The 57,150-nt window shown below is 50.2% G+C and carries 58 protein-coding genes, 2 tRNA genes and 1 riboswitch (1 of these 61 only partly in view); of the genes, 34 read left to right on the top strand and 26 right to left on the bottom strand.

Going from position 1 to position 57,150, the window contains the following annotated elements; translation table 11 throughout:
- A protein-coding gene (gene argH, locus IT527_RS06320) for an argininosuccinate lyase (RefSeq protein ID WP_292967681.1) crosses the window boundary here: on the bottom strand, positions 1 to 835 show its 5' portion. Its footprint begins 551 nt before the window's first position; the window shows 835 of its 1,386 coding nt (coding positions 1-835); it begins with the start codon at positions 833 to 835; the stop codon falls past the left edge of the window.
- 184 nt (positions 836 to 1,019) lie between these two features.
- On the opposite strand from argH, the gene IT527_RS06315 reads away from it, so the two are divergent.
- Complete coding sequence (locus IT527_RS06315; protein WP_292967680.1) at positions 1,020 to 1,685, top strand: hypothetical protein; 666 nt, start codon at positions 1,020 to 1,022, stop codon at positions 1,683 to 1,685.
- Positions 1,686 to 1,732: 47 nt separating this feature from the next.
- On the opposite strand, the gene murA is transcribed toward IT527_RS06315, so the two are convergent.
- Entirely contained in the window at positions 1,733 to 2,986 is a 1,254-nt protein-coding gene (gene murA, locus IT527_RS06310) for a UDP-N-acetylglucosamine 1-carboxyvinyltransferase (RefSeq protein ID WP_292967679.1), read from the bottom strand.
- An 88-nt stretch (positions 2,987 to 3,074) separates the two neighbouring features.
- Here murA and IT527_RS06305 point away from each other — a divergent pair, with 88 nt between their 5' ends.
- Together IT527_RS06305 and recG are read left to right on the top strand one after the other, a co-directional pair.
- A complete protein-coding gene (locus IT527_RS06305) occupies positions 3,075 to 3,470 on the top strand; it encodes a RidA family protein (RefSeq protein WP_292967678.1) in 396 nt (131 codons plus the stop codon).
- Between the two features lie 33 nt (positions 3,471 to 3,503).
- Positions 3,504 to 5,564 carry an ATP-dependent DNA helicase RecG gene (gene recG, locus IT527_RS06300; RefSeq protein ID WP_292967677.1) on the top strand — a complete coding sequence of 687 codons (2,061 nt, stop codon included), beginning with the start codon at positions 3,504 to 3,506 and terminating at the stop codon, positions 5,562 to 5,564.
- On the opposite strand, the gene rapZ is transcribed toward recG, so the two are convergent.
- Both rapZ and IT527_RS06290 read right to left on the bottom strand, forming a co-directional pair.
- A complete protein-coding gene (gene rapZ, locus IT527_RS06295) occupies positions 5,549 to 6,427 on the bottom strand; it encodes an RNase adapter RapZ (protein ID WP_292967676.1) in 879 nt (292 codons plus the stop codon). The two genes, recG and rapZ, sit on opposite strands and share 16 nt — an antisense overlap.
- A 285-nt stretch (positions 6,428 to 6,712) precedes the next feature.
- Positions 6,713 to 7,885, bottom strand: coding sequence for a PEP-CTERM sorting domain-containing protein (locus IT527_RS06290; protein WP_292967675.1), 1,173 nt, complete (start codon positions 7,883 to 7,885; stop codon positions 6,713 to 6,715).
- Between the two features lie 198 nt (positions 7,886 to 8,083).
- Positions 8,084 to 8,201, bottom strand: a riboswitch (cyclic di-GMP riboswitch).
- Positions 8,202 to 8,405: 204 nt separating this feature from the next.
- Here IT527_RS06290 and greB point away from each other — a divergent pair.
- Positions 8,406 to 8,954 (top strand): transcription elongation factor GreB, encoded by a 549-nt coding sequence (gene greB / locus IT527_RS06285; RefSeq protein WP_292967674.1) that lies wholly within the window; start codon positions 8,406 to 8,408, stop codon positions 8,952 to 8,954.
- Between the two features lie 84 nt (positions 8,955 to 9,038).
- Here greB and IT527_RS06280 read toward each other — a convergent pair whose 3' ends face one another.
- The 3 genes from IT527_RS06280 to IT527_RS06270 form a co-directional block, all read right to left on the bottom strand.
- Complete coding sequence (locus IT527_RS06280) at positions 9,039 to 10,727, bottom strand: adenylate/guanylate cyclase domain-containing protein (protein ID WP_292967673.1); 1,689 nt, start codon at positions 10,725 to 10,727, stop codon at positions 9,039 to 9,041.
- The gene (locus IT527_RS06275; protein ID WP_292967672.1) at positions 10,714 to 11,565 is read right to left on the bottom strand and encodes an HDOD domain-containing protein; all 852 of its coding nucleotides are present in this window, start codon (positions 11,563 to 11,565) and stop codon (positions 10,714 to 10,716) included. The genes IT527_RS06280 and IT527_RS06275 overlap by 14 nt, the downstream gene beginning before the upstream one ends.
- A gap of 291 nt (positions 11,566 to 11,856) precedes the next feature.
- Positions 11,857 to 11,947 (bottom strand) — tRNA-Ser (locus tag IT527_RS06270).
- Between the two features lie 288 nt (positions 11,948 to 12,235).
- Here IT527_RS06270 and IT527_RS06265 point away from each other — a divergent pair.
- Positions 12,236 to 12,739, top strand: coding sequence for a hypothetical protein (locus IT527_RS06265; RefSeq protein WP_292967671.1), 504 nt, complete (start codon positions 12,236 to 12,238; stop codon positions 12,737 to 12,739).
- A 41-nt stretch (positions 12,740 to 12,780) separates the two neighbouring features.
- Here the strand turns inward: IT527_RS06265 and ubiD are convergent, their stop codons facing one another.
- From ubiD to trkA, 6 genes are all read right to left on the bottom strand, one after another.
- Entirely contained in the window at positions 12,781 to 14,244 is a 1,464-nt protein-coding gene (ubiD, locus tag IT527_RS06260) for a 4-hydroxy-3-polyprenylbenzoate decarboxylase (RefSeq protein ID WP_292967670.1), read from the bottom strand.
- A gap of 69 nt (positions 14,245 to 14,313) precedes the next feature.
- Complete coding sequence (ubiA, locus tag IT527_RS06255) at positions 14,314 to 15,186, bottom strand: 4-hydroxybenzoate octaprenyltransferase (RefSeq protein WP_292967726.1); 873 nt, start codon at positions 15,184 to 15,186, stop codon at positions 14,314 to 14,316.
- A gap of 88 nt (positions 15,187 to 15,274) precedes the next feature.
- Positions 15,275 to 15,811: a chorismate lyase gene (locus IT527_RS06250; protein ID WP_292967669.1), complete on the bottom strand. Its 537-nt coding sequence runs from the start codon at positions 15,809 to 15,811 to the stop codon at positions 15,275 to 15,277.
- 63 nt (positions 15,812 to 15,874) lie between these two features.
- Entirely contained in the window at positions 15,875 to 16,243 is a 369-nt protein-coding gene (locus tag IT527_RS06245) for a response regulator (protein ID WP_292967725.1), read from the bottom strand.
- 200 nt (positions 16,244 to 16,443) lie between these two features.
- Complete coding sequence (locus IT527_RS06240) at positions 16,444 to 17,913, bottom strand: potassium transporter TrkG (protein WP_292967668.1); 1,470 nt, start codon at positions 17,911 to 17,913, stop codon at positions 16,444 to 16,446.
- 10 nt (positions 17,914 to 17,923) lie between these two features.
- Entirely contained in the window at positions 17,924 to 19,372 is a 1,449-nt protein-coding gene (trkA, locus tag IT527_RS06235) for a Trk system potassium transporter TrkA (protein WP_292967667.1), read from the bottom strand.
- A 405-nt stretch (positions 19,373 to 19,777) separates the two neighbouring features.
- Here trkA and IT527_RS06230 point away from each other — a divergent pair, with 405 nt between their 5' ends.
- Together IT527_RS06230 and IT527_RS09725 are read left to right on the top strand one after the other, a co-directional pair.
- Positions 19,778 to 20,284 carry a choice-of-anchor E domain-containing protein gene (locus IT527_RS06230; RefSeq protein ID WP_292967666.1) on the top strand — a complete coding sequence of 169 codons (507 nt, stop codon included), beginning with the start codon at positions 19,778 to 19,780 and terminating at the stop codon, positions 20,282 to 20,284.
- The gene (locus IT527_RS09725; protein WP_363278084.1) at positions 20,236 to 20,367 is read left to right on the top strand and encodes a PEP-CTERM sorting domain-containing protein; all 132 of its coding nucleotides are present in this window, start codon (positions 20,236 to 20,238) and stop codon (positions 20,365 to 20,367) included. Before IT527_RS06230 ends, IT527_RS09725 begins: the two co-directional genes overlap by 49 nt.
- 235 nt (positions 20,368 to 20,602) lie before the next feature.
- Here the strand turns inward: IT527_RS09725 and IT527_RS06225 are convergent, their stop codons facing one another.
- Complete coding sequence (locus tag IT527_RS06225; RefSeq protein ID WP_292967665.1) at positions 20,603 to 21,835, bottom strand: hypothetical protein; 1,233 nt, start codon at positions 21,833 to 21,835, stop codon at positions 20,603 to 20,605.
- A 140-nt stretch (positions 21,836 to 21,975) separates the two neighbouring features.
- Complete coding sequence (locus IT527_RS06220; RefSeq protein ID WP_292967664.1) at positions 21,976 to 22,533, bottom strand: Slp family lipoprotein; 558 nt, start codon at positions 22,531 to 22,533, stop codon at positions 21,976 to 21,978.
- A gap of 101 nt (positions 22,534 to 22,634) precedes the next feature.
- Between IT527_RS06220 and IT527_RS06215 the strand changes: the two genes are divergently transcribed.
- The 11 genes from IT527_RS06215 (at position 22,635) to ychF (ending at position 30,118) form a co-directional block, all read left to right on the top strand.
- Complete coding sequence (locus IT527_RS06215; RefSeq protein WP_292967663.1) at positions 22,635 to 22,829, top strand: hypothetical protein; 195 nt, start codon at positions 22,635 to 22,637, stop codon at positions 22,827 to 22,829.
- A 200-nt stretch (positions 22,830 to 23,029) separates the two neighbouring features.
- Positions 23,030 to 23,758 carry a septum site-determining protein MinC gene (gene minC, locus IT527_RS06210; RefSeq protein WP_292967662.1) on the top strand — a complete coding sequence of 243 codons (729 nt, stop codon included), beginning with the start codon at positions 23,030 to 23,032 and terminating at the stop codon, positions 23,756 to 23,758.
- Positions 23,759 to 23,783: 25 nt separating this feature from the next.
- The gene (gene minD / locus IT527_RS06205; RefSeq protein WP_292967661.1) at positions 23,784 to 24,593 is read left to right on the top strand and encodes a septum site-determining protein MinD; all 810 of its coding nucleotides are present in this window, start codon (positions 23,784 to 23,786) and stop codon (positions 24,591 to 24,593) included.
- Positions 24,593 to 24,886, top strand: a complete 294-nt coding sequence (minE, locus tag IT527_RS06200) for a cell division topological specificity factor MinE (protein ID WP_292967660.1) — start codon at positions 24,593 to 24,595, stop codon at positions 24,884 to 24,886. The genes minD and minE overlap by 1 nt, the downstream gene beginning before the upstream one ends.
- 124 nt (positions 24,887 to 25,010) lie before the next feature.
- Positions 25,011 to 25,631, top strand: coding sequence for a lipoprotein insertase outer membrane protein LolB (gene lolB / locus IT527_RS06195; protein ID WP_292967659.1), 621 nt, complete (start codon positions 25,011 to 25,013; stop codon positions 25,629 to 25,631).
- A gap of 15 nt (positions 25,632 to 25,646) precedes the next feature.
- Positions 25,647 to 26,483, top strand: a complete 837-nt coding sequence (ispE, locus tag IT527_RS06190; RefSeq protein ID WP_292967658.1) for a 4-(cytidine 5'-diphospho)-2-C-methyl-D-erythritol kinase — start codon at positions 25,647 to 25,649, stop codon at positions 26,481 to 26,483.
- Between the two features lie 10 nt (positions 26,484 to 26,493).
- Positions 26,494 to 26,568: transfer RNA gene (locus tag IT527_RS06185), tRNA-Gln, on the top strand.
- A 92-nt stretch (positions 26,569 to 26,660) separates the two neighbouring features.
- Positions 26,661 to 27,611: a ribose-phosphate pyrophosphokinase gene (locus tag IT527_RS06180; RefSeq protein ID WP_292967657.1), complete on the top strand. Its 951-nt coding sequence runs from the start codon at positions 26,661 to 26,663 to the stop codon at positions 27,609 to 27,611.
- Positions 27,612 to 27,667: 56 nt separating this feature from the next.
- Positions 27,668 to 28,264 carry a 50S ribosomal protein L25/general stress protein Ctc gene (locus IT527_RS06175; protein ID WP_292967656.1) on the top strand — a complete coding sequence of 199 codons (597 nt, stop codon included), beginning with the start codon at positions 27,668 to 27,670 and terminating at the stop codon, positions 28,262 to 28,264.
- A 110-nt stretch (positions 28,265 to 28,374) separates the two neighbouring features.
- Positions 28,375 to 28,962 carry an aminoacyl-tRNA hydrolase gene (gene pth, locus IT527_RS06170; protein ID WP_292967655.1) on the top strand — a complete coding sequence of 196 codons (588 nt, stop codon included), beginning with the start codon at positions 28,375 to 28,377 and terminating at the stop codon, positions 28,960 to 28,962.
- 64 nt (positions 28,963 to 29,026) lie between these two features.
- Positions 29,027 to 30,118: a redox-regulated ATPase YchF gene (ychF, locus tag IT527_RS06165; protein WP_292967654.1), complete on the top strand. Its 1,092-nt coding sequence runs from the start codon at positions 29,027 to 29,029 to the stop codon at positions 30,116 to 30,118.
- 373 nt (positions 30,119 to 30,491) lie between these two features.
- Here the strand turns inward: ychF and dksA are convergent, their stop codons facing one another.
- Both dksA and metE read right to left on the bottom strand, forming a co-directional pair.
- Complete coding sequence (dksA, locus tag IT527_RS06160) at positions 30,492 to 30,917, bottom strand: RNA polymerase-binding protein DksA (protein WP_292967653.1); 426 nt, start codon at positions 30,915 to 30,917, stop codon at positions 30,492 to 30,494.
- A gap of 243 nt (positions 30,918 to 31,160) precedes the next feature.
- A complete protein-coding gene (gene metE, locus IT527_RS06155; protein WP_292967652.1) occupies positions 31,161 to 33,437 on the bottom strand; it encodes a 5-methyltetrahydropteroyltriglutamate--homocysteine S-methyltransferase in 2,277 nt (758 codons plus the stop codon).
- Between the two features lie 109 nt (positions 33,438 to 33,546).
- Here metE and IT527_RS06150 point away from each other — a divergent pair, with 109 nt between their 5' ends.
- On the top strand, positions 33,547 to 34,521 hold the full coding sequence (locus IT527_RS06150; protein WP_292967651.1) for a LysR family transcriptional regulator: 975 nt from the start codon (positions 33,547 to 33,549) through the stop codon (positions 34,519 to 34,521).
- Between the two features lie 45 nt (positions 34,522 to 34,566).
- Here IT527_RS06150 and IT527_RS06145 read toward each other — a convergent pair whose 3' ends face one another.
- Positions 34,567 to 35,307, bottom strand: a complete 741-nt coding sequence (locus tag IT527_RS06145) for a CADD family putative folate metabolism protein (protein ID WP_292967650.1) — start codon at positions 35,305 to 35,307, stop codon at positions 34,567 to 34,569.
- Between the two features lie 205 nt (positions 35,308 to 35,512).
- On the opposite strand from IT527_RS06145, the gene glyA reads away from it, so the two are divergent.
- A complete protein-coding gene (gene glyA, locus IT527_RS06140) occupies positions 35,513 to 36,763 on the top strand; it encodes a serine hydroxymethyltransferase (RefSeq protein ID WP_292967649.1) in 1,251 nt (416 codons plus the stop codon).
- A 27-nt stretch (positions 36,764 to 36,790) separates the two neighbouring features.
- Positions 36,791 to 37,270: a transcriptional regulator NrdR gene (nrdR, locus tag IT527_RS06135; protein ID WP_292967724.1), complete on the top strand. Its 480-nt coding sequence runs from the start codon at positions 36,791 to 36,793 to the stop codon at positions 37,268 to 37,270.
- A 448-nt stretch (positions 37,271 to 37,718) separates the two neighbouring features.
- On the opposite strand, the gene tyrS is transcribed toward nrdR, so the two are convergent.
- A complete protein-coding gene (gene tyrS, locus IT527_RS06130) occupies positions 37,719 to 38,939 on the bottom strand; it encodes a tyrosine--tRNA ligase (protein ID WP_292967648.1) in 1,221 nt (406 codons plus the stop codon).
- Between the two features lie 91 nt (positions 38,940 to 39,030).
- Between tyrS and IT527_RS06125 the strand changes: the two genes are divergently transcribed.
- Positions 39,031 to 40,362 carry a peptidoglycan DD-metalloendopeptidase family protein gene (locus IT527_RS06125; protein ID WP_292967647.1) on the top strand — a complete coding sequence of 444 codons (1,332 nt, stop codon included), beginning with the start codon at positions 39,031 to 39,033 and terminating at the stop codon, positions 40,360 to 40,362.
- A gap of 31 nt (positions 40,363 to 40,393) precedes the next feature.
- Complete coding sequence (locus IT527_RS06120; protein WP_292967646.1) at positions 40,394 to 41,485, top strand: anhydro-N-acetylmuramic acid kinase; 1,092 nt, start codon at positions 40,394 to 40,396, stop codon at positions 41,483 to 41,485.
- A 4-nt stretch (positions 41,486 to 41,489) separates the two neighbouring features.
- Here the strand turns inward: IT527_RS06120 and erpA are convergent, their stop codons facing one another.
- The 3 genes from erpA to IT527_RS06105 form a co-directional block, all read right to left on the bottom strand.
- Positions 41,490 to 41,855, bottom strand: coding sequence for an iron-sulfur cluster insertion protein ErpA (erpA, locus tag IT527_RS06115; RefSeq protein WP_292967645.1), 366 nt, complete (start codon positions 41,853 to 41,855; stop codon positions 41,490 to 41,492).
- An 88-nt stretch (positions 41,856 to 41,943) separates the two neighbouring features.
- Positions 41,944 to 42,333: a lactoylglutathione lyase gene (gloA, locus tag IT527_RS06110; protein ID WP_292967644.1), complete on the bottom strand. Its 390-nt coding sequence runs from the start codon at positions 42,331 to 42,333 to the stop codon at positions 41,944 to 41,946.
- Complete coding sequence (locus tag IT527_RS06105; RefSeq protein WP_011111994.1) at positions 42,334 to 42,522, bottom strand: rubredoxin; 189 nt, start codon at positions 42,520 to 42,522, stop codon at positions 42,334 to 42,336.
- Positions 42,523 to 42,574: 52 nt separating this feature from the next.
- On the opposite strand from IT527_RS06105, the gene thiD reads away from it, so the two are divergent.
- The 4 genes from thiD (at position 42,575) to IT527_RS06085 (ending at position 46,298) form a co-directional block, all read left to right on the top strand.
- Complete coding sequence (gene thiD, locus IT527_RS06100; RefSeq protein WP_292967643.1) at positions 42,575 to 43,417, top strand: bifunctional hydroxymethylpyrimidine kinase/phosphomethylpyrimidine kinase; 843 nt, start codon at positions 42,575 to 42,577, stop codon at positions 43,415 to 43,417.
- 4 nt (positions 43,418 to 43,421) lie between these two features.
- On the top strand, positions 43,422 to 44,045 hold the full coding sequence (gene thiE / locus IT527_RS06095) for a thiamine phosphate synthase (protein WP_292967642.1): 624 nt from the start codon (positions 43,422 to 43,424) through the stop codon (positions 44,043 to 44,045).
- A gap of 32 nt (positions 44,046 to 44,077) precedes the next feature.
- Positions 44,078 to 45,367: a glutamate-1-semialdehyde 2,1-aminomutase gene (gene hemL, locus IT527_RS06090; RefSeq protein WP_292967641.1), complete on the top strand. Its 1,290-nt coding sequence runs from the start codon at positions 44,078 to 44,080 to the stop codon at positions 45,365 to 45,367.
- Positions 45,368 to 45,551: 184 nt separating this feature from the next.
- Positions 45,552 to 46,298, top strand: coding sequence for a VacJ family lipoprotein (locus IT527_RS06085; protein WP_292967640.1), 747 nt, complete (start codon positions 45,552 to 45,554; stop codon positions 46,296 to 46,298).
- A gap of 75 nt (positions 46,299 to 46,373) precedes the next feature.
- Here the strand turns inward: IT527_RS06085 and htpX are convergent, their stop codons facing one another.
- Positions 46,374 to 47,252, bottom strand: a complete 879-nt coding sequence (gene htpX, locus IT527_RS06080) for a protease HtpX (RefSeq protein ID WP_292967639.1) — start codon at positions 47,250 to 47,252, stop codon at positions 46,374 to 46,376.
- Positions 47,253 to 47,561: 309 nt separating this feature from the next.
- On the opposite strand from htpX, the gene IT527_RS06075 reads away from it, so the two are divergent.
- The 3 genes from IT527_RS06075 (at position 47,562) to IT527_RS06065 (ending at position 50,044) form a co-directional block, all read left to right on the top strand.
- Positions 47,562 to 48,716 carry an FAD-dependent oxidoreductase gene (locus IT527_RS06075; protein WP_292967638.1) on the top strand — a complete coding sequence of 385 codons (1,155 nt, stop codon included), beginning with the start codon at positions 47,562 to 47,564 and terminating at the stop codon, positions 48,714 to 48,716.
- Positions 48,717 to 48,789: 73 nt separating this feature from the next.
- A complete protein-coding gene (locus tag IT527_RS06070; RefSeq protein ID WP_292967637.1) occupies positions 48,790 to 49,092 on the top strand; it encodes a YciI family protein in 303 nt (100 codons plus the stop codon).
- Positions 49,093 to 49,249: 157 nt separating this feature from the next.
- Entirely contained in the window at positions 49,250 to 50,044 is a 795-nt protein-coding gene (locus IT527_RS06065; RefSeq protein WP_292967636.1) for a peptidyl-prolyl cis-trans isomerase, read from the top strand.
- Between the two features lie 32 nt (positions 50,045 to 50,076).
- Here the strand turns inward: IT527_RS06065 and alr are convergent, their stop codons facing one another.
- Together alr and IT527_RS06055 are read right to left on the bottom strand one after the other, a co-directional pair.
- Positions 50,077 to 51,165, bottom strand: a complete 1,089-nt coding sequence (gene alr / locus IT527_RS06060; protein WP_292967635.1) for an alanine racemase — start codon at positions 51,163 to 51,165, stop codon at positions 50,077 to 50,079.
- Between the two features lie 115 nt (positions 51,166 to 51,280).
- A complete protein-coding gene (locus IT527_RS06055) occupies positions 51,281 to 52,669 on the bottom strand; it encodes a pitrilysin family protein (protein ID WP_292967723.1) in 1,389 nt (462 codons plus the stop codon).
- 121 nt (positions 52,670 to 52,790) lie between these two features.
- Between IT527_RS06055 and ftsY the strand changes: the two genes are divergently transcribed.
- From ftsY to ispD, 4 genes are read left to right on the top strand one after another with little or no spacing between them, the layout of a single operon-like run.
- Entirely contained in the window at positions 52,791 to 53,789 is a 999-nt protein-coding gene (ftsY, locus tag IT527_RS06050) for a signal recognition particle-docking protein FtsY (RefSeq protein WP_292967634.1), read from the top strand.
- A 37-nt stretch (positions 53,790 to 53,826) separates the two neighbouring features.
- On the top strand, positions 53,827 to 54,480 hold the full coding sequence (locus IT527_RS06045) for an ATP-binding cassette domain-containing protein (RefSeq protein WP_292967633.1): 654 nt from the start codon (positions 53,827 to 53,829) through the stop codon (positions 54,478 to 54,480).
- On the top strand, positions 54,477 to 55,394 hold the full coding sequence (gene ftsX / locus IT527_RS06040; protein WP_292967632.1) for a permease-like cell division protein FtsX: 918 nt from the start codon (positions 54,477 to 54,479) through the stop codon (positions 55,392 to 55,394). The genes IT527_RS06045 and ftsX overlap by 4 nt, the downstream gene beginning before the upstream one ends.
- A 21-nt stretch (positions 55,395 to 55,415) precedes the next feature.
- Positions 55,416 to 56,129: a 2-C-methyl-D-erythritol 4-phosphate cytidylyltransferase gene (gene ispD / locus IT527_RS06035; RefSeq protein WP_292967631.1), complete on the top strand. Its 714-nt coding sequence runs from the start codon at positions 55,416 to 55,418 to the stop codon at positions 56,127 to 56,129.
- Between the two features lie 291 nt (positions 56,130 to 56,420).
- Here ispD and IT527_RS06030 read toward each other — a convergent pair.
- Positions 56,421 to 57,150 (bottom strand): methane monooxygenase/ammonia monooxygenase subunit C (locus tag IT527_RS06030; RefSeq protein WP_292967630.1); only part of this gene is annotated, 730 nt, incomplete at its 5' end.

The raw sequence follows: 57,150 nt of genomic DNA, 5'->3' as shown, positions 1-57,150 counted from the left end.
CGGTACAGAAACGGTCTGCCAGCCGAATAAAACCGAATGCCGGATTCATCCACAGGATAAGTTCTTCTGACAGGCGGGAAAGGTGCATCATGATGAGTGCGGCACCGGCACAGAATTCAATTGCAAAATCACGATCCGATACGGCATCGAGTGAATTGTGGCAGATATCGTCAAACCCCAGTTCACGCGCAACCATGGCGCGATCGACAGGATAGCCGGTGCCGGCCAGTGCAGCAGCCCCCAGCGGCAGCTGATTGACACGCTTCCGGCAATCCTGCAGGCGCTGCCCGTCACGCTGCAGCATTTCGTAATAGGCGAGTAAATGATGTCCGAATGAAACGGGCTGAGCGACCTGTAAATGAGTGAATCCGGGCATGATGGTGGCGGCGTGCTGTTCTGCCAGATCCAGCAGCACATGCTGCAGGCCGTGGATGAGGCCGATAATATCGTCGATCGCGGCGCGCAGGTAGAGCCGGATATCAGTGGCAACCTGATCGTTACGTGAGCGGGCGGTATGCAGTTTTTTACCGGCATCACCCACCAGTGCGGTCAGGCGGCGTTCGATGTTCAGGTGGACGTCTTCCTGTTCGAGCTGCCACTCAAACTTACCATTGCGAATGTCTTCGCGGATTTGCGCCAGCCCTTTTTCAATGGCTGCCAGATCGTCTGTCTGGATGATGCCGGTGGCGGCCAGCATACGTGCATGGGCGATCGAGCCCCGGATGTCGTGTTCGGCCAGGCGGTAATCAAATTCGACTGATGCCGTGTAGCGCTGCACAAGTTGCGCAACCGGCTCGCTGAAGCGCCCTGACCAGGTTTTATTATTTTCTTCCACGGAAATGTCTGTTGTTTGTTGAAACCTGCATTTTACCCGCAACCTGACAAGAATCGACTGGCAGATTTTGCAACACGTATGCATAATATGGGCCGGTTATTGACAGCGCCGCTTTCCCTGGAAAGGGGAATGATGGATAATTATCGCCTTTCATTTGAGTCATTTATTAACGAAGGAGCAATTCATGTCGGATCAATACACGCAAAACGGGGACAATCAGTCCAAAGATAAGATTGAATGGACCAGGCCCGCGTCATTATTCAATATTCTGGGCAATAAGTTTGCGCCGATTGCTGATCTCCAGCATAAACAGCTGCCTTCCTGGACATTACTGGTTTTTCTGGGAGTGTTGCTGCTGGTGTTCATCTGGAAGCAGATTGCTGTCAATCAGGCTGAATCACGGCTGGAAAAAGGTCAGGCAGAGTTGGCTCTGAAGCTCGAACAGGAAAGTGAATCGCTGGTTAAAAAAGCGCGTGAATATGCGGACAGCCAATATAACAGGGAAGAAGAGCGTTATGGTCAGGTGCTGGCATGGGCCGTGCGCGGTGAGCTGATCCGTAACAATCTTGACCAGATTGATCAGTATCTGTCCGAACTGGTCAAGATGAAAGATACCGAGCGTGTCATACTGGTCAGTGACGAGGGCAAATTACTGGTATCCACCGATAAAAGATTAATCACTGAAGAAGCATCCAACCTTTACCCTAAAGAGATTCTTGATCTGCAAACGATTACTGTTAAGTCGGATGTGGCTGGTAAAAAACTGCTGGTTGTACCTGTTATGGGTTTGAACAAACGTCTGGCCACCATCATAATCAGCTACAACCCGCCATCCCTGCTGAAAAACTGATCAGACAGCAGATATTCAGTTAAAAACCCCCTGCAGCACGGGGGTTTTTAACTGGTGCGCCAGATTTTTGCACCCGCCTTTGCCAGTTTCTGCTCAATCTGCTCATAGCCCCGATCGAGGTGATAGATCCGATCGACGACCGTTTCACCCTGCGCAACCAGGCCGGCAATAATCAGGCAGGCGGAAGCGCGCAGATCAGTTGCCATCACGCTGGCCCCATCGAGCAGCGGAATGCCGTGCACAATTGCGGTATTGCCTTCAACCTGGATATCCGCATTCAGACGTTTGAGTTCCTGTACATGCATGAAACGGTTCTCGAAAATTGTTTCCGTCATGACAGCAGTACCGTCAGCGATGCTGTTCAGTGCCATGAATTGTGCCTGCATGTCGGTGGGGAAAGCGGGGTAGGGTGCAGTACGCAGGCTGACTGCTTGCGGCCGCTGCGGCATGTGCAAATGAATCCAGTCTGCGCCTGTATCAATTTCCGCACCGGTTTCGGCGAGTTTGCCGAGGACAACATCAAGCGTATCTGCTCGTGCCCGGGTCAGGGTGATATCCCCGCCACAGGCTGCAGCAGCAGTCAGAAAGGTACCGGTTTCAATACGATCCGGCATGACAGTGTGGGAACAGCCGTGCAGACGATCCACGCCTTCAATGGTAATAACATCACTGCCCGCGCCTTCGATTTTGGCTCCCATGCTGATAAGGCAATTTGCCAGATCGATGACTTCAGGTTCACGGGCGGCATTTTCCAGAACAGTGGTACCGGAGGCGAGGGTGGCGGCCATCATCAGGTTTTCAGTACCGGTGACTGTGACGAGATCCATGACGATACGAGCCCCCGAAAGGCGGCCGGCCTGGGCGCGGATATAGCCCTGTTCAATACTGATTTCCGCTCCCATGGCCTGTAGCCCTTTGATGTGCTGATCGACCGGGCGCATACCGATTGCGCAGCCACCCGGCAGGGAGATGTGTGCCTGCCCGGTTCGTGCCAGCAGCGGGCCCAGCACCAGGATGGCAGCCCGCATGGTCTTAACCATGTCGTAAGAGGCAGTCGGGTTGGTGATGCCGGCTGCAGACAGTTCTGCTGTGCCGGCGTCATTTGTTAGAATGCGCACACCAATTTGTTCGAGCAGCGCCAGCATGGTAGTCACATCCTTAAGACGCGGGGTGTTGTGTATGGCAAAGGTATCGGCAGTCAGCAGTGATGCACACAGTAAGGGTAACGCTGCATTTTTGGCGCCGGAAATACTGATTTCACCCTGGAGCTTTGATCCGCCGTGAATGACGAGTTTTTGCATGAATTTATGTTTGATTGAAAGTTGAGGCTGCCGCCCGGTTAGACCAGCGGCAGGTATTTTATCCTATCGTACTATTCGGGGAGTCAGAATGAGCAAATCTATCATCCGCACCGATAAAGCCCCGCAGGCAATCGGTACCTATTCACAAGCGGTTCGCGTAACAGGTGGGGAAACCGTTTATCTTTCCGGCCAGATCGGACTGGATCCGGTCAGTATGGAAATGGTGCAGGGAATTGACGCACAGATTGAACAGGTCATTGCCAACCTCAAGGCGGTGATCGCTGCCGGCGGCGGCAGCCTGGGGGATGTCGTCAAGCTGAACGTTTATCTGACTGATCTGGGTAATTTTGCAAAAGTCAATGAGATCATGGGTAACCATTTCAGCCAGCCCTACCCTGCACGTGCCGCCATTGGTGTATCAGCGCTGCCGCGTGGTGCACTGGTGGAAATGGATGCAGTCGTGGTGCTGAGTAGCGCCGGATAAACCGTCTGCTTTCCATTTACATCAATTTTTCCATTGGCGGTTCGTACTTTGGGTCCACTGGATGAATCCTTACGCAAAAAGCTTGAAAAGCTGGGCCTGTTCAGTGATTTTGATCTGGTTTTACACCTGCCGCTGCGTTATGAGGATGAAACCCGGCTGACGCCCGTCAGCGAAGCTGTTCCCGGAAATACAGTGCAGATAGAAGGGGTGGTCGCTGAGCAGGAAGTGCTGGTCCGCCCGCGGCGACAGCTCGTTTGTCGGGTGGAGGATGTCAGTGGTTCGCTTTATCTGCGGTTTTTCAGTTTTTATGCCAGTCAGGCAGCTGCCTGGTCTCCGGGGGTGCGTGTACGCGCGCTGGGTGAGGTGCGTACCGGATTTCATGGAACAGTCGAGATGGTGCACCCGAAATGTCGGGTGGTACGTCACGATATGGGGCTGGCAAATACCCTGACACCAGTTTACCCGGTCACAGCCGGGTTGCCGCAACGCACGCTTGCCAAACTGATTCTACAGGCGTTTGAGCGGCTGCAGAAAAAACGGCTGCTGCAGGAAATCCTGCCTGCAGCAATCCTGTCTGCTTACCCGCTTCCAGCGTTTGCGGACAGTCTGTCCATCCTGCATTGTCCCCCTGCCGGGGTATCAATTGCTTCCCTGCAGCAACGTTCCCATCCGGCCTGGTATCGGATCAAATTTGATGAACTGCTGGCACAGCAGCTCTCCATGCGCAGTCACTATCGCCAGCGGCACAGCCAGAGGGCGCCTGTGTTGCTGCAACAGGCCGGTTTGCGGCAGACACTGTTGAAAGTGCTGCCGTTCGGTCTGACGGATGCACAACACAGGGTGGTGGCCGAAATCAGCAGGGATCTTGCCCGGCCTTATCCCATGCAGCGCCTGTTGCAGGGAGATGTGGGCAGTGGCAAAACAGTTGTGGCGGCGCTGGCTGCGTTGCAGTCAATTGGCAGTGGCTACCAGGTTGCTGTCATGGCACCAACCGAAATTCTGGCCGAACAGCATTTGCGCAAATTGTCCGAATGGCTGACTCCTTTGGGTATCGGTATCGGCTGGCTGTCCGGTAATCAGAAAAAAAACAGGCGTAACGAGGCGCTGGAAAAAGTGGCGAGCGGTGCTGCTATGCTTGTTATCGGGACGCATGCGTTATTTCAGGAAACAGTTCAGTTCAGGCGGCTCGGGCTGGTGATCATCGATGAGCAGCACCGTTTTGGAGTGGGCCAGCGGCTGGCGCTGCGCATGAAGGGAGGGAGTGAGAATGTCATCCCGCATCAGCTGATGATGAGTGCCACACCGATTCCGCGGACACTTTCCATGAGTTATTTTGCTGATCTGGATGTTTCCGTCATCAATCAGCTGCCACCCGGCCGATCGCCGGTTGTGACTAGGCTGATCGACAGCACCCGGCGTGAGGAGATCATTACGCGTATCCGCGAGGCCTGTCTGGCCGGGCGTCAGGCTTACTGGGTCTGCCCGCTGATCGAGGAATCCGAGGTGCTGCAGCTGAAAACGGCGGTGGAAACCTGTGAAACACTGAGCCGGATTTTCCCTGATCTCAGTATTGCTCTCATTCATGGTCGACTGAACAGTGAAGAAAAATCTGCAGTTATGGCGGAATTCAGCCGGGGACAGGTGCAATTGCTGGTTGCCACGACGGTGATCGAGGTGGGTGTGGATGTACCCAATGCTTCGCTGATGGTGATTGAACACGCTGAACGTATGGGGTTGTCGCAGCTGCACCAGCTGCGCGGGCGGATCGGTCGCGGATCGGCAACAGGTGTGTGTATCCTGATGTATCAGCAGCCATTGTCCGAAGTGGCGCGCAAACGCCTGCAGATTATTTTTGAACATAATGATGGATTTGAGATTGCGCGTCAGGATCTGCTGCTGCGCGGGCCGGGGGAATTTCTCGGCACTCGCCAGAGTGGTGTGCCCCTGCTGCGATTTGCCGATCTGGAAGAAGATACCGCTTTGCTTGAAATGGCGCGTAATGCGGCGGAAGAGATGTTGCGTAATTATCCGGATGAAGCACAGCGGCACATGCAGCGCTGGCTGGGAAGAAAAGAGGATTACCTGCGTGCGTAGTTATTTAATCCCTGATGGTTATATTCCGCCAGACCGCGATGGCGCACCAGCACATGTGCTTCGTTGCGAAAATGTAATGCGAGTTTTTCTGCAAAATAAACCGAGCGATGCTGTCCGCCGGTACAGCCAATGGCGACTGTAAGATAAGCCCGGTTATCCCGTATGTAGGCAGGCAGCCAGGCATTGAGGAAACTGCTGATGTCTTTCAGCATTTTTGCGGCATCCGACTGGGATTCCATGAAGCGGATGACTTCAGGATCGTGACCGGTCAGTTCCTTCAGCTGCGGATCATAGAAAGGGTTGGGCAGGCAGCGTATGTCAAACACCAGATCAGCGTCCAGTGGAATACCGTGTTTGTAGCCAAATGACTGGAACAGCAGGGTCAGCTGGGGCAGATTGCGGCTGTCGGCAATGAAATCCTTGATGAAAGCGCGCAGTGCGTTGGGCCGCAGTGAGCTGGTGTCGATATGATGTCCAAGCTCGATCAGCGTGGCCAGTGTTTCACGTTCACGCCGGATCGCTTCTGCCAGTGTGATATTTTTGTCACTCAGGGGATGCCTGCGGCGCGTTTCGGAAAAACGCTGCATCAATGTCTCAGTGCGCGCATCCAGAAAGATGAACTTCATCCGGATGCTTTTATCGATCATTTTAAGCTGCCATGGCAGGACAGTGATGTTCTCACCGCTACGCATATCGATGGCGACTGCGGCATGCGTGTGGTGCTGTGTTTGCAGATAGTTGATGAGAACGACGAGTAGCGATGCGGGAAGGTTATCGACACAGTAATAGCCCGAATCTTCCAGAACATTGAGCGCGATGGATTTTCCCGAACCGGACAACCCGCTGATGATGATGACTTGCATGTCCCGAGTATAGCAAAGTGTCTTATCCGGAAATACACTAATCCGGTACCGCCGGCCCCAGGGCAGCAGTAAAGTTTGGGGTATGTGCTGCTTGTTCGAAGCCCATACTCCCAGTCAGGTACGTTTTGTTACAAAAAGTGCAAATAAAATTCCTGCTGATAACCTGCATCTCTGTAAACAGCATCACCGATAACCGGCAAGCGCTTATCCGGAGTCTGGATCCGGTTTAGAGTAAAAGCTATCCAGACTCTGTTGTTTATGCTTTTTTACCGGATGTTTGCATGATCATGCAAATGCTGCACTGGCTTTCTCTCGGGGTTGCTTTCTCAGACACCACCAGCCAAGCCCCAAACCGGTCAGCAGTAACACCAGGGTTCCGGGTTCGGGTACGGCGCTGGCAGAGGAGCTGACTATCCCGACCAGATTCAATGTCAGCGTTTGATTCAGCCGGGTATTGCTGGCGCCGATAGGGGTATCCGACAGATTAAGCAGGTAAGACGCGCTGAATGATCCCAATGTACCGGTCAGCATGGAAGCGGTGAAGCTTGAGTTTCCGCCCTGCGCCAGACTGGAAAAAGCCGTCAGGCCGGTACTGAAAATGCTGGTATCCCCGGAATCGGAGAATGTATCCAGATCAAGACCTGTACGGTTATCGTCCGCCAGATTGAAGATATCGAAACTCAGAGTGGGTGCCGTACTGAATTGTGGAATCACACCAAAATCAAGCGTCAGACTGTCCTGTGCGGAAGAGCCGTCAAACGAAGCGGCAGCGTGCAGCATGTAACTGTAGATGGCTTCCAGGGTACCCTCCCATGCCATTGAGTAATTGACGGTCGAGCCGCTTGGCTGGCCCATGGTGGCTGTCAGTGTGGCGGTTGCTGAGAGTACGGGAGCGCTCAGCGCGGCGTTGACGACACCGGTGCCGACATAGTCGTTCAGATTACTCGAAGCGACATTACCAATCGTATTGGTGGCAGTTACTGCAGAAGTTTGCGGTCCCCAGCCGCATGAGATATTTCCGGTCATACCCATCCCCAATCCACAATTGGCACCCGCCTGGGTAAGGTTGGGTGCAAATACGGTATTGAACCCTGGTGTGCTGAGCAATGCTGAACTGGTACCACTGCCACTTGCGGTGCGCCCGGGGCCGTTATTTTTGAAACCGGTACCACTGATGGTTTGTGTCCGGCCGGAATTCAGCTGCAGTTCCACGCCGGTCAGCACGCCGAACGATGAATCGAACTGTCCCAGTGAAACTGTTGCTACAGACGCATTGCTATTCGTGTTTGTGGCGTTTGTGAGCGAGCTGTTCATGCCGCCACTTGACGTACCTGCAGCGGTGACAGCAGCGCTGCCGGAGAAGTTTTGCACACCGGAGCTGGTGGTCAGAGCGGCGTGGGAAAGGCTGCTTAGTCCTGTCAGTAAGGTGACTGCTGTGAACTGATAAACGTATTTCATGGTAAACCTCAAGTTGTGGATTAATCCTGTTATTTGCGGCCTGTCAGACATTCAGCGTGCCGGTTCTGCAAGACGTGGCAATCATCGGATTGACAGGCGCGCATGTTTGAATGATGTTTTCTGAAGCAGGCAGTCAGAACGTTCTGACAGACGGTGTTGCCACATGTCGGTATTTCAGAAGTTCCCCACTGCTTCAGGGCAGGCAACCCGGCTATCTGCAAATATTGGACAGAGCTGGCAATAAGCAGTCTGTAAACAGCTTTGAGATCCATGGGTTTTCCGGACTCGTTTCGCAACGAGGGTGGCTTTTTTGCTGGCGCAATTATGGCGAAAAAATCATGAGAGACAATGCGACATAATGCCGCAGTGCGCACGACCCGGTTATGGTGCAAAATCCAAATTTAATTTGCTTCAGTTTGCGGAATATGGCGGTGATGCGGAACAGATAGCGGAAATAAGTTTTCCAGCAGTTTCATGGTGTTTCTGACAGTCCGGTAATTTTTATTGATGATTTGTAACTATGAATAAGGCATTTATCAGGGAAAGCGACGACGATGAAGAAGTCGACGATGTGCCACAACCACTGCAGGGGGTAAAAAACTACATTACGCCAAAGGGGTATCAGCGGTTGAAGGATGAGTTTGACCAGTTATGGAAGGTGGATCGACCGGAAGTGGTCAAAATCGTTTCCTGGGCAGCATCAAATGGCGATCGCTCGGAAAATGGTGATTACATCTATGGCAAACGGCGCTTACGCGAAATTGACCGCCGTTTACGGTTTTTATCCAGGCGTCTGGATAGTGCCGAGGTTATCGATCCGGAGCAGCGTGGTGAATGTGACCAGGTATTTTTTGGCGCCACAGTAACAGTTTGTAGTTCGCGTGGCGAGGAGCAGACTTACAGCATCGTCGGTATGGATGAAGCCGAGCCGGGCCGGGGCCGGATCAGCTGGATTTCGCCGCTGGCCAGAGCTTTGCTGAAAGCGCGCGCGGGAGATGTGGTGTCATTGCAGACGCCGGGTGGTCTGGAGGAGCTGGAAGTGGTGGAAATCCGTTATGAAGCACTTTGACGCAAATATAAGCGTGTCTCTTGCTGCTGCTGTGAAACGGGCGGCGTTTTTAGATCAGACTATATACAATCATGATAAGCAAGATCAATCCATCGCGGATGGAGCTGGAATATCGTATAAAAGGGGCTGACTGGCTGTCTGTACATAGCGGACTGCCTGTTTGTTGCGCTTTCCTTTCAGTTTAAGCTGAAATGTCTTGCTGAATCTGATTTCAGGGTAATCTCCCCGGGCGATAGCCTTAAACAACGTATCACTGATCAGTATTCCGCCCGGACAGCAACTTTTTTCAAGCCGTGCAGCAGTGTTGACGACATCTCCGATTGTTGTCCAGTCCAGTCTGTCTGAGGAGCCGACATTGCCAATCACCACGTTTCCCCAGTGAATGCCGATACGCAGAAGCAGCAGATCTTTGCCGGCACGCATACGCAAATTATTGAAATCGTAGGAGTGTTTGTGAATTTCCAGTGCGGCCAGTACGGCGTTGTGTGGTGCCTTGAATAAAGCCATAACACAATCACCCATGAATTTGTCGATGATGCCGTCATACTGTCTGACAGCCTTCGTGATTCTGCCGAGTATCAGATTAAGCGTGTGAATGACAGATTCTTCTTTTTCGTTGTTTTCCACGTAACTGGTAAAACCGGCAATATCACAAAACAGGACAGCTAACTGGCATTCTTCGTTGGGGAGTGCGTTACCTCCCAGTCGGACAATTTCTCTGGCCTTCTGTTCGACCAGCTGGGGCACATAATTGCGAGTGATATTGTGAACCCGGGCTTCATTGAGCATGGAGCCTTCGGTCAGTGTGTGCGTGGTCTTGTGATCCAGCGATACGATCTGCCACAGCGTATGGATGGTCATGTCGTTATGGCGGTAGCCGCTGACATTGAAAAGTACCGACAGACTGTCGTCATGCGGTACCCTGATGCGAATGCGATAGTTTTCAAACAGACCATCCTCTGATTCCAGTATAAGCCCCCACAGTACATCGTTATAAAAGTGGCCAGGAATAATGTTTGTAAGTATCTGTACCGAAACCGGGGATATTTCCAGTTTCAGGTTGTTGAGAATCGCGGGGGAGATGGACAGGATGTCACCCGCGCTGGAAAAAACCATGACGCCGTGACTCAATTTGCTGAATATGGCTATGGTTTTGTCTGATTCCTCTGTGTGGGACAGTAATTGGGAATGATTGGCTGATGTTTGAGGGGAATATTGTTCTGCGAAATTACGTATGATTCTGGCGGTACGATATGCCTGTGCATTTTCACCTGGAATCTGTTTTTCCTGTTTTATAAGCGAGAATCCGATTGCTCTGGCAAGTTTGCTGTCCAGGTAGGTGCTGCTGTCACAATTTTTCGGGTAATCAATCTGTATCAGCGTGTCCTTTTCCTCGGGAAAGGTCAGCGTAATCCGGAAATGGTTTTTTTTGCAGAACTGTTCGATATTCCGATCACCATGCGTGGTTAACTCATTTTGTAACAGTTCATCGAATACACCATCTTTATCGGTAATATCAATATTCAGGCCGCTCTCGATCGCCTGCTGAAATGCCTGGCGGTGCATGGTCCTGATCATGTTCGTAATCAGTTTGTGCAGCAGGAGGATAATCGAATCCCGCAGGCGCAGGCACTGCAACCGCTCCAGTGTGCGTGCAATTTCCTGTTCCAGTATCTGCCAGACGTTATGCTCAAGCGATGTAATGACGATCGGATGGCCGGATCCGGAGTTTACGTGTTTGGCGGCGTCTGGAGGTGTATTAGTTATGATCATTGGCGCAGAACTGGTACATGTCATCATTGAGCAGTTTCTGAAAAAAAGTGTCATCAAGCAGATGATCAGAAATTGCTTCGCTTAAGCCATAAGACATCAGTTTTTCCTTGCGAACGGTGGGATCATCAGGGTTGGCACCGATTCCGGCGCCTCTGACCAGGCTGTTGGCGATAGCCAGCCAGAGCAGGATTCTGTTTTCAGTCCGCTCGGGCAATAACTGATCCAGATCGGTGCCAACATACAGTTGAAACTGTGACGGGAGCTTCCATTCTCTGACTGCCTCCTTTCCGATCTGGTAATGATCTGTTCCCATAAATTTCTGCTCTGCTTCTTTGCTGGAACAGTTGTTTTCAAGTGCGTACGTGAGAGCATCCATGTATTCCTTGCGCGCGTGGGTAAAAAGCAGCACTTTGCCGATATCGTGGACCAGCCCGGCAACAAAGGCTTCTTCGCAATCTTCTGATTTTCCGAATTCCAGGCAGATGTTGTAGCTTGCAATTGCGGTCAGTAAAGAGTGGTGCCAGATGTGCCTGCGTACCAGTACATTTTTGCTTTTGGAAAATACAGAGCGTGAGAAGGCCAGTATAACCAGAGAACGGATGATATTGATTCCCAGCAGGCTGGTGGCGATCGGTAATGTTCTGATCGGCTGGCTGCGGTTATAAATGGGTGAATTGGCTACCCTGAGAATGAATGAGGCTACTACCTGATCGGCACGCAGCAGGCGATCCATTTCCCTGAAACAATTCGGAGATTCCTCATCAATTTCGATAATTCTGGAAATAATCTCCGGCTGTGTGGCTTTTATTATTTTGTAGTCAATAACACATTGGTTCATGGCGCATAAATGCCGGAATACGGCAGTAAGAATTTTCAATTGTTGCTACAGGTTAAAACAACGGCATTTATAAAGCGGGCTTGATAACAGCTGAGAAAATCTGTGAAATTTGTTCGAATTTCCCGATTAGTATCCGGGTATGAATTGCCCGGGATTGGGCGCAATCAGGTTATTTTCGGGCTGCTGCGGGAGAACCGGTTCAGATTTCTGTCCGGCAAAGGTTCCGGGAAGATGGCTGGGAACAAAAAAGCCCCACCCCGGGTACGGGTGAGGCTTTTTTGCAAGGTGTTCTGGCGGAGAAGGCGGGATTCGAACCCGCGGTACGGTATTACCGTACACACGCTTTCCAGGCGTGCACCTTCAACCACTCGGTCACTTCTCCTGTTATTTCCCCTGTTCAGGGCAGCCGCAAAGGATAAACCAGATTCGCAGCAGGAGCAATACATAGAACAATTATGCTGACTGCAAATACGGAAACCCTGCCGGTGCTGTTATTTTGTCGTCGGCAGCATCTGGTCTGAGCGTGTTTGTGGCTTTCGGGCTCAACAGGCCGTTGCTATTACCCGACGAGCATTCCGGGGTGGTTCAGTAACTGCCATATTATTTTTTCGGGTGTTTACTAATATTCATAATGTGGCGAGAATGGCATATTTCCAGCCGGTTCCCAAAAATGAAGGAGGTTGATTTGAAGAAAATTCTTGCAGTTACTCTGGGTTTTATTGCAGCTGCTGTGATGGCCGGCGGCGTTGATCAGCGCCAGGTTCTGTCTGTGAATGAGATGCAGCGCCATCACCTTCTGGGCGAAATGCGCATGCTGCTAACCGGAACCAGTGCCATTCTGGAGGCGCTTGCAAAAGAGGATATGACGGCAGTGGCGCGTCACGCGCGTTCACTTGGAATGGCGATGCCCCATAAAATGGAAGGGCATATGGATAACTTCCTGCCCGAGCAGTTTATGCAGATGGGGATGGGCATGCATCAGGCGTTTGACAGGATAGCCGACGAGGCGGAATCCGGAAAGGATCCCAAACATACACTGCAGCAGCTGAGTGAGGCACTGGGGCGTTGCACCGCCTGCCATGCGACTTATCAGGTTGGCTTAAATCAGCAGTCTGGCGGGGATGATCAGAGCAGGGGTCAGGGGAAACAGGGTGCGCATTCACACGCACATTAAACTTCCGGGGTGGGATGCTTCTTGTAATGGTCATCAGGTGGTCAGAATGGCAGTTTTTGCCAAAGGTGGTCGATTCTGGTTTTGACGGTTGCATCCATTTCAATGGTACGACCCCATTCGCGCGTTGTTTCACCCGGCCATTTATTGGTGGCATCCAGTCCCATTTTGCTGCCAAGTCCGGAAACGGGGCTGGCAAAATCGAGGTAGTCGATTGGTGTGTTTTCTGCGATCAGGGTATCGCGCACCGGATCAACCCGGGTGGTCATCGCCCAGATGACTTCTTTCCAGTCGCGGATATTAACGTCATCATCCGTTACGATGATAAATTTGGTATACATGAACTGGCGCAGAAAGCTCCAGATACCGAACATGACACGTTTGGCATGGCCGGGGTACTGCTTTTTCATGCTGACCACGGCAAGACGGTAAGAGCAGCCTTCCGGTGGAAGGTAGAAATCAGTAATTTCAGTAAATTGTTTCTGCAACAGCGGTACGAATACTTCATTGAGGGCAACGCCAAGAATGGCGGGTTCATCCGGTGGTTTGCCGGTATAGGTGGAGTGGTAAATCGGATCACGGCGCATGGTGATTCGCTCAATCGTGAAAACCGGGAAAGTTTCCTGTTCGTTGTAGTAGCCGGTGTGATCGCCGTAAGGTCCCTCTACTGCTGTTTCATCCGGATAAATATAGCCTTCCAGCACAATTTCCGCGCTGGCAGGTACCTGCAGGTCATGCGTCAGACATTTGACGACTTCTGTTTTTGCCCCGCGTAACAGACCGGCAAACTGGTATTCACTCAGGCTGTCCGGAACCGGAGTGACTGCACCGAGAATCGTCGCCGGATCCGCACCCAGTGCAACCGCGACAGGGTAGGGCTGCCCCGGGCTGGTTTGACAGAAATCACGGTAGTCCAGTGCGCCGCCGCGATGCGCCAGCCAGCGCATAATCACTTTGTTCGGGGCAATTACCTGCTGCCGGTAAATGCCCAGGTTCTGTCTTGATTTATACGGGCCGCGTGTGACGGTAAGTCCCCAGGTAATCAGGGGGGCCACGTCCCCCGGCCAGCAAGTCTGGATTGGCAGTTTTCCCAGATCCACCTCAGTACCTTCCCATACGATTTCCTGGCAGGGAGCATTGGACAGCTGTCTGGGGGCCATGTTGAGTACCTGTTTTAATACCGGCAGCTTTTCCCAGGCATCGCGCAACCCTTTGGGAGGATCGGGCTCCTTGAGGTAGGCGAGTAGTTTGCCCACTTCACGCAGGGCGGAAACCGATGTCTGGCCCATACCCAGCGCGACCCGTTCCGGTGTGCCGAACAGGTTGCCCAGTACCGGAATGGTGTGTCCGGCGGGTCGTTCAAACAGTACCGCCGGACCTGCCTGTTTGAGCAGGCGATCGCAGATCTCTGTCATTTCCAGGCGGGGGTCAACTTCGATACCGACACGTTTTAAATCACCGCGTTGTTCAAGCTGAGCGAGAAAGTCGCGCAAATCCTTGTATTTCATAAGTCTGATCCGGTAGCAGTGAATAAACTCAACAGGAAATGATGAGAGCGTTGCTGAATTTTCCTGAATTTACCCGCCAGTTCTGAACAGCGTATCCAGTAAGATTCCGGCAAATATGGCAGCACCGATCCAGTTGTTGTGCAGAAATGCCCGAAAGCAGCGGGAAGGCTCTCGTCTGCGGATCATGGTGTATTGAAAAGCAGCCAGCCCCAGCGCAATCAGCAGAGAAGCATAAAACAGGATACCGCGCTGCAGAAGCATTCCGGCATAAGCCAATATACCCAGAAATGTGATATGGCACAGCATAATGCCTGCGATATCAAACCGGCCGAGTGTGATGGCGGAAGTCTTGATACCGATTTTCAGATCATCTTCACGGTCCACCAGCGCATATTCAGTATCGTAAGCAATGACCCAGAACAGATTGGCCAGTACCAGCAGCCATGCAAGCGGAGGAACAGCACCCGTCTGCGCCGCAAATGCCATGGGAATGCCAAAGCTGAAGGCAATGCCCAGATAGGCTTGCGGCATGACAAAAAAACGTTTGGTAAACGGATAAGAGGCTGCAAGAAACAGAGCGGGTACGGACAGCTGGATTGTCAGCAGGTTGAGCGGCAGGATCAGTAAAAATGCGCATAAACTTAACCCGGCCGCTACCAGTAATGCTTCTCGCGGGGTGATAATACCGGTTGCCAGCGGACGGTTGCGGGTGCGAAAAACATGAGGATCAATGCGCCGATCGGCGAAATCGTTAACGGCACAGCCGGCAGAGCGCATCAGGATTGTGCCCAGTACAAAAATCACCAGAATCATCGGATCGGGCATACCATCCGCTGCCAGCCATAATCCCCATAATGTCGGCCACAGTAATAACAGGATGCCGATAGGTTTATCCAGTCGGATCAGTCTGGTGTATGCGGAGAGCCGATCCGTGAAAGTGATGTTTACAGAAGTCATAAAAATCAGATCAGTAAAATAGCCGGGAATTTGATTGAACCGGCCAGGATAAGGAATACGGTATTTTACCGGTTTATAGTGTGTGGATTGCAGGCAGAAATACTTCTGTGACAAGTATTGGCTGGTGACGCAGGATGAATAGCGAACGTCTCGCCCAGAGATGGTTCGGGTGGATCCGCAGTCGTGTGCAGGCACGTCTGAACAGGGGATGGCGTGGTTTGAGTTTTTTGAAGGCAAGCGGCGCGCGCTGTATTAGCGGGTTGGTAAACAGCATGGTACCCAGCGACCGGCTGCCCAGATGACCCAGGTCGCGCCATGCTCCCTGCAGGTGTTCCTTCCTGACAACGGAATGCGCAAACACAACCGGTATTTCATTGCTGCGCAGATACACTTCCCGTACCAGTGCGCGCGTTTGTCTGTTTAGATTCATGATTTCCAGTTCATCGATACAGGCGGTTGCCAGCGCCTGAAAAACAGGTTCAACACGAAAATGTTCGCTGCGCGCCTGGATCAGGCGAGTAAGGGATCCCCGGTGAGTTAGCCACCAGCGGAGATCGACAGGAGCAGAAACAGGTACAGGGTGCCACGCCAAAGGCGGGTTGGCTTTCATTACGGCCGGGGCGGGTGAACAGGGTAGTCAGCCATGGTGTAAACCGGTAAGAGCCATTCGGGATCAGGCCGGTATCCTGTTTGGTGAAGTGTGTTTGCGAACCGTATCAAGCAGGGCTTCTTTGGTAAATGGCTTGGTGAGGTATTCGTCAGAGCCGACCATCCTGCCGCGTGCACGGTCAAACAGCCCGCTTTTGCTGGAGAGCATGATGACCGGTACGGAATGGTATTTCGGATTTTTTTTGATCAGCATGCAGGCCTGATACCCGTCCAGCCGTGGCATGACAATATCCAGAAAAATAATGTCCGGCTGGCAGTCGATGATTTTGGCCATGGCGTCAAATCCATCTGTTGCCAAGATGACCTCACAGCCGGAGTGAGCGAGAAAGATTTCTGCACTGCGCCGGATGGTGTTGCTGTCATCCACTACCATTACCTTGATGCCCGTTAAATCATTTTCTGTTTCAGTCACAATTTCCCCTTATATCCAAGGTTTTCCGCAAGGCTGTGCAAGAACCGTTTTGTGTGGATTGTGTCCGCTTCGCAGGTTGTTTCTTGCACGGTAAGCTGATTTTTGCCCACTATAATAACGTATTATCGGTTTGTTCGATTCGATCTGAATATCTGCCGGCGCTATCGTCGCCAGAAAGCCGGAGTGAAAACAATCATCAGGGTATAAAACTCCAGTCTTCCCAGGAACATGGCAAAACTGCACAGCCAGATCTGGAAATCGTTGAGTGTTGCATAGTTCGCAGACGGACCGATGCCTCCCAGGCCTGTTCCCAGGTTATTCAGGCAGGCGACAGCAGCTGAAAAGGCTGTGATCTCATCCATTCCGCTCAGTGTTAATGCCAACGTCATCAAAACGATACTGGTCAGGTAAACGAACAGAAATGCCAGAATGGCAAAAATGATTTCGTTGGGGACAATACTCCTGCCGATCTTGACCAGAGAGACTGCGCGGGGATGCATGATGATAGTCATTTCACGAAAGAACTGCTGAAACAGGATGCGTGCCCGAATCATTTTGATGCCACCGCCGGTTGAACCCGATGATGAGCAGAATCCTGATAAAAACAGCATCCAGAGCGGAGCGAAAATCGGCCAGAGTGCGTAGTCGGTATTGCTGTAACCGGTAGTCGAAGCAACCGACACCACATTGAAAGCCGCATAACGCAAGGCAGTCACGGGATCTGTATAAATTCCTTTGACCCAGAGAAAGGCGGCTATGCCAAGACAACTGCCCAGTGTGATCAGGATGTACAGCCTGGCTTCCGGATCAGAGCGGTATGCGGAAAAACTTTTAGCGCGCCAGGCAACGAAGTGCGCTGAAAAATTGATACCGGCAATCAGCATGAACAGGATTGTAATTGCCTCGATCAATGGAGAATCCCAGTACCCGTAACTGGCATCATGTGTGGAAACGCCCGCCAGACCGAGTGTGCTCAGTGCGTGCGCAATTGCATCGAACACGGTCATCCCGGCCAGCCAGTAAGCAACTGTACAGGCGAGCGTCAATGTGACGTAGATCAGCCATAACCGTTTGGCGGTTTCCGCAATGCGTGGAGTCAGTCTGGATTCTTTTATCGGTCCGGGGACTTCGGCACCGAGAAGCTGCCTTCCTCCGACACCCAGCATGGGCAGAATGGCCACGGCCAGCACGATTAACCCCATGCCACCCAGCCAGACCATAAGACAGCGCCACAGGTTGATGGCGTAAGGCAGCTCGTCGAGACCCGTCAGTACGGTTGCTCCGGTTGAAGTCAGGCCGGAGGCTGCTTCAAAATATGACTTGGCAAAACCAAGTTCCGGAAAATAGTGGAATAGGGGCAGCATTCCAAACAGGGGGAGTGACAGCCAGACCAGCACGACCAGCAGAAATCCATCGCGAATTTGCAATTCCCGTTTGAAGCGGGATGTCAGCAGCCATATTGCCGCACCACAGCCCAGTGTCGTCGATAGGGCTTTGAGAAAGACGGGCAGAGATCCATCTGCCATCCAGTAGGCAACACTGCAGGGGATCAGCAATACCAATCCGAACATCAGTATCATTTTGCCCAGTATGTTGGCGACGGCAAGGAAATGACTCAGGGCGTGACCCATAGCTGCCTAATTACAGAAATCCCACGTTCACCTGAAACAGCTTTTCCACCTGTCGCACCATTTTTTTATTGACGACGAACAGAATGACATGGTCATTCTGTTCGATCACCGTATCATGGTGGGCGATGATGACCTGCGCCTGCCTCCACTGATCCGTGAGACTGTCTTCTTCCAGTTCGGACAGGTTTCTGCGGTAAAACTCTCCCGGGGGTAATCCGCGTACGATGGCGCCGATGGTGGTTCCCCTTGGCAGTCTGATTTCCTCGATTTTGCGGCCAACCACCCGGGAAGCGCTGGCATCGCCGTGTGCAACCAGTTCCAGTGCTTCGGCTGCGCCACGCCGCAGGCTGTGCACTACTGCCACATCACCCTGACGGACATAAGCCAGCAGTGAGCCGATTGTGACTTGTGCCGGTGAAATAGCGATATCAATGCCGCTGCCCTGCATCAGATCCACGTACATGCTGCGGTGAATCAGCGCAATCACTTTGCGTGCACCCATGCGTTTGGCCATCAGTGCGGCCATGATGTTGTTTTCCTCGTTGTCGGTCAGAGCGCAGAAGGTATCCATTTCGCTGATGTTTTCACTTTCCAGCAGCTCTTCATCGGTAACATCACCGTGCAGAACCAGCACGTTATGCAGGCTTTGTGTCAATGATTCGCATACCTTGATATCCCGTTCGATGATCCGTACCTGATGGGTTTGCTGCAATACCTCCGCCAGCCTGCGGCCAATCCTGCCGCCACCGGCAATCATTACCCGCCTGACGGGTTTGTCCATGCGGCGCAATTCACTCATGACTGCACGGATATCACTGGAAGCAGCGATGAAAAACACTTCATCGCCTTCTTCGACAACTGTGCTGCCCTCGGGAATGATTGGATGGTTATGCCGAAAAATGGCAGCGACGCGGGTTTCCAGATTGGGAACGTGCTGGCGTAATTCTTTTAGCTGACGCCCGATCAGCGGACCGCCGTGAATGGCTTTTACTGCCACCAGGCTGACTTTACCGGAGGCGAAATCGAGTACTTGCAGTGCTCCCGGAAACTCGATCAGTTTTTCTATGTATTTGGTCAGTATTCGTTCCGGGCAAATGGCAAAATCGACACAAAAATTTTCTTTCGAAAAAATGGCCGGATGGTCCAGATAATCCACGGTACGGATACGGGCGATTCGGGTGGGAGTATTGAACACGCTTGCTGCCAGCTTGCATGCGACCAGATTGGTTTCATCATTTCCGGTCAGGGCCAGTACCATGTCGGCATCCTCCATCCCTGCCTGGGTCATGATGTCAGGATGAGAGGCACTGCCAACGACCGTACGTAAGTCCAGCCGCTCCTGCAATGGGGTGAGGCTGCTCCTGGTCAGATCAACGACAGTAATATCATTGGATTCACTGACCAGGCTTTCCGCTACGGTTGAGCCAACTCGCCCTGCGCCCAGGATAACGATTTTCACTAAAAGGTACTCGTTTTACAGATTAATAATAAATGATGCAGTCTGTACCTCACTGATCAGGCCGGGAGAACGATTGAACGGGTTAGACAGGTTGCATATAAGGTGGGATATTTTACGCTTTTTGACCTGTATCTGTCCTGATCTGGCGGATTGTGTTGCGCTGGCTGCAGCACTTATAGATGTGTCGGATTTTTTTACATACCGGTACGGCTGATTTCGGCCAATTTAGACTGATACCCAATTGTCATATTTAACTAATTGATTTAATGATACATTTTGTTTGTGTTCGAAAACTGGTATGATTATTGCATATTTGATCTGTAGGTTCCTTCCGGAGTCCGAGCTGGAACCTGAATTGGCACCTTGGTACAAAATTGTGAATCATCTAACAGGGAGTAAAAAATAATGAAGAAAATCCTCGCTACCGCAATCCTGGCGGCGGCAGCTGCAACCAGCCATGCCGCGACCCTATCGTACGATTTCAACAATGCTCTGCAAACGACTGAGATTGGCCAGACCGGTTCGCTGGGCCTGTTCGATTCGTCCCTGGGCACGCTGACTGGTGCCATGATCACTGTCAGCGGTCAGGCCGTCATGAGTTTCACTGGTAACAACACAGCAGCACAAACACAGACAGCCACTCTGACATCAGAAGTTGAACTGGCGTGGACGACTACGCTGAGCGCACTGAGCTCCTACCTCACCGACACAGTCCTGCTGAGTGCCACGTCGGGCTCGCAGTCGTACGCCGTCGGTGAAACGAAGGCGTTCGGCCCGTTCAGCAGGAGTAACTTCAATGACGACGATCTGAGCGCTATCCTGGCTTCGCTGCAAGCCGTAGGCGGTGGCGCGTTCAATGTGTCGTGCGATTCATCATCCCCTATAACGAAAGGCCTCAGGATCCCCCGGTAAGTGAGGCACCCGAGCCCGGCTCACTGGCCCTGATGGGACTGGCGCTGGCTGGCCTGGCTGTGACCCGTCGCCGCAAGGTCTGATCATCCTGTTACTGCCTGCCGCCAGGTGGCGGGCAGTCTGCCTGCAAAAAACCCGGTTCGCCGGGTTCTTTTTTGGTGTATTAACATAAACTGCCAAAAAACGGCGAGCACTTGCGCAATATCCGCCTGTGATGCCTGTAATTTACCCGCCGTTTATTTTTTGGTCAGGGTAAACCGGTTTTCCTGGCCGTATTCTGTTCAAAAGATTTTGTAAAAGGCCTGGAATACATTCTTATTAGTAACGCTGCCACTTCAGGGAAGCGACGCGTCGTTCGATTTTATCCATCATTTTCTGGTACCGGGGGCTGCTGGTATCGCCAAAATGGGCTTTGAAGGCATTTTCTGACAGGTGTTCGGGGAGGTCTGTCCATTGTGGAATGAGATCGGTGTCGCGTATACCGGCCAGAATAATGTTCCGCATTCTGCGTGCGGAATCCTGATTGGCCATGGCTTTTTCGGCAAAACGGGTGCCTGAGCGATCCGCGATGAGATCGTTGAAGGAAAATCCGCTGCCGGAACGGGAATCTTCCAGTTCTTTGTACAGCCCGATTGCATTGGATAACACCGTGTCTGAATAAGCGGTAATGGCGGCAGAAGCCATGAAATGCATGGCCAGATCGTTGCGGCCATCCAGTGTGACATTGATTTTAACCGGATCCGGCCAGTTGGCTGCTTCCGGGATAACCAGCCTGAGTGGAATCTGAACGACATGAAATGCGGTTATCAGTATGGCAGCACGGAATTCTTCCAATGCATCTTTTTGTACCGAATGACGAACAGTTTCCTGCATGATTTGTGTCAGTATTTCTGACAGTGGGATGGTTGCCGAGGCATGTTCCCGGTTTTGTTCGTTGAGAAAATGATGGTAGTGCGACAGTTTTTCCAGTGCCAGCTGATCCAGAAAAGGCAGGCTGACAGGTGAGTAACTGACTTTATCAATTTCCCATCCTTTCCAGAAATAGGAAACTACCGCTTCATGGCGGGAGAACTGCAGTTTTCTGAATGCATCAAGACCGGTGTGTGCATCCGGGCTGGCGGTTTGCAGCCATGCCAGTAATTTTTCAATCAGCCGGTTGGCAAACCTGTCCGGGACTGGCAGGCTCCCGATGCTGACTGATCTGAATTCAGGAAATCGTCCATTCTCGATTAAAGTGGCTTGCAGATTGATATATCCGTTAATGATATTTGCGGGTATCGGCAGGCTGAGCAACACCTCTGCGCTTTTATCATGCAGGGTAACCCTGGCATACCCTTTGCCGAAATGATGTGCCAGATAATTCAGAGCATTATCAGCATCATCTGCCCGGATTCTGATGGTAGCCAATGTGCCGGGGTATACCTGATAACGATGCGTATCGAGAATACTTTTGGCACGAGCAATTTGTTCCGGTGTGATGAAAATTTCCCGTTTAACCCGGGACTGACTGTCGATTGCCAGGCAGATCATGACTGTTAAAGTGACAATCATGATAAAGAGGCTGATTCCTGCCAGATTAAGTAGTTTTCGCATCGGATAGGTGTTGTGGCAATCCACTCCTTCGAAGCAGCAGATTGCTTTATGGTTATGGTGTTAACGGGCGGAGTATCGATGGTTTCAGCTACTTTCTGCTACCACCAGAACCGATAGGGCCGATAATAGCCATTGTAGAAAAACGGGTATCCGTAATAGCCGGGATAGGGTGCGTAACGGTAGCAACTGTTCCAGTATGCGCTGTCTTCCCGGTAATTCCGTGGCCAGAGATGGATGATTTTTGCAGAGATCAGTGGAATACGGATCGTTTTGTTTCCGACCGTGCGTTCGATATCCCCCCTGATTGTGCCGGTAACAGTAATTTCTGTGCCTTTGGTATAGATTGCCGGATCAAGAAATTCGTTAATTTCAACGGCGAAGCGCCCTTCCCCGGATTTATCCGTTTCAGGATAACCGTTGCGATCGAGTGTATAGAAAAGCACCTGCATCAGGCTGGAATCGGCTTCATTTGCTACCTCAATGACAGTCCCTCCCCAGCGGACCGGTGCATCTTTATAGGCTTCAGCGTTGTGATTGACCGATTGATAGGGAATATCTGCTGCTGAAAAATTCCTGATATCCGGCGGCATGCTGGTGCATGCACCGAGGAGGAGTACGCTGCAAAGCAGGAGGCAAGGTGGGATCCAGGATTTCATGTTTTCCTCGGTTGATGGGTATGGGGTGGGACTGAGCAAGTTTGAAACCTTAAGTTAGACAAATACTTTACCGCAAGATTCATATGAAGTGATCTGCCTGCTTGATAACCTCCTCAGAATTTCGTGCTGAAGGTTGCCCTGACAGGCTGATCAAAGAGGCGGGAGCCAGACTGGCCATTGCGGGAGATACCGAGGGTTGCCGGTACAGGTTTGCGGGAAACGGGAATACGAAAGAGATGAATATTGTCCCGGGGCCTGTCGTGACGGCGAGCTATACAGGTAGAGTGCGGGAATGAATTGGCTGCAGTTGTTCCATTCGGGTAACGGGCAGTTTGCCGGGTTTTTGATCAAATCCGTTTATTCCGTTTGATTGAAAGGTATAATAGCCTCTCTTATTTTTGCATCTTGTTTCGATTAGCCTTGTTTACCTTGTCCAGTTCCGTTTTTTGCACATCTTCATCTGATCGGTTCTGTATAAGACCGGAAAATTTCTGACATGGATCAACCTTCCATCCTGGATTTCAGGAGTGGTACTTCTTTTGCGCCAGTCCTGGTCCTCCACAGCAATGATCTGGAAAAAATTGAGCAGCAACTGGTGGAGAAAATTGCCAGTGCGCCTGGATTTTTTGAAAATTCTCCTGTGTTGTTTGACTTGAGCGAGTTAAACGAAAACGGTAGTAAGACTGATGTTGGAGCGCTTGTATCCCTTTTTCGAAAATTAAGCCTGTTTCCTGTCGGTATGAGAGGGGGGGATACCTCTCAGGAAAAGCGGGCACTGGAGTTATTCATTCCGATTGATTCCGGGCGCAGCCGAAATGATGCTCTCCTGCCTGGAATACACAAAGAAGATAAAGCGTCATCATTAGAGATTCCGACTGTCATCAGGGAGGCCGTGCGTGTACCGGCGATGGTGATTACTCAGCCGGTGCGCTCGGGTCAGCGTATTTATGCCTCCGGTGATCTGATAATTATGACCCAGGTCAGTGCTGGAGCGGAAATTATGGCCGAGGGCAATATCCATGTTTACAACACAATGAGAGGGCGTGCGCTGGCCGGCGTGCAGGGAGATACGGCTACCCGGTTTTTTTGCCTGGATCTGCAGGCAGAGCTGGTTTCAATTGCGGGCATTTATAAAACCAGTGAAGACTTGAAGGGTACTCCCAGGAAAAAACCGGTGCAGGTCTGTTTGCGAGATCAGGCATTAATTGTTGAAGAGCTGAGCTAAAAATATTTCTGGAAAGGAGATTTAATTGGCAAGAATTATTGTTGTGACGTCAGGGAAAGGGGGGGTGGGTAAAACCACGACCAGCGCCGCTATTGCCATGGGACTGGCAAAAAGAGGCCATAAAACAGCAGTCATTGATTTTGATGTGGGCCTTCGTAATCTGGATTTAATCATGGGGTGTGAACGTCGTGTAGTATACGACTTCGTTAATGTTATTAATGGTGAAGCAAACCTCAATCAGGCGCTGATCCGGGATAAGAACTGCAATCAGCTCTACATTCTGCCTGCATCACAGACACGTGATAAAGATGCACTGAATCTGGAAGGGGTTGGCAGGGTACTGGAGGAGCTTTCCAAAGATTTCAAGTATATAGTTTGCGACTCACCGGCAGGTATTGAGAGGGGTGCCTACCTCGCCATGTATTATGCAGATGATGCTTTTGTCGTAACCAATCCGGAGGTTTCATCCGTGCGGGATTCGGATCGTATGCTGGGGATACTGGCGAGTAAATCGCGTCGTGCTGAATTAAACATGGAACCAATCAAGGAATATCTGTTGCTGACACGTTATGATCCAAACCGGGTTGAGTCTGGTGAAATGCTGAGTCTGGGTGATGTGCAGGAGATTCTGTCGTTGCATCTGCTTGGTGTTATTCCGGAATCCAAGTCAGTGTTAAATGCTTCAAATTCAGGTATTCCGGTGATTCTGGATGAGAAAAGTGACGCGGGGCAGGCTTACGCGGATGTGGTGGCGCGCTATCTTGGGGAGAAAAGGCCGCTTCGTTTCATTGATAGCAAGAAAGGTTTTCTCAGAAAGCTGTTTGGAGGTAAATAATGAGCCTACTGGATTATTTCAGATCATCTAAATCTAAAACAGCTTCGGTTGCCAAGGAAAGGTTACAGATTCTTGTTGCACATGAGCGTTATTACCGTAACAAACCATCGTATCTGCCTCAGTTGCAGGAAGAGTTGATGCAGGTTATCCGCAAGTATGTGCATGTGGATCAGGATGCTATTTCTGTCAAATTTGAACAGGATGAAAATCAGGAAACACTCGAATTGAATATCGTTCTGCCAGATTCACAGGGTGTGCGGGATACACAGCAGGACACTGTGCGTGCACTTTAAAAATTGTTTGGGATCGTGAATTACCTGAGGAGGGCGCTCTGCCAGGTCTCCTGAAATGAAATATGTCATGTTTTTCTGCTTTCCCGGTATAAATACCAAAGAGGTGGCATACAGGAGCTGGCTATTGGGTGTTTTTCTGATTTTGGCCGGGTGTGCCGGACCGGAAGTGCACCATGAAGAAGTGACAACAATCACTATTCAACCGGTACACGAACAGACCGGTGCTGTTAATAAACCTTTTGTACTTTCCGGCAGACTGGCGGTAAATGCCGGACGGCATCGATTTTCGGGAGGGATTCGCTGGCAGCATACCGGGAACAGTGATGAAATTTATCTGTTTTCTCCGTTAGGGCAGGTTGTTGCGAAGATTTTCAAGGATCAGGCAGGGGTTAGGCTGATCACTTCTGAGCCGGCCACTTATCAGGCACAAGATGTGGAATACCTTACCCGCCAGGTTCTGGGTTGGGAGTTGCCACTTGAGGGTATGCAGTTTTGGGTGCGTGGAACACATTTCCCGGGCACGGTAGCCGAAAAAGATCTGGATAGAAATAAACATACAACTGCCATTCGCCAGGATGGCTGGCAGGTTATTTATCAAAACTATTATCCTGCTGAAGGAGGTATACCTGCTTTGCCACGGCTGGTGGAATTCAACCGCGTAGATGTGAAAATGAAGCTGGTGATTGATCAGTGGCAGGATGAGGCAGGAAACAGTGCTGTAACAGGTGAAGAGTTGCCGCAATAATTTTCTTATTCTGATATGAACGTGTTTCCGGCCCCGGCCAAGCTCAACCTGTTTCTGCATGTGGTTGGACAGCGAGAAGATGGCTATCATTTGCTGCAGACAGTTTTTCGTTTTATAGATTATCTGGATCAGCTGAGCTTTAACATCACTCATGATGGCGTCATCAGGCACGTTAGCCCGATCCCTGGATTGACCGGGACCGATGATTTATGTGTTCAAGCGGCAAAATTGTTGCGGCAGCGATCTGGAAAGGCATCACTCGGTGTGGAAATTTACCTGGAGAAAAAAATTCCACTGGGAGGCGGTCTGGGTGGGGGCAGCTCTGATGCGGCTACAACGCTGATTGTTCTGAACCGGTTGTGGGACATCAACTGGGAAAGAGATCGTCTGATGGCATTGGGGCTGGAATTGGGAGCGGATGTGCCGGTATTTATTTATGGCAGGAATGCGTTTGCTGAGGGAGTAGGTGAGCAGTTACTGGCGGTTGATTTACCCCCATCCTGGTATGTTGTTCTGGTACCGCCCGTGCAGATTTCAACTGCGACCGTCTTCACCAGCAAAGAGTTGACACGAAATACAATTCCTATCAAAATGGCGGCCTTTTCCACGGTGCAGGGGCATAATGACCTTGAGCCCGTTGCAGTGCGCTTGCAGCCCGTGATTGCTGAATGGTTGGGATGGTTGAGACAGCAGCGTGGTGCAACAAAAGTGGCAATGAGTGGTTCCGGGTCATGTGTATTTGCAGAGTTCCCTTCTGAATCAGCCGCGCGCCAGGTGTTCGCGCAGCTGCCTGGCAACATGAACGGATTTGTTGTATCAGGGCTGGCAAAGCATCCTTTATTGGATTTTTAGAATATTTTTTTGGGGAGTCGCCAAGTGGTAAGGCACCGGATTTTGATTCCGGCATTCGTAGGTTCGATCCCTACCTCCCCAGCCAGATCTCAATGAATCTGCCAATATCATGCCAAATATTGTGCAAATGGTCGAAAGCAGCCTGTCCTGTTCCTAAACCAAAGGTGAGTGCTATACATGTCTTATGACAGCCTGATGGTTTTTACCGGAACGGCTAACCCAAAACTGGCGCATGACGTAGTCAAGTATCTGAACATTAATCTTGGGCGTGCAAACGTCGGTCGTTTCAGTGACGGTGAGATTATGGTAGAGGTGCTCGAGAATGTCAGGGGTAATGATGTCTTTGTGTTGCAGTCTACCTGCGCGCCGACAAATGACAGCCTGATGGAAATTCTGGTAATTGTCGATGCACTAAAACGTGCTTCTGCCAGTCGTGTTACTGCAGCGATCCCTTACTTCGGCTATGCACGACAGGATAGAAGAGCGCGATCCGCTCGCGTGCCCATTACTGCCAAAGTCGTAGCAAATATGCTAACCAGCGTTGGTGTGGATAGAGTGCTGACCATGGATTTGCATTCCGATCAGATACAGGGTTTTTTTGATATCCCGGTCGATAATATTTATGGCATGCCCATATTGCTGGGGGATATCTGGAAACATGACTACCAGAGTCTAATTGTCGTTTCACCCGATGTTGGCGGCGTGGTACGTGCACGTCACCTTGCCAAACGTCTGGAATGTGACCTGGCTATTATAGATAAACGGCGCCCCAAGCCGAATGAGTCCAAGGTCATGAATATTATTGGTGATGTCAGAGGGCGCACCTGTGTGATCATTGACGATATGGTAGATACGGCTAACACATTGTGTGAAGCGGCTTCAGCACTGAAACGGGAAGGTGCTGCCAGTGTGATTGCCTATTCGACACATGCGGTTCTGTCAGGAAAAGCGGTAGAGCGTGTCCGGAATTCAGATCTGGATAAACTGGTGGTAACGGATACAATTCCGCTAAGGGAAGATGCCAGTAAATGTGATCGTATTCATCAGTTGAGCGTGGCGAGTCTGTTAGGTGAATCCATGCTCAGGATAAGTAACGAAAGTTCACTGAGCTCGCTATTTATAGAGTGAGATAATTTTCTGGTTCATTCGCAGGCGGGTGAGCCTTTTGTTTTCGGGAGAATGGAATGCAAATTGAAATACATGCCAACAGTCGTAAATTACATGGAACCGGTGAGAATCGCCGTCTGCGTTCCCGGGGGAGGTTGCCGGGAGTTATTTATGGCGGTGTGGGCGCCGCACAATCAATTGATCTTGATCACAAGGATCTGTATTACAAGCTGAAAATGGAATCTTTTCACGCTTCTATACTTTCAATCAGTGTGGATGGTAAAAAGGAGCAGGTACTTGTGCGTGATGTACAAATGCATCCGTTCAAACAACAGGTATTGCATATTGATTTCCAGCGCGTTAGACAGGATCAAAAGATCCATATGAAAGTGCCGCTGCATTTCATCAATGCTGATGTTGCTCCGGGGGTTAAGTTGTCCGGTGGGATGGTTAGCCATGTGGCAACTGATGTTGAAATATCCTGCCTGCCTAAGGATTTACCTGAATTTATCACGGTGGATCTGTCCGGAATGACAGCCGGCAGCACGTTGCATCTCAGTGATTTAACATTGCCGGAAAATATTGAGTTGCCTGTCCTGTTGAGGGGTGACAATTTACCTGTGGCCACGCTTATCGTACCGCGTGGAGAATCAGGTGAGCCCGGGAAGGAATAAGCGGGATACTCTGTTTGCACACCAGGGATATCTCTCTGGTGTGCGTTGCTTTACACCATTTATTTAACCTCCTCTTTTTGGATTCCTTGCTGCTGAGGCTGTGCTAGGTTATGGCACTACCTGTAAAACTGGTGGCTGGTCTTGGCAACCCGGGCGAGAAATACATTTCGACCCGCCACAATGTTGGCTTTGACTGGCTGGATCGTTTGGCCGACTCACAACGTATCCCGTTTACGCCTGAAGCCCGTTTCAAGGGGTTGTGCGCGCGTATTACACAAGCTGATACAGATATTTGGCTGCTCAAACCGCAAACCTACATGAACGCTAGCGGTATGTCGGTCGCTGCCATGTGTCGCTACTATAAAATCGCACCTGAACAGGTTCTGATTGTTCATGATGAACTGGATTTACAGCCTGGTGTGATCAAATTGAAATCTGGTGGCGGTACAGGGGGACACAATGGCCTTAAAAGTATCGTTGCGGATCTTTCCAGTCAGACCTTCTGGCGGTTGCGGATTGGTGTAGGGCATCCGGGGGATAGAAATCAGGTCGTGGATTATGTGCTGCGCCCTCCGCGTAAAGAAGAAGCAGCCCTGATAGATGAGGCAATAGACCACAGCATGCGGGTATGGCCGCTGATCATCCGGGGGGATTTTGCAGCTGCGATGCAGCAGTTGCATACCCGCCAGGAAAACTGACAAAACTGTTTTACCTGAGACCAGCGTTTTGCATGGTTTTCAGGAGATCGATGGAATACAGATTATGAGCTTAAAATGTGGAATTGTTGGTTTGCCCAACGTGGGCAAATCTACTTTGTTTAATGCATTGACCAAAGCAGGGATTGCCGCAGAAAACTACCCGTTCTGCACGATCGAACCCAATGTCGGTATCGTTGAAGTACCTGATTCACGTCTTGCCGATCTGAGTAGAATCATTAATCCACAACGTGTGCAACCCGCTATTGTGGAATTTGTCGATATTGCAGGTCTGGTTGCAGGGGCATCCAAGGGAGAAGGGCTGGGTAATCAGTTTCTTGCCAATATTCGCGAAACAGACGCTATTGTCAATGTTGTACGCTGTTTTGATGATCCGAATGTTGTGCACGTTGCCGGCAAGGTTGATCCGCTGGCTGATATCGAAGTTATCCTGACCGAACTTGCACTGGCTGATCTTGCCACGGTAGATAAAGCGATAGCTCGTGATGGTAAGAAGGCGAAATCTGGCGATAAGGAGGCGGTCAAGCTAATTGCGGTGCTTGAGAAACTGGTGCCACATCTTAACCAGGGCCAGCCGGTACGTACGTTCCGGCTTTCAGATGAAGAAAAGGAGGTAATCAAACCTCTGTGTCTGCTGACAATCAAACCGGCGATGTATGTGGGCAACGTACTGGAAAATGGCTTTGAAAATAACCCTCATCTCAATTGTTTACGCGAATATGCAGCAAAAGAAAATGCTCCTGTTGTCGCGTTGTGTGCCAAGATTGAAGCTGAACTGGCTGATCTTGACGAGGCGGATAAAAAAGAATTTCTGGCTGATCTCGGGTTGGAGGAACCCGGTCTGAATCGTTTGATCCGTGCGGGTTACGATTTACTTGGTCTGCAAACCTACTTCACTGCCGGTGTGAAAGAAGTACGCGCCTGGACTATTCATAAGGGAGATACTGCACCACAAGCAGCAGGGACTATCCATACTGACTTCGAGAAAGGTTTTATCCGGGCACAAACTATTTCGTACACTGATTTTGTTGCCTGTGGAGGTGAGGCTGGAGCGAAGGAAAAAGGAAAAATGCGCGTGGAAGGCAGAGATTACATTGTCCAAGATGGGGATGTAATGCATTTTCTGTTTAACGTGTAAGTCTTTTACAACAGTTCACAGTACTGGATTCCTTCAAGACCCCGCAAATGCGGGGTTTTTTGTTTCTGTTGCCTCGCGGGAAATCTTTTCTCACTTAAAACCCGATGTGTTTCCGGGCTGCCGGTTAGGTATTCAGGCATTCAGATGTTTAGAGATCCTCTGAAAGACGTTATGAGTCAGCCAGTTCGATACAAAGAAAAAACGGGTAAAAACAGGCGAAGAGGCGCAGTTTACAGATAGAAAATGAGCATTTTGTGCCTGTTTCTAATGTAGTGATGGCAACGCAGACAGTTTTTTCAGAGGATCCCCGGATCCTCCGGGTGAAGTCAGTCTCTCGCTGCCTTCCAAGGGCAGCTTTACTAATTACTGACGATTATTTTGCAATTTGCCTTTCCCGGATTTCATCCAGAGTTTTGCAATCGATGCAAAGTGACGCGGTAGGCCTGGCTTCCAGCCGTTTCAGGCCGATTTCGACACCACATTTTTCACAATAGCCATATTCACCTGAATCAATTTTTGCGAATATCTCACCAATTTTCTTGATCAGTTTACGTTCCCGATCACGGCTGCGCAGTTCCAGTGCCATATCAGATTCCTGGGTGGCTCTGTCAGCCGGATCAGCAAAGATGGTTGATTCTTCCTGCATGACATGCACTGCACGGTCGATTTCCCTGCTAAGTTCAGCACGTTGATGCTCCAGAATTTTCCGGAAATGAGCCAGTTGCTCCGGGCTCATGTATTCCTCACCTGCTTTGGGTTCGTAAGGGGGAATGGTGTGAGATTCCAGTTGATTACCCATTCGTTACATTCTCCTTATGGTTGTTCGCTTGTGATTTTTGAGTTGAGGAAAAATAAACCTGTCATCAATACCAGAAAGACCGGTTAATAGCAAGTAAACGGCTAAAAAGTTAGTATATTCGGTAATGGTTACTCAAAATTCAGTCGACTGATATTGCAGGTTTTTATGGGGGGTGGTGGTGGCCGGCGGCTACACGGGTGAGGCCCGGCAGCCGCAGGAAGGTTATGGAGAAGGGTAAATAAATCAGGTTTGCAGGGAGCGGCGCAGTATTTTGGCGCAATCCACCATTTTTTGCAGGGCTGTTCGGGTTTCCGGCCAGTTGCGCGTTTTCAGCCCGCAATCCGGGTTGACCCACAGCAGTTTTGGATCAATATGGCGCGATGCCTTTTTCAGCAGTTCCAGCATTTCCGATGTATCAGGAACACGAGGGGAATGAATGTCGTATACCCCGGGGCCAATTTCATTCGGGTAGGAGAATTTTACGAACGCATCCAGCAGTTCCATACGTGAACGTGAAGTTTCAATTGTGATGACATCTGCATCCAGTTCAGCGATGGCGGGCAGGATGTCATGAAATTCCGAATAGCACATGTGGGTGTGGATCTGGGTTTCATCCCGAGCTCCCGAGCTGGCAACGCGGAACGCTTTGACTGCCCAGTCCAGATAGGATTTCCAGTCCTGTTTCCTGAGTGGCAATCCTTCACGAAATGCGGGCTCGTCGATCTGGATCATGCCGATCCCGGCTTTTTCCAGATCAGTGACTTCATCACGAATTGCCAGGGCCAGCTGCAGTGCAGTAACTGATCGCGGCTGATCATCTCGTATGAATGACCAGAACAGCATGGTTACCGGCCCGGTTAACATGCCTTTAACCGGTTTGCCGGCCTGGTTTTGAGCATATTTTATCCATTCAACAGTCATGGCTTCGGGGCGATAGACATCGCCATACAGAATGGGGGGTTTGACACAACGAGAGCCGTAACTTTGCACCCAGCCATTTTCTGTAAAGGCATAGCCCCATAACTGTTCGCCAAAATATTCCACCATATCATTGCGCTCGGGCTCGCCATGAACCAGCACATCCAGCCCGATTTCTTCCTGTTTGCGGATAATCTCGCAAATTTCTTTACGCATGGCAGTCAGATATTCAAGGTGACTGAGCTCATTTTTTTTAAATGCGGCACGAGCCTGGCGAATAGTGTCAGTTTGCGGAAAAGAGCCAATGGTGGTAGTGGGCAGTAAAGGCAGGTTGAAACGCTGCTGTTGCTGTTGTTTTCGAATTGCAAAAGAGTGCGCACGCTGGCTGTCGTGTTCAGTCAGATGACTGATTCTGTGATGAACCACCGGGTTATGGATACGGCAGGATGTTTTTCTTGACTGGCTGGCCTGGTCAGAAGCAGCCAGTCTTTCCCAGATTGATTCCTTGCCCTGGTTAAGTCCGCATCCGAGTATGGCAATTTCTTCCAGTTTCTGAATGGAAAAGGCCAGCCAATTGCTAATTTCCGGATCCAGTCTGGTTTCCAGTGATAAATCCACCGGGCAGTGCAGTAAGGAACAGCTCGGGGCAATCCATACATTACCTGTAAACCGGGATACAGCCTGTGACAGGGTTTCCAGTTTTTGTGACAGATCAGCGCGCCAGATATTGCGTCCATCAATACAACCCAATGACAGCGTTTTACCGGAGCAATCCCAGGTGAGAAATGATTCGATCTGTTCCGGGGCGCTGCTTACGTCGATATGCAGCCCATCTACTGGCAAGTTTTTGAGTAGTGCAAGATGGTGATCGACCGTACTGAAGTAAGTGGTGAGCAGCAGACGGCAGCCCCTGTCATGCAGTGCGTGATAGGTATTTGTGAAACCATCCAGCCAGGGTTGTTCAAGATCGAGAGCAAGGATGGGCTCGTCAATCTGCACCCATTCCACACCCAGTGCAGCAATTTTCTGCAGAATTTCCTGATAAACCGGCAGCAGGCGAGGGAGCAGGTCCAATCGCTGAAAATCAGGTGTGATTTCTTTGCCAAGATACAGATAGGTCAGCGGGCCGACCAAAACTGCTTTTGCATTGACGCCCAGTGCTTTGGTTTCTTTAATTTCCTGGAACAGGCGGTCAGATGCCAAATGGAACCGGGTATCGTGCTCGAATTCCGGAACAATGTAGTGGTAATTGGTATTGAACCATTTGGTCATTTCCATTGCTGGCTGATCGACAGTACCGCGCGCCATGGCAAAGTAGAGATCCAGTGAAACATTATCGCCGGTATGCCCGAAGCGGCGTGGAATTGCGCCGAGTAATGCGGTCATATCGAGCATATGATCGTATAGCGAAAAATCTCCCACCGGGATGAGATCGATTCCTGCTTTTTGCTGTAATTGCCAGTTGCCGGTGCGGATGTTGCATGCCGCAGCCTGCAGTTGTTCGGCGTCGATTTGCCCTTTCCAGAAGGTTTCAAGCCCTTTTTTTAATTCACGCTGTGCGCCGATTCTTGGGAATCCGAGATTATGTGTCAGTATTTTCATTGATCTTTCTCTGCTTTTCTTGGTTTGATCGGAAAGATCATCATTCTGTGGAATGCTTTATAATGAATCAAATGAATTTTTTATTAAAAAACGTGAATATTTTTCATATATGATCGAACTGCGACATCTGCGTACATTGAGTGCCCTGAGTGAAACTGGCAGTATTTCGCTGGCAGCACAGCGTGTGCATTTAACCCAGTCCGCGTTATCCCATCAGATCAAAGCACTGCAGGAACACTATCAGCTACCGCTTATTCAGCGTAACGGCCATGCCATACAGCTGACAGAGGCGGGCAAACGGCTGGTAGTACTGGCAGAGAAAATACTCGGAGAAGTTCAGTCGGCAGAGCGTGATCTGGCGAAAATATCCCGGCAGGCAACGGGAAGTTTGCGGATTGTGCTGGAGTGCCATACCTGTTTTGACTGGCTGATGCCGATCATGGACGATTTCCGGCAGCACTGGCCTGAGGTGGAGCTGGATCTGGTTTCCGGTTTTTATAGTGATCCGGTATCACTGCTGCGGCAGGATGTTGCTGACGTGGTGATTGGTTCGGAGAACAAGCCACAGCAGGGGATTGTTCATTTTCCGCTGTTCCGTTTTGAAATTCTGGCGGTACTGGCACCGGGGCATGTGCTTGGGAGCAAAAAGGTACTTGAGGCCGCTGATTTTGCACAGGATGTGCTGATTACCTATCCGGTTCCCGAAGAGCGAATCGACCTGATTCGGCAGGTGCTGATACCGGCGGGTGTCAGCTGGCGGCGGCGGACGACGGAGCTGACTGTGGCTATTCTGCAACTGGTGGCCAGTCGGCGTGGCATTGCCGCCCTGCCCGGCTGGGGTATCAAAAACTATCTGGATTACGAATATGTCATTGCCCGGCGAATTGGTGCGGGCGGGTTGTGGAGTGATCTGTATCTTTCGATACGGGAGGAAGATGCTTCGCTGCGTTATTTACAGGATTTTATGGAAACAATTGGTCAGGTTTGCTTTGCCAGGCTGGATGGAATCAGGCCATCGGGCAAAAAAGGGAAAGAGAAAAAACAGGGAGCCGGAAAGACTGCCGGGCAGATATCTTCGATTTAAGAAAGATGGCTGCCCGGTACGGATTATGCAGGGTTGTGTGCCGGATTAGTGCAGGGTGACTGCAGCTTTTTCCTCACAGATAAGGTTGGCACAGTAGTTTTCATGGATACCATCCAGAAATTTCCACAGTGCATCGCAAGCACGGCGAGTCGCTGCCAGAACCTCTGCCTGTTTTTCCGGGCTGTCAGCAAACTTTTCGATAATGGCCCACTCAGCCTGTGAATGGAAGATATCAGCTGTCTGGTGTACCGAGAAAAATTCATAATCGCTTGGATTTTTCATACCGTAAAACTTAGCCAGGCCATCAATTTTAACTGCGGCAATATCAGGTACCTGGGATTCAAATGCGTGTAACGCCGCCAATCCGGCGTAGAACGGTTCATTCATGCAGATATCACGGAAGGTCGAGACCAGGTATTGTGTTTCCGGCAGGGCATCCGCTTTTGCCAGGCTGGCATCATTTGCACCCAGAGCAAAGGCAAACGCTTTCCACAGGGCGGGATGATTTTTTTCTCCATGTTCTTCATCGATCAGGTTTTTCAGAACTTCCTGACGAACACTGATATCACCACTGTTTTCCGTATGGTGAAAGTGAGGAGTATTGAAGTGAACTGCGCTGAGGTAGGTAGGTTCTGCCAGAACGTTGTAAAAATACTGTTCAGCGTAGTGACGCAGCTGTTCGCGTGTCAGTTTTCCTTCGGTCCACGCGATATAGAATGGATGCTGCAGCAGATGCCTGCTTTTAATGATGGAGTCAACCTGTTGCTTGAATGTGTCTGTTGCCATGAAAAGCTCCCGTTCAGTATTGAATGAAAAATGTGACGCCCTGTTTATCATCGCCAATTCAATTAATGAAGTCAAATTGATACGGGAGATTCATGGCTGAAAATAGTGATAATTTCACAGGTGGAAAGGTGTGCCACAATTCCGTTATGTAATAAAGTGTGATGATAGAATGGCCGTTTTTCAGTAAAAATTAGAGAGAAATATTATGTTTTCACAGAGTTTAACGATTGAGCAGGTAGATCCGGATTTGTGGCAAGCCATCAAAGGGGAAATACAGCGGCAGGAAGATCATATTGAGCTGATCGCCTCCGAAAATTACGCCAGTCCGGCTGTATTGCAGGCGCAAGGTACTGTATTAACCAACAAATATGCAGAGGGTTATCCAGGCAAACGGTATTACGGTGGCTGCAGGTATGTTGATATTGTTGAGCAGCTTGCCATTGACCGCCTCAGAAGTCTGTTCAATGCCGAATACGTCAATGTGCAGCCACATTCCGGTTCACAGGCCAACGCCGCTGTGTATCTGTCAGCACTGAAGCCGGGGGATACGCTCCTGGGGATGTCACTCGCACATGGTGGACATTTGACTCATGGGGCATCGGTCAATATGAGTGGCAAGATTTTCAATTCAGTTGCTTATGGCCTGAATCCGGAAACTGAAGAAATTGATTATGCGGAACTGGAGCGGCTTGCACATGAGCATAAACCACGCATGATTGTTGCCGGTGCTTCTTCCTACGCACGGGTCATCGACTGGAAAGCCTTCCGTCAGATTGCTGACAGTGTGGGTGCCTATCTGTTCGTTGATATGGCACATTATGCCGGGCTGATTGCTGCCGGTTATTATCCCAGCCCCGTGGGGATTGCCGATTTTGTTACCAGTACAACGCATAAAACACTGCGCGGCCCGCGTGGCGGAGTAATCATGGCGCGCCCGGAGCATGAAAAAGCACTTAATTCAGCAGTGTTCCCGCAGACACAGGGCGGGCCGCTGATGCATGTTATTGCGGCCAAAGCGGTAGCTTTCAAGGAAGCATCTACCCAGGCGTTCAAAGACTATCAGAAACAGGTTATCGAGAATGCGCGTGTCATGGCAAGGGTATTGCAGCAGCGCGGCCTGCGTATTGTATCGGGTCGTACGGACTGTCATATGTTCCTGGTCGATTTGCAAGCCAAGAATTTGACCGGAAGAGAAGCTGAATCTGCACTGGAAGCGGCGCATATTACGGTTAATAAAAATGCGATTCCAAATGACCCGCAGAAACCCTTTGTGACCAGTGGGGTGCGGATTGGGACTCCGGCCATTACCACACGCGGATTCAGGGAGCCTGAAGCCGAGGAGCTTGCCAATCTGGTGGCTGATGTGCTGGAAGCACCGGCTAATGCAGCGGTTCTGGATCAGGTTGCTCGCAAGGCTCAGGCATTGTGTACAAAATTTCCGGTATATGGAAACTGAGATCTGCGTTAGTTTGGGGGAATGGCAGTGAGATGTCCGTTTTGCGGTGCTGAAGATACCAGTGTGATTGATTCGCGTATCAGTGAGGAAGGGGCACGTATCAGACGCAGGCGGCGCTGTGTGGAATGCGGAAAGCGCTTTACGACCTACGAGACGGTTGAATTGCGTTTCCCGCAAATCATCAAACAGGATGGCAATCGTGTGGAATTCAATCGGGAGAAACTTTACACCAGTTTCGCCCGTGCGCTGCACAAACGCCCTGTTCCGGTCGGACAGGTAGATGCTGCAATCGAGCGCATTCTGCAGAAGCTGCTGGGAAGTGGAACCCAGGAGATATCATCACGTATGCTTGGTGAGTGGGTAATGCAGGAGTTATACAGTCTGGATAAAGTCGCCTATATACGCTTTGCTTCGGTATATCGGAGCTTTGAAGACGTGGGCGATTTCCAGGAAGTCATCAGGGAAGTTCAGTCGTCACCACAAAATAGTGACGATGCACCTTCCTGACCGGTTGAGACAGCTATCCGCTTTTTCCGGGATTATTTTACGCTGCATTGGGGGCAGGCTCAGCGATTTTCGGAGTTGCTGCATAGTATGAGCTGTCAGCTATATTGTGTGGGGAGACTTCAGCAGGAATATACCGGATATAAAGTGGAGACCCGGATATAAGGCGGAAATCATGCACCCTTCTTCAGGCGGATCGAATCGTCTCAATGGCATGTAACGTGCAGGACAGGTTTCCGTGCGTGTGCACGGTAATGCAGCAGAATCCGGATTACACGGGATAACTGGAACAACTTCTCCACTCTGTTGAAAATACCTGTAAGCAGGGTGGCTGCCAATAGGAACCGCTGCCAGCAAGAACCTGTACTGATGACATTTACCCTGACCGGTATGAAAAATTTATTGAAGCGCTAGCCGTATCAGTAACGGCAATCTTGTCTCGGGGTGATTTTTACAAATTGCTTTGTTCCGGTAATAAAGTAATTTTTGCAAACTTTCTTTTTCCCACCTGAGCGATGACAGTGGTATTGATCGGGATAGTTTGGGTTTTATCACTTATTCTGTCGCCATCCAGTTTTACGCTACCTTGTTCAATCATGCGCAGGGCTTCACTGGTACTGGCAGTCAGACCGGCCAGCTTTAACAGTTGGGGGACAGCCAATTCTGTACTCTGGATGTAGAGTTTTTTTTCTTCGATATCTTCGGGAACAGCGCCTTTACTGAAGCGTGCTTCAAATTTATCTGCAGCCTGAATGGCTTCAGCATGGCTGTGAAAACGCGCGACAATTTCGCGAGCAAACAGTATTTTAATATCACGCGGGTTGCGACCGGATTCTGTATCATTTTTCCACTGACGTATGGTTTCAATTGATTCAAACGACAGCAGTTCGATATAGCGCCACATCAGCGTATCGCTTATTGACATCAGCTTGCCGAAGATTTCGGCAGGCGGTTCGTTGATACCAATATAGTTATTGAGTGATTTGGACATTTTCTGGACGCCGTCGAGCCCTTCCAGAAGAGGCATGGTAAGTATGCACTGTGGTGATTGGCCGTGGTGTTTCTGTAATTCGCGCCCAACCAGTAAGTTGAATTTCTGGTCAGTACCACCCAGTTCGAGATCTGCCTTCAATGCGACTGAATCGTAACCCTGAACAAGCGGGTAAAGAAACTCGTGAATGGCAATGGGCCGGTTATCATGGTAGCGTTTACTGAAATCATCCCGTTCCAGCATACGTGCGACGGTATAAGTGGAAGCCAGCCTGATCAGGTCATCAGCACCGAATTTCCCCATCCAGGATGAATTGAAAACCACTTCAGTCTGTTCAGGTTTGAGTATTTTAAACACCTGAGACGCATAGGTTTCCGCATTTTTTGCTATCTGTTCATGTGTCAGTGGCGGGCGAGTGGTACTTTTTCCGGTAGGGTCACCAATCATCCCGGTGAAATCGCCAATCAGAAACAGAACATGGTGGCCGAGTTCCTGAAGCTGGCGCAGTTTATTCAGCAGGACAGTATGCCCCAAATGAAGATCCGGAGCGGTTGGATCAAAACCTGTTTTTATTCTGAGAGGGGTGCCTTTATTAAGCTTCTGTACGAGCTCTTCCTCAATCAGCAGCTCCTGACAGCCACGTCTGATTATCTGTAACTGTTGAGAAATTGATTCAGGCACGGCCACTCAGCAAAAAATCAGTCGTCATCATATTTATGCATTTCCATGTTAGACTTAAAAAGTTCCCAACAGACGAAAGGAGTGATGGCATTTGATTTACCACCAGTCATCTCGCAGAAAGAGCAGCATTCTAGCGCAAAAACTTGCTGTTTTCGCACAAAAGAAAGTACGCTGGATAACGATTCTGTCCAGTTTGCCGTTATTCGGAATGGTTACCGCCTTTGGGATTGTTCCTGATTCACTCCCGCATGAAGTATCCGGTAAAAAGGTCATTCGTTCTTTACATCTTCCGGAAAAATTTGCCACATCTGATCCCGATATGACTTTCTGGCGGCAGGAAGGTATTCGCCGAGGGGATACGATTGCTGCAATTCTTACTCGCCTTGAAATCAGCCAGGGGGATAAAAACAGTTTTTTAGATGCAACACGTGGCAATGTGGCAATAGATCATCTTAAACCGGGTGAAATCATTCATGCTGAGGTTCGCTCTGACGGGAAACTGATGGCGCTACGCTATTTTTACGGGAATGGCGAACAATTCCAGGCTGAGAAAGTTAATGGTGAGTTTGAGCTGAGTGAGCAATCCGGAAAAAGTAATACTCGTGTCCAGGTCGGCTTGGGAGTAATCAGCACTTCACTGTTTGCGGCGGTTGATAAGGCGGAAATGCCAAGCACAATTGCTACCCAGATGATTGATATTTTTTCCAGCAGTATTGATTTTCATCGGGATATTCAGAAAGGGGATCATTTTACGGTTATTTATGAATCCTCCCGCGATGAAAGTGGAAGGATTCAGGCTGGACGGATACTTGCAGTAGAGTTTTTCAATAAAGGTAAATCCCGAAAAGCTGTTTATTTTCAGGTGCCAGGTGAAAAGGGCGAATATTACACGCCGGAGGGGGAAAGTTTGCGCAAGCCTTTTCTGATGGCGCCTCTCAAATTTTCCCGAATCAGTTCCGGTTTTTCCAGTGGACGTTTCCACCCTATACTAAAAAAATGGCGTGCCCACAGAGGAGTGGATTATGCCGCCCCAACCGGTGTTCCGGTGATGGCTACAGCGGATGGTACAGTTGAGTATAAAGGCTGGCAGAGTGGCTATGGAAATCTGGTTGTACTTAAACATAATGCACAGTACAGCTCGGCGTATGGTCATTTATCCGGTTTTGACAGAAGACTGCAAAAAGGAAAGCAGATCAAACAGGGGGATATTATCGGTTTTGTTGGATCAACCGGAATGGCGACCGGTCCGCATCTCCACTATGAATTACGGGTGAATGGCGTACAGCGTGATCCTGCCCGAATTGTTATGCCGGCAGCACAACCTATCAGTAAAAAACACTACACGGCTTTTCGTAAGGAAAGTAAGGAATTACTTTCCCGGCTCGATTTGTTGCGTAACGCCAGCTATGCTTCTCTTAACTGATTAACGTCAATCTGTATACGTAACTGGAAAGATGTACTACATCGGCATTATGTCAGGCACGAGTCTGGATGGTGTCGATGCAGTACTGGTAAGTTTTTCCGGATCTTCATTCGTACTGCTGCGCACCTGCTTTATCCCCTATACCCAGCCTTTCCGGCTGGCGCTGCTCGGCCTGAATCAGAGTGGTGAGAATGAGCTTCACCGTTCGGCCACGTTAAGTAACCAGCTGTCTGAATTGTACTCGGAGGCAGTGAGTCGCCTGTTGGGACAATCCGGAATGACTTCGCAGGAGATTGTGGCAATCGGCTGTCATGGTCAGACAGTCCGGCATTGCCCGCAACCCGGGAATGGCTACAGCATCCAGTTAGTAAATGGTGCTTTGCTGGCGGAATTGACTGGTATTACGGTTGTGACTGATTTCAGGAACCGGGATATTGCTGCTGGAGGACAGGGGGCACCACTGGTTCCGGCATTTCATTATGAAATGTTTGCACATCATGATATTCACCGCCTGATTATTAATATCGGTGGGATTGCTAATATTACCAGTCTGCCTGTCAGTGGCAGGGTAAGCGGTTTTGACTGCGGGCCGGGGAATATGCTGATGGATGCCTGGTGTCTGAAGCATACCGGCATGGCTTATGACCGGAATGGAGAGTGGGCGGCTTCAGGCAGGAGGATTGATCTTTTGCTGGAAGAACTGTTGAGTTTTCCCTATTTTTCTCAGTTACCGCCAAAAAGTACCGGTAGGGAGATGTTTGATCTCAACTGGTTGCAATCCTGTCTGTCAGGTAATGAAATTGCGCAGGATGTTCAATCTACATTGTTGCAGTTGACTGTGCGAACAATCGCTGACGCTGTGAGAGCTTACTATTCCGATGCTTATGAAATTTATCTGTGCGGGGGGGGAGCACATAACAGAGCGCTGGTTGCCGGATTGCAGCGGGTATTATCTGATCGAAAAATCAGCAGGACTGATGAACTGGGGATTGAAGCTGACTGGGTGGAGGCTTGTGCATTTGCCTGGCTGGCACGGCAATCCGTGGAACGTGCCCCCGGCAATCTTCCAGCCGTAACGGGTGCAACCGGCAGCCGGGTGCTGGGGGCGATTTACCCGGCCTGAATTCTCAGACAGAAAATGAAGATCCGCATCCGCAAGTGCTGGCTGCTGATGGATTCTTAATGACAAACTGGGCACCCTGGGCATTTTCCTGGTAATCAATTTCTGCACCCAGCAAATACTGAAAACTCATAGAGTCAACCAGTAGTTTCACCCCCTGTTTTTCCATCACAAGATCATCTTCATTGATAGTCTCATCAAAGGTAAACCCGTACTGAAATCCGGAGCAGCCGCCGCCGCTGACAAAAACCCTCAGTTTAAGCGCCTGGTTATCCTCTTCCACGATCAGCTCTTTTACTTTTCTGGCGGCGCTGTCAGTAAAGTTTAACGGGGGGTGATCTGTCATTGTTTCTTCGTGAAGTGTTGTACTCATTTTGCTTGTTTACCTGTGTAATGGGTTATTCCGATAAGGCGGACAGCCAGCCTTGCTGCAGCCGGAGAATATTCAGGTGATATAAGCGTTACGCTGTTTTTCTCTGGATAAACTCTATTTTGTAGCCATCCGGATCTTCAATAAAGGCAATAACGGTAGTTCCATGTTTCATCGGGCCAGCTTCACGTGTAACACGGCCACCAAGATTTCGGGTTTTTTCACAAGCCTCATAGGCATTTTCCACTTCGATTGCAATGTGCCCAAACCCGGTCCCCAGATCGTAATGATCCGTTTCCCAGTTATGTGTTAACTCCAGTACCGTACTTTCTGTTTCACTCTGGTAGCCGACAAAAGCCAGTGTGAATTTTCCTTCAGGGTAATCCTTGCGGCGCAAAACCTGCATTCCCAGAACATTTGTATAGAACCGTACCGAACGTTCCAGGTTGCCTACCCGCAACATGGTATGAAGAATGCGCATTTACACTTTGACCATTTCAAAATCTTCTTTCCGTGCGCCACATTCCGGGCAGGTCCAGTTCATGGGGACATCTTCCCAGCGGGTCCCGGCTGGAATGCCGTCCTGTGGCCATCCTTCAGCCTCGTCGTAGATAAAGCCGCAAATCATGCACATATAGCGGTTGTAAACCTGGTTGTCCTCAGTAGTCATAATAGATAAGTGAGTTTGCTTAAGTTAAAATAGCATTTTACGGTATTAGTGTATGTCTCTACCACCATCAATTGTATTATCCTTTGCAGGCAGTGATCCAAGTGGGGGGGCTGGTATCCAGGCGGATATTATGACGCTTGCCGGGATGGGCTGCCACCCGCTTACTGTACTGACTGCTGTTACGGTACAGGATACTGTCGGTGTTGAGGATATATTCGTCATGGATGCCGAGTGGGTTACCGACCAGGCGCGCACGGTGCTGCAGGATATGCCGGTACAGGCATTCAAGATCGGCATGTTGGGCAGTGTTGAAATTATCGCGGCCATTACCGAAATCGTATCAGATTATCCTGATATACCGCTGGTGCTGGATCCGGTACTGGCTTCCGGCCGGGGTGATACGTTTGCCAATGAGGAAATTATTGTTGCCATGCGTGAAATGCTGTTTCCTCAGGCGACAATCATTACTCCCAACAGCATAGAAGCCAGGCGTATCGCGCTTAATGATGAAGATGATCCTGAAATTCTGGATCTGAAACAAAGTGCAGAACGGTTGCTGGAATGGGGGTGCAGTTACGTGCTTATCAAAGGAGCCCACGAAAACACACCCGAGGTAGTTAACGTACTTTACGGTGTGAACGGTGTTATTCGGTCGGATTCCTGGCAGCGCCTGCCAGGTTCATATCATGGTTCGGGTTGTACCTTGTCCTCTGCAATAGCAGCTTCGCTCGCGCATGGCATGTCGGTTGCCGACAGCGTGTACGAGGCGCAGGAATTTACCTGGAATACACTTAATGCCGGTTTTCGTCCGGGAATGGGGCAGTATATCCCGGATAGATTTTTCTGGGCGGAGACTGAGAACCCGAAAGAAGGTACAGGCAGCGCCGAAAATTGATTTTATGCGCCAGTGCAGAGTAAGCGGTGTTTATGCAGTTACGCCCGATGTGGCGGATACCGAAAAGCTGTGTGATGCAGTCCGGCAAGTGTTATCTGGCGGTGTGAACTGGATTCAGTATCGGAATAAAAAGGCTGACAGCTGGCTGCGATTTACGCAGGCTGTCAGAATCCATCAGCTTTGCAGACAATTTCAGGTTCCCCTGGTAATCAATGATCACCTGGATCTGGCCATGGAGATTGATGCTGAGGGTCTGCATATAGGCGGAGATGATGTTCCGCTGTCGGTAGCCAGGCACCATTTTGGCCGGGATAAAGTGATTGGTGTCTCCTGTTACAATCAGCTGAATCGTGCGGTGGAAGCTGAAAGTGCGGGAGCGGATTATGTTGCTTTTGGTGCGTTCTACCCGACTGTAACCAAGGCGGATACAGCTCGGGCTTCAGTTGACCTGCTGGCTGATGCGAGGAAAGAACTGAATATTTCCATCGTGGCCATTGGGGGTATCAGTCCGGACAATGCCGGAACATTGATTGCCTGTGGATGTGATGCTGTAGCGGTCAGCCAGGCTTTATTTGGTGCCCGGGATATACAGTCGGCTGTTCGAAGTTTCTCAGAATGGTTCAGCTAATTATCAATTTCAATAATTTTTAAACGATTTCAATGACAATTACCAATCAGCAACTGTTTGAACGTTCCAGGCAATATATTCCGGGAGGAGTTAATTCCCCGGTACGGGCTTTTAAATCTGTAGGTGGTACCCCTGTTTTTTTTCAGCGCGGATTGGGGGCCTGTTTCTGGGATGTGGAAGGAAAATCCTATATTGATTATGTCGGTTCCTGGGGGCCGCTCATTCTTGGGCATGCGCATCCTGATGTCATCAGGGCTGTGCAGATTGCGGCAAGTCATGGCACCTCCTTTGGTGCACCAACAGCTGCAGAACTGGAAATTGCCGAGTTATTGTGCCGCCTGTTACCTTCTCTGGAGATGGTGCGGTTGGTGAGTTCCGGTACTGAAGCCGGTATGAGTGCTATCCGGCTGGCTCGCGGCTATACAGGCAGAAACCGGATTATCAAGTTTGAGGGCTGCTATCACGGTCATGATGATGCGCTGCTGGTCAAGGCGGGTTCCGGCGCACTGACCTTTGGTCATCCCAGTTCAGCAGGTGTTCCTGCTGAAACAGCGAGCCATACTCTTGTACTGGATTATAACGATGTGGCCGGGGCAGAAAGGATTTTCAGCGAGCTGGGTGCCGAGATTGCTGCTGTCATTGTTGAACCGGTGGCGGGTAATATGAATCTGGTTAAGGCAACTCCCCGTTTTCTGGAAACACTGCGGGCACTGTGTACGAAACATGGCAGCCTGCTGATTCTGGATGAGGTGATGACTGGTTTCCGGGTTGGTCTGGCGTGTGCTCAGGGGTTGTATGGCATCAAACCGGATTTGACCATTCTGGGCAAGGTGATTGGTGGCGGCCTGCCTATGGCCGCTTTTGGCGGTCGGCGTGATGTGATGGAGTGTCTTGCTCCGCTGGGACCGGTATATCAGGCGGGTACGCTTTCCGGTAATCCGGTTGCCGTTGCTGCGGGGCTGGAAACATTGCGCCAGATACAGATACCGGGTTTCTTTGATAAGTTATCGGCCATGACCCGTAAACTGACAGAAGGTTTGACAACTGTCGCTGTAAAACACGGCGTGGTGTTCAGTACAGAAGCGGTTGGCGGAATGTTTGGTTTATATTTCAGGAAATCTCCACCAGAAAGTTTTTCTGAGGTGATGGAAAGTGATCGTGAAGCGTTCAATCGTTTTTTTCATGCCATGCTGAAAGAAGGTGTGTATTTTGCACCTTCAGCTTTTGAAGCCGGCTTTGTTTCTGCTGCTCATGGCGATATGGAGATCGATAAAACATTGGCTGCAGCTGATCGCGTATTCAGTCAGGGGGTATATAAATAAGCGGGAGCTGCCGTACTGAAAATAAACAAAGGATTTAATCGGCATGGTTGATTGCCGTTTACAGTTTGCCGGCCGGTTTATCCTGATTTTTTCAGCTGTGGCAATATGCTCGACTCAATACTTGTATATAAAAAATAAACAACAGATTATGTTTACTGATTTTCTTCGTTTTCAAAAATTTTTGATGCTGCTGTTCTTGAGTGGCGTGTTATCAGCGTGTGCTACGGTAGATAATCGGCGTGACCCTCTGGAATCCATGAATCGGGTGGTATTCTCATTTAATGAAAAGCTCGATGAGGTTGTGGTAGAGCCTGTTGCCAGGGGATATCAGAGGTTTATCCCTCCTCCGGTCAGAATGGTTGTCGGGAATTTCTTTTCCAATCTGGACGATGTTGTTATTGCAGCCAATTCCCTGTTGCAGTTGAAGTTTGTGGATGCAATGGCGAGTACAACACGTATCCTGATCAATACAACTTTTGGAATGCTGGGTGTTATTGATCTGGCCAGTAACATCAGCCAGGTGAGTGATATCGATATCAGTAAGCGTAATGAGGATTTTGGCCAGACATTGGGGTTTTACGGGGTTGGCAGTGGCCCCTATCTCGTATTGCCATTACTGGGCCCAAGCTCGGTAAGGGATGCGATAGGAATTGGAGTAGACAGTACCTTTATTCATCCTGCACGTGCAATTTATACGAATCTTGATTTGCTGACCGTACGTTTACCGGTTACAACAGTAGAATTTATTGATAAACGCGAACAGCTGCTGCATTTGGATAAAACGCTGGAAGAGGCCTCGCTGGATAAGTATGAGTTTGTTCGTGATGCCTATTTGCAAAGGCGGGACAGTCTCATAAAAGATGATGGATCGGCTCCTGCCGAGGAAGAACCTGTAAATTTTGAAGAAGATGAAATAATGATCGACGATTGATTCGGATTGACTCGATCAGGAAGCTGTATTTTTACCGGAGCTGGTATGAAAATTGCCAGCTCCGGTTTTGTTTTATCAGACAGATTGTAATGCCTGGATGCGCTCTTCCAAAGGCGGGTGTGACATGAACAGGCGGCCAATCTGGCTTTTCTGTCCGGAGATTCCAAAAGCCGCTATCTTGTCCGGCAGGTGGGAAGGCTCATATTCCTGCTGTAATCGCCGCAGCGCAGCAATCATCTTGTCTCTTCCCGAAATCTGTGCACTGCCAGCATCCGCACGAAATTCCCGCTGACGACTGAACCACATGACGATAATCGTGGCAAAGATACCCAGTACCATTTGAGCAATCAGACTGGTAATGAAATAGGCAGGTCCATGTTCTTCTTCTGATTTGAGAACTGCACGGTCAACGATATACCCGATCACGCGGGAGAGAAAAATCACGAAGGTGTTCACAACACCCTGAATCAATGCCAGCGTTACCATATCCCCGTTGGCGACATGGCTGATTTCATGTGCCAGCACAGCTTCAGCTTCGTCCCGGTTCATTTTCTGCAGAAGTCCTGTACTGACAGCTACCAGCGCATTGTCCCTACTCATTCCGGTGGCAAATGCGTTGATATCGGGCGAATCATAGATAGCAACTTCAGGCATACCAACCCCCGCTTTTTTTGCCTGCCGCCGTACGGTTTCCACCAGCCAGCCTTCGGTTGAATTGGATGGAACATCAATAACCACAGCGCCAGTCATGTGTTTTGCACTCCATTTGGACATGGCCAGCGAAATGAGTGAGCCACCAAACCCCAGTACGGTGGAAAAAACAAGCAGTGCATTGAAATTCAGTCCACCGCCTTCGGCATCCAGTATGCGATCCACACCAAGCAAGCGCAAAGTGATGTTCAGCATCAGCAATATGGCCAGGTTTGTTACGATAAAAAGAAAAATTCGTTTCATTGTTCTCGTCCTTCAAGTTTTATGAGTACACCTGTTGTGCTTTGAGAGCCATAGAAAGCAATCGTTCAAGCCAAGCGGCTATATGGTGACATATTTCCTGATATCAAGTACCGGTATGCATAATTTCATGCGAGTTCCCCCTGGCATATCACTGGAATCTTCTTCCCTTGAGGTACAATGAGGCGCGTAAACAAGCTGATTGCCGGGTCGGGCCTGGAATAAAGAACAGGTTTCCAGATATCAGCAGATATGACGGGTGTGAATAAAAGGGAGATGAAGATTGATTGACGTAAAGCAGGGGATATCAGTATGAGTCAGCCATCTGTTGTAGTCGTGGGAAGTGGGCTGGCGGGTTATACAGTTGTGCGTGAATTGCGCAAGCTGGATGCGACCGTACCAATTACGCTTTTATCGGCGGATCATGGCGGTTTTTATTCAAAGCCCATGTTATCCAATGCACTGGCAACAGGTAAAACGCCTGATTCCATCCTGAGCGCCGGCATGATCCAAATGTCGGAGCAGCTGGGTATCTCGGTTCAGCCTTATACCTGTGTCAGTGCCATTAATACTGCTGCAGGGAATGTATCCTTTGAAGAAGGGGGACAAATGGCTTACGACCGGCTGGTTCTGGCGCTGGGGGCGGATCCGGTTCGCCTGCCCATACCGGGAGAAGGTTCATCCGAAATGTTGTCAGTCAATAATCTGGATGATTACCGGAAGTTCCGTGAATCTCTGGAAGGAAAACGCCACATTGCCATATTGGGTGCGGGTTTGATCGGCTGTGAGTTTGCCAATGATCTGGCTGCAAAAGGGTACCAGGTAAGTGTATTTGATCTGAGTTTGCTGCCGCTGGGGCGATTGCTTCCTCCCGAGGCCGGTCAGTATTTCCACGATAGACTGGCGGCAGCCGGAGTTCGTTTTCTGCTCGGCACGACGGTTGGCACAATAAACAGGGAAAACGGATGCTACCAGTTGTACTATGGGAAAGATGAGGTGCTTGAGGCGGATCTGGTGCTGTCCGCTATTGGCCTGAAGCCACGTACCGGTCTGGCTGCTGCTGCGGGAATTCAGGTGAATCGTGGTATTGCAGTCAATCGCTATCTTCAGACCAGTGCCCGGAATATCTATGCTCTGGGGGATTGTGCTGAAGTAGAAGGAAAAATATTGCCCTTCATTTTGCCGATTTCCCATGCCGGCCGGGCGTTGGCCGCGACAATTGCCGGTAATCCAACACTGCTGCACTACCCGGCAATGCCGGTAATGGTCAAGACACCTGCCTGTCCAACCGTTGTTTCACCTCCGGATCCGGCTGTAAAGGGAGAATGGAAGGTTGAGGCTGTTGAAAATGGCATGAAAGCCCTTTATTACGATGAAGATGGAAATTTACATGGTTTTGCCTTGCTCGGGACTGCAACGGGTGAACGCAATACACTGGCATCCCGCCTGCCACCGGTACTGGCATAAAAAAGGCAGAGCAAAGTTTCAGATTATTTCTTTGAGAACCGCAAAAAGTTTGTACTGACTAAGGGAAACAGACATGCTTTACTTAATACAGGGCGAGGATATTCCTGACAGCCTGCCAAAGCGGTTAGCCAGCCGTCCGGCACATTTGTCCAGGCTGCATGAACTGCAAAAAGAGGGAAGACTGTTATTGGCAGGACCCTGTCCGGCAATAGACAGTATTGATCCGGGACCGGCCGGATTCAGCGGAAGCCTGATCGTGGCTGAATTTGCTTCACTGGACGCTGCCCGGGAGTGGGCTAATGCTGATCCATATGCATTAGCAGGGGTTTATGCAAAAATAACCGTTAAACCATTCAGGAAAGTTTTTCCTGAGTAGGCAGGCTGTTAGTAACGGCCGGAAAACTTCGGGAGTATTTATCCTGGAACCGGTAAAAAGTTTGTTTGTTTCCGAGAAGGACTTATTCTTATTTTGTTAAGATATATGCTTCTCAGATAAAAATTTGTCAATCACCCTACTATTTAAAGGAAATTTTATGCGCTTAACCACGTTTTTTTCTGTGCCGCTTGCTGTTCTCGGACTGGTTTGTGTGACTTCCGTGAATGCCCAGGGCAGTGGCACGGTTGCCAAGGTCAACGGCGTAGCTATTCCGCAATCTCGCCTTGATCTGGTCATTAAGGCTGCAACAGCACAAGGTCAGCCTGATTCAGCTGAAGTGAAGAGCGCATTACGTGAAAACCTGATTACAGAAGAAATCCTGGCGCAGGAAGCAATCAAGAAAGGGCTTGACCGTAACCCGGATGTGCTGACACAAATTGACCTGGCTCGTCAGGGAATTCTGATCAGAGCGTATCAGGCTGATTTCATGCGGAACAACCCGATCAGTGACAGCGATCTGCGTAAGGAATATGAATCAGTAAAAAGCCAGATGGGGGACAAAGAGTACAAGGCGCGTCATATCCTTGTAGAAACTGAACAGGAGGCGAAAGACCTGATTGCTGCTCTCAAAAAAGGGGGAGCGTTCGAAAAACTGGCCGGTGAACGCTCCATTGACACAGGAAGCAAGAGTAACGGCGGTGAACTGGGATGGAGTTCCGCTGCTGTGTATGTCAAACCTTTCGCTGATGCACTGACTAAACTGAAAAAAGGGGAAACGACCAGTCAGCCGGTCCAGACGCCATTTGGCTGGCATGTCATCCGTCTGGAGGATGTCCGTACTGCTGTTCCGCCTTCTTTTGAAGAAGTTAAACAAAACATGCAACAGCGTGTATTGCAGCGTAAATTTGCAGCAATGGTCGAATCTCTGCGTAAAAATGCTAAAGTGGAGTAACCAGCTGTTTTAACCGCAAGAGAATTGCCGGCTTAACAGTTTAGACTTACAGTCTGCACTCTCGGTGAGAGTGCAGCCAGCAGCTCGTAGCTGATAGTCTGAGCTGATCTGGCCACCTCTTCCACCGGTAACCCTTCTCCCCATAGTGTTACCGGGCTTCCCGCCGCTGCTTCCGGGATTCCGCTCAGATCAACAGTTAACATATCCATTGAAACGCGGCCAATTAAACGGGTTCGCTGTCCGTTAACCAGGACGGATGTTCCGGTTGGCGCATGGCGTGGATATCCGTCTGCATAACCGGCCGCGACAACCCCGACACGTATCGGCTGACTGGCAACAAACGATCCTCCGTAACCCAGGCGATCAGAAGGTTCAAGATGTTGCACAGCAATAATCCGGCTGGTCAGGGTCATGACTGGCCGTAATCCAAGTTCAATACCCGTTTTGTCCGGTAGAGGGGATGCACCATAAAGTATGATGCCGGGCCGTACCCAGTCTGCATGAGTTCCGGGGTAATGCAGAATTGCGGCGGAATTGGCCAGTGTCCTGGGTATGTCCGCTTTCTGTTTTTGCTGAAGCAGTGAGAAACCATTCAGTTGCTGCTCAACGTGACTGGTTTCCAGTAAATCATCCGCGCAGGCAAAATGGGTCATCAGCGTAATATTGGTATTCGGGCAGCTTTGTCTGAGTTTGCGCAGTGCAGAACTGCCTTCTTCAGGTTTAAAGCCAAGGCGGTTCATACCGGTGTTGATCTTGAGAAAAATATCCGGTTTTTCTGTTTCTTTGTGCGCCAGCAGCATTGAGAGCTGTTCGTGGCAGTGAATGACTGTACTCAGCCCGTAATGTCGAATTACCTCGATTTCTTCTGTCGAGAAAAAACCTTCCAGCAGCAGAACGGGTTGTCTGAATCCGGCTTCTCTTAACTGAATTGCTGCTTCCAGCTCAAGTACCGCAAATCCATCGGCTGCATCAAGTGCCCTGGCTGTACGAAGCAGGCCGTGGCCGTAAGCATCGGCCTTGACAACAGCCATGATGCGGGATTGGCCAACGTGACTCCGAATAACGGAAAAATTGTGCTGTAATGCTGCACAGTTGATAAGCGCACGAATCGGACGGGACATTTTCTGGTTGATTTACTGGTTATCCTGGCTGAAAAGAAATGCGTTCGCAGGTAATATATGCGAGCGGCGTATTGGCCCTGCCGGTATATAACAGAGTCTCTCGAAAAAATTCCTGTCAATGCTTCAGCTGAATGGCGCTGTTCTGTTGCTGAGTCGTTTCTGATAAGGGTTGCGGGTCCAGCACAGCGACAGTGAGTAAATCATCAATCAGATATTTTTCAGCCACTTTTCTGACCTGTTCGGTGGTAACTGCCTGTAATTTTTCCAGAATTACATCGGCATCGCGATGGGATAGCCCGATGCTTTCCAGTCTGCCGATCTGCATTGCCTGGGCAAACGTGGAGTCAAGCTGATAAACACGACTTGCCACTACCTGTGCCCTGACGCGAGCCAGCTCTTCCTGCGTAATCCCGGACCGGATAATTTTGTCAATTTCAGCACGAATTGATTGTTCCAGGTCACCCACAGTTTTGTTTTCGCTGGGTGTCCCGTCAATGAAAAAAGTACCGGGGCCGCGTTCGGCAAGGCTGTAGCTGGCATCAGCCGAGACAGCGACACGAGTTCCGCGTACCAGGTTTTTATCAAGTCTTGCCGAGGCATTGCCATCCAGTATTTCTGCCAGAATAGTCAGAGCATAGGGCTCCCATTCATGCCCCGGATCTTTGAGGGACGGTACTTTATAGCCCATGATCAGGTGTGGAAGCTGTGCCGGTGCCTTGACAACCAGATGCTTGATTCCGGTTTGCAGTGGCTCGGTTTGCGGTTTACGTTCAGCCAGAGGAATTACCCTGGCTGCATCAAACCTGCCATAATACTTTTTTGCCAGTGCGAGTACATTTTCCGGATCAACATCACCCACGACGACCAGTACCGCATTATTGGGAGCGTACCAGCGCTTGTACCAGTCCTGAGCATCACTAACCCGCATATTTTCCAGATCATTCATCCAGCCGATGATCGGGCGGCGGTAAGGATGTGCCTGAAAAGCGGTTGCCATCATTTTTTCGTACAGCAGCGCATGTGCCTGATCATCCGTGCGCAGTCTTCTTTCTTCCATGACAACCTGAATTTCTTTAGAGAATTCCTCCTGTGTCAGTTGCAGATTGTGCATGCGATCAGATTCCAGCTCCATTGCCATCGGCAGGTGGCGCTGGTGCAGCTGCTGATAGTAAGCGGTGTAATCGCTGCTGGTAAAGGCGTTTTCTTTGCCGCCAACCGCTGCAATTCTTCTGGAAAATTCACCGGCGGGTACGCTGTCAGTTCCTTTGAACATCATGTGTTCCAGTGCATGAGCCACACCGGTTGTGCCGTTGACTTCATCCATACTGCCGGCTTTATACCAGACCTGCTGAATAACGACAGGGGAGCGGTGATCTTCCTTGACGATCAGCTTGAGTCCATTGTCGAGCAGGTATTCATGCGAACTGGCAACCGCTGGCAGCGGGAATATCAATGTAATGCAAAGTAAAGAAGCAAGGTAATTAGGTCGGAAACTGATTTTCATGTTGAGCTTGGAATGGAATTGGCATGAGCAGGGTGGCTGGTATTGCCTGAGCCCTTCGGGTAATCGGTCAATGTTGATGGTATGATATTTACCTTCCTGTAACAAAAAACAGCCTACCAGAATGTTTAGTATTTTCAAATCCAAAAAAAATCCTGACGAAAAAAATCCCGAACAGGTTGAAACCGGGTCGATCAGTTTTACAGACAAGATCAGACAGGGCTTGTCACGTACCCGGCAGCAGCTTGGCAAGCAGTTATCCGGGCTGTTTGGCGGCAGGAAAATTGATGAGGATTTGTACGAAGAGCTGGAAACAGCACTGTTAACCGCAGATACCGGCATTGATGCGACCGGCCGGTTACTGGAATCGTTGCGCACACGTGTCAGGCGTGATGCACTGGACGATTCGGAGCAGCTCAGGGTTGTTTTGCAGGATGCCGTGACGGAGTTGCTGCAACCGCTGGAACGGCCACTGATTACCGCCGGACACAGCCCCTTTGTCATCATGATTGCAGGCGTAAATGGTGTTGGTAAAACGACAACCATTGGTAAACTGGCGCATTATTTCCAGTCGCAGGGACAATCTGTACTGCTCGCAGCGGGCGATACCTTCCGTGCAGCAGCACAGGAACAGCTCAAAATATGGGGTGAACGCAACCAGATTACAGTCATTTCACAGGACAATGATCCGGGCAGGAAAAGTGATCCGGCTGCCGTGATTTTTGATGCAATCAATGCAGCCATTGCCAGAAAAATTGATATTGTTCTGGCGGATACCGCCGGTCGTCTGACTACGCAGCTTCATCTGATGGAAGAAATCAGGAAAATCAGGCGCGTCATCGCTAAAGCAATTCCGGATGCACCGCACGAAGTATTACTGGTGCTGGATGCCAATACCGGACAGAACGCAGTCAGCCAGTTAAAAGCTTTTAATGATGCGCTGGGTGTTACCGGGCTGGTTATGACCAAGCTTGACGGGACCGCCAAAGGCGGGGTGATTGCTGCGATCGCCGCACAATTTGCGGATAATCCTCCGGCGTTGCGTTTTATCGGAGTGGGAGAAGGGCTGGATGATTTAAGGCCTTTTAATGCACGTGAATTTGCTGAAGCGCTGTTCGACTGATGTCCCCTGTTCTGTTTGAGTGACCGGTATGGCCGTAATGATCAGTTTCAGCAGTGTCAGCAAATTTTATCCGGGCGGATTCGAAGCGCTTAAGGGGGTGACGCTATCCATTGATCAGGGGGAGCTGATTTTGTTTTCCGGGCACTCCGGTGCTGGTAAAAGTACATTACTGAAACTGATTGCCGCCATAGAGCGACCCACTTCCGGCAGTGTCATCGTGGGACAGCAGAATATCGGCACACTCAGGCGCAGTGCCATTCCTTACCTGCGCCGCAATATCGGAATGATCTTTCAGGAACAGAAAATTCTGTATGACCGTAATGTCTTTGCCAACGTCATGCTGCCGTTACAGGTCACAGGGTTTGATACTAAAACCAGTGCGTCACGTGTGCGTGCGGCGCTGGACAAAGTGGGTCTGCTGGCTAAAGAAAAAGCAGATCCGGTTACTTTGTCGGGTGGGGAAAAACAGCGGTTGTGTATTGCGCGTGCAGTTGTTCATCGCCCGACCATCCTGATCGCAGATGAGCCGACGGCTAATCTTGACAGTAACTACGCACGGGACATTATGGCAGTATTCGAATCTTTCAATCAGGTAGGAGTCACTGTCCTGATTTCGACGCACGACCGGACCCTGCTTGAATCAGCGCGGCATCGCGTGCTTGAACTGAAGCAGGGAAAGCTGGTCGCATGAGCTGGTTTTCCCAGCATGGACATGCGCTGATGCGCGCATTCAGGCAGCTTGCCGGTACACCTGTTACCAGTCTGCTGAGCATTATCGTTTTCGGTATTGTTCTGAGTTTGCCGGCAGGTATCTTTGTTCTGCTGGAGAATTTGAGCGAAGTTTCCGGGCGTGCAACGGATTCGCAGCAGATGACGCTCATGCTGGATACCACAGCGCGTCAGGCTGACGTGGAACTGATCAATACCCGCCTGGAAGCGCTGACTACAATCGAGGGTTTTCGGTTTGTTTCGAAGGAAGTTGCCCTGGACGAACTGAAACAGGAAAACGGGATGGCTGAGGTAATGCATAATCTTGGTCAGAATCCATTACCGGATGCATTTGTAATCAATCCCGGCCGTTTGCCGGCAAATGAAATTGAGAAAATGCAGGCCATGATGCAGTCCTGGCCGAAGGTGGCTCATGTACTGGTGGATACGGACTGGGCCAGAAAGCTGGATGCCATACTCGATGTGGGCAGACTGGTTGTCATGATGCTGGCTGCGGTGTTTGGCACGGCTCTCATCATTGTCATGTTCAATACCATTCGTCTGCAGCTGCTGACGCGGCGTGATGAAATTGAGCTTTCCAAATGGATTGGTGCTACGGATGGTTACATTCGTCGTCCGTTTCTTTATTTTGGTGCATTACAGGGATTACTGGGGGCCGCCCTGGCCTGGCTGCTGCTTTATTTCATGATCATCAGGCTGAACGAAGTGCTGGCAGAGCTGGCCAGGCTGTATGACACCACAATTACACTCCATCATCTTTCCTGGCGGGACAGTCTGGCTTTACTGTTATTGTCCGGTGCGCTTGGATGGATTGGCGCGCGCGGGTCGGTTGCCCGGCATCTGGCACAAATCGACCAGGAAAGTTCTGTTTCCTGATGCGATTCACAGGGTTTTTACATGACTGAATTTATCGCGCTGATTCCGGCGGCCGGTTCCGGTTCACGTATGGGAGAAGCTGTTCCCAAACAATACCGGCCACTGGCGGGTAAACCAATGATTTATCACGCACTGCGAACTTTGTGCAGTACAGATCGTATTGGTACAGTCTGTGTGGTACTGGCACCTGATGACAAGGAATGGGTGCGGCATGACTGGGATGAATTTTCCGGCAAAATTCGGATTTTCAACTGTGGCGGGGCAACCCGTGCTGAAAGTGTTACCAACGGACTTAAGGCATTGCGTGCGGCCAACTGCGTACAGGATCAGGACTGGATTCTGGTGCATGACGCTGCCCGCCCGGGACTGAGTCATGCACTGACTGAGCGATTACTTGACCAGCTCGCGGAAGATGAAGTCGGCGGCCTGCTGGCTGTACCGCTGGCGGATACATTAAAGCGTGCGGATGATACTGACCGGGTGGTGCGAACTGAATCGAGAGAACGGTTGTGGCAGGCACAAACTCCACAAATGTTTCGTGCGAAGCTGTTGCTCGAAGCACTGGAAAAGGCACCGGCAAGTATTACCGATGATGCCAGTGCCGTGGAAGCACTGGGATTTTCCCCCAGGCTCGTCATGGGAGATGCTTACAACTTCAAAGTAACCTACCCGCAGGATCTGAAACTGGCTGAACTGGTCCTGCAGGCGCGCTGCAACACAAAACGGATTTCGTAAGCTGTTCGACAAACAGATGAGGTCTGATACCGGGGTGTCCTGATGTTGCGGATGATGTACCGGTGAAGGTGGCTGCAGGAGCTGTTGCTTTCATGCTGTCTGCAGCCTGTTTCGCGGAAAATTCCGATTATCCGGCCAATGCCGTGCAGTGATTGATATCTGTCATTTCCGGATTCTGACAATCTGAATCGGAAAACACAATAACAGTATCAGGTTTCGATAATCAGGGAAGGATGATACCCAGACTGTTCCAACCCCCTGAATTTACCAGAGGATTGGAAATATACCCGGTTATGGAGTTGTTACGACGTCGTCCAGAATGGCTCTGTCCTGCTTGTTCCATTCCACGTCAACCAGATTGGAATAACGTGTTATGAGCTGTATGGCAAGACCGCCCTGGAACAGGGCAGCCCAGGCCAGGATAACGAAGCCCCAGTGCAGTGGTGCGCTGAAGAGTTCTTCCATGAACCAGAAGGCATGTCCCCACTCGTTCAGACCAACGTTGGGCAGACTCATCAGCGGGCCGGCCACTACCATGATCAGCGGGAACGACCACCCCTTGTTATACAGCGGTAACCGGGTTTTGGCATAAATGATCATCGCTATACCCATGATGATGTATACCGGGAATGAGCCATAGAACAGAGGAATATGGCTGGGTGTAAAACTGGTATCCCGGATAATCACCTGATGCCATGAGGCGTCTTGCTCGGTAAAGAAGCTTGATCCCCAGTAAACGGCAAATATATAGACTCCAAGCCACATCATGAAATAAAAATACCGCTTTATTTCCTGTTTGGGGGTCAGGCTGGCAAGCTGCTCTGCCGTATTCCGGGTTTTCAACAGCCACCCCCAGATGGAGAATGCCGCCAGGGGCAGAACAACCATCTGGATACGCCACAGACCCATCCAGATCCGGTCAAAATCCGGCTCCATCGAATCCATGCCATGGGAATAGGCAAACGTACGCTGATACCATACCCAGAATACCGCTATGCCCAGAATGGGCAGCAGGCCGTAT

This window comes from Nitrosomonas sp., from assembly GCF_020852615.1.
Classification (GTDB): Bacteria; Pseudomonadota; Gammaproteobacteria; order Burkholderiales; family Nitrosomonadaceae; genus Nitrosomonas.
Note: the sequence above shows the minus strand (reverse complement) of the source record. Positions and strands in the feature narration are given on the sequence as shown.

Coding starts and splice junctions, on each gene's coding strand:
- IT527_RS06180 (WP_292967657.1), top strand. CDS start 26,661: ATGTCTTATGACAGCCTGATGGTTTTTACCGGAACGGCTAACCCAAAA.
- ftsX (WP_292967632.1), top strand. CDS start 54,477: ATGAGCTGGTTTTCCCAGCATGGACATGCGCTGATGCGCGCATTCAGG.
- minC (WP_292967662.1), top strand. CDS start 23,030: ATGGATCAACCTTCCATCCTGGATTTCAGGAGTGGTACTTCTTTTGCG.
- IT527_RS06055 (WP_292967723.1), bottom strand. CDS start 52,669: ATGAAAATCAGTTTCCGACCTAATTACCTTGCTTCTTTACTTTGCATT.
- IT527_RS06290 (WP_292967675.1), bottom strand. CDS start 7,885: ATGAAATACGTTTATCAGTTCACAGCAGTCACCTTACTGACAGGACTA.
- IT527_RS06085 (WP_292967640.1), top strand. CDS start 45,552: ATGCTGCTGTTCTTGAGTGGCGTGTTATCAGCGTGTGCTACGGTAGAT.
- IT527_RS06105 (WP_011111994.1), bottom strand. CDS start 42,522: ATGACTACTGAGGACAACCAGGTTTACAACCGCTATATGTGCATGATT.
- IT527_RS06275 (WP_292967672.1), bottom strand. CDS start 11,565: ATGAACCAATGTGTTATTGACTACAAAATAATAAAAGCCACACAGCCG.
- IT527_RS06045 (WP_292967633.1), top strand. CDS start 53,827: ATGATCAGTTTCAGCAGTGTCAGCAAATTTTATCCGGGCGGATTCGAA.
- IT527_RS06315 (WP_292967680.1), top strand. CDS start 1,020: ATGTCGGATCAATACACGCAAAACGGGGACAATCAGTCCAAAGATAAG.
- thiE (WP_292967642.1), top strand. CDS start 43,422: ATGCGCCAGTGCAGAGTAAGCGGTGTTTATGCAGTTACGCCCGATGTG.
- IT527_RS06230 (WP_292967666.1), top strand. CDS start 19,778: ATGAAGAAAATCCTCGCTACCGCAATCCTGGCGGCGGCAGCTGCAACC.
- IT527_RS06305 (WP_292967678.1), top strand. CDS start 3,075: ATGAGCAAATCTATCATCCGCACCGATAAAGCCCCGCAGGCAATCGGT.
- rapZ (WP_292967676.1), bottom strand. CDS start 6,427: ATGCAAGTCATCATCATCAGCGGGTTGTCCGGTTCGGGAAAATCCATC.
- murA (WP_292967679.1), bottom strand. CDS start 2,986: ATGCAAAAACTCGTCATTCACGGCGGATCAAAGCTCCAGGGTGAAATC.
- hemL (WP_292967641.1), top strand. CDS start 44,078: ATGACAATTACCAATCAGCAACTGTTTGAACGTTCCAGGCAATATATT.
- IT527_RS06265 (WP_292967671.1), top strand. CDS start 12,236: ATGAAGGAGGTTGATTTGAAGAAAATTCTTGCAGTTACTCTGGGTTTT.
- ubiD (WP_292967670.1), bottom strand. CDS start 14,244: ATGAAATACAAGGATTTGCGCGACTTTCTCGCTCAGCTTGAACAACGC.
- IT527_RS06250 (WP_292967669.1), bottom strand. CDS start 15,811: ATGAAAGCCAACCCGCCTTTGGCGTGGCACCCTGTACCTGTTTCTGCT.
- pth (WP_292967655.1), top strand. CDS start 28,375: ATGGCACTACCTGTAAAACTGGTGGCTGGTCTTGGCAACCCGGGCGAG.
- ispD (WP_292967631.1), top strand. CDS start 55,416: ATGACTGAATTTATCGCGCTGATTCCGGCGGCCGGTTCCGGTTCACGT.
- IT527_RS06220 (WP_292967664.1), bottom strand. CDS start 22,533: ATGAAATCCTGGATCCCACCTTGCCTCCTGCTTTGCAGCGTACTCCTC.
- gloA (WP_292967644.1), bottom strand. CDS start 42,333: ATGCGCATTCTTCATACCATGTTGCGGGTAGGCAACCTGGAACGTTCG.
- glyA (WP_292967649.1), top strand. CDS start 35,513: ATGTTTTCACAGAGTTTAACGATTGAGCAGGTAGATCCGGATTTGTGG.
- htpX (WP_292967639.1), bottom strand. CDS start 47,252: ATGAAACGAATTTTTCTTTTTATCGTAACAAACCTGGCCATATTGCTG.
- erpA (WP_292967645.1), bottom strand. CDS start 41,855: ATGAGTACAACACTTCACGAAGAAACAATGACAGATCACCCCCCGTTA.
- IT527_RS06225 (WP_292967665.1), bottom strand. CDS start 21,835: ATGATTGTCACTTTAACAGTCATGATCTGCCTGGCAATCGACAGTCAG.
- ispE (WP_292967658.1), top strand. CDS start 25,647: ATGAACGTGTTTCCGGCCCCGGCCAAGCTCAACCTGTTTCTGCATGTG.
- greB (WP_292967674.1), top strand. CDS start 8,406: ATGAATAAGGCATTTATCAGGGAAAGCGACGACGATGAAGAAGTCGAC.
- IT527_RS06120 (WP_292967646.1), top strand. CDS start 40,394: ATGTACTACATCGGCATTATGTCAGGCACGAGTCTGGATGGTGTCGAT.
- minE (WP_292967660.1), top strand. CDS start 24,593: ATGAGCCTACTGGATTATTTCAGATCATCTAAATCTAAAACAGCTTCG.
- alr (WP_292967635.1), bottom strand. CDS start 51,165: ATGTCCCGTCCGATTCGTGCGCTTATCAACTGTGCAGCATTACAGCAC.
- IT527_RS06075 (WP_292967638.1), top strand. CDS start 47,562: ATGAGTCAGCCATCTGTTGTAGTCGTGGGAAGTGGGCTGGCGGGTTAT.
- IT527_RS06065 (WP_292967636.1), top strand. CDS start 49,250: ATGCGCTTAACCACGTTTTTTTCTGTGCCGCTTGCTGTTCTCGGACTG.
- ychF (WP_292967654.1), top strand. CDS start 29,027: ATGAGCTTAAAATGTGGAATTGTTGGTTTGCCCAACGTGGGCAAATCT.
- thiD (WP_292967643.1), top strand. CDS start 42,575: ATGTCTCTACCACCATCAATTGTATTATCCTTTGCAGGCAGTGATCCA.
- IT527_RS06070 (WP_292967637.1), top strand. CDS start 48,790: ATGCTTTACTTAATACAGGGCGAGGATATTCCTGACAGCCTGCCAAAG.
- IT527_RS06245 (WP_292967725.1), bottom strand. CDS start 16,243: ATGGTAGTGGATGACAGCAACACCATCCGGCGCAGTGCAGAAATCTTT.
- IT527_RS06240 (WP_292967668.1), bottom strand. CDS start 17,913: ATGGGTCACGCCCTGAGTCATTTCCTTGCCGTCGCCAACATACTGGGC.
- metE (WP_292967652.1), bottom strand. CDS start 33,437: ATGAAAATACTGACACATAATCTCGGATTCCCAAGAATCGGCGCACAG.
- IT527_RS06145 (WP_292967650.1), bottom strand. CDS start 35,307: ATGGCAACAGACACATTCAAGCAACAGGTTGACTCCATCATTAAAAGC.
- ftsY (WP_292967634.1), top strand. CDS start 52,791: ATGTTTAGTATTTTCAAATCCAAAAAAAATCCTGACGAAAAAAATCCC.
- IT527_RS06175 (WP_292967656.1), top strand. CDS start 27,668: ATGCAAATTGAAATACATGCCAACAGTCGTAAATTACATGGAACCGGT.
- dksA (WP_292967653.1), bottom strand. CDS start 30,917: ATGGGTAATCAACTGGAATCTCACACCATTCCCCCTTACGAACCCAAA.
- IT527_RS06150 (WP_292967651.1), top strand. CDS start 33,547: ATGATCGAACTGCGACATCTGCGTACATTGAGTGCCCTGAGTGAAACT.
- IT527_RS06280 (WP_292967673.1), bottom strand. CDS start 10,727: ATGATCATAACTAATACACCTCCAGACGCCGCCAAACACGTAAACTCC.